The following is a 54,725-nucleotide window of genomic DNA, read 5'->3' on the forward strand; positions in this document are numbered from 1 at the left end:
GAACGTGTGGCTATGGACCCAGACGTGGATCGGTTTGGCTCCCGGCGGTCGACGGTGTACGGACAGCGCGGCGTGGTCGCCACGAGTCAGCCGCTCGCGAGCGAGGCGGGGATCGAGGTGTTACGCGACGGCGGGAACGCGTTCGACGCCGCGGTAGCGACCGCCGCCGCTCTTAACGTCGTCGAGCCCACGTCGACAGGGCTGGGCGGGGACGTGTTCGCGCTGTACCGCACCGCCGACGGCGAGGTCGGCGCCATGCGCGCCTGCGGCGGCGCGCCCGCCGACGCGACGGTCGAGAACGCCCGGGAGGCACTCGCGGCCGACGATAACGTCGACGGCGACGACCCGATCGAGGTCGAGATGCCGGAAACGGGAGCGCAGACGGTCACCGTCCCGGGAACTGCGCGCGGATGGGAGGCGACCGCCGAGCGGTTCGGCGAATTCGGCCTCGACCGACTCCTGCAGCCGGCGATCCGCTACGCGACGGAGGGATACCCGGTCAGCGAGGTGATCGCGGACGCGTGGACCCACGGCGAGGACCTGTTCGAGAGCGACCACGCCCGTGAGGCGTACCTCTTCGGTGGCGAGTCGCCCACGGTCGGCCAGCGGGTGACCCTCCCGCGGCTTGGTGAGTCGCTGGCGCTGATCGCCGAGGAGGGCGCCGACGCCGTCTACGAGGGCGAGATCGCCGAGTCCATCGCGGAGGAGGTACAGGCGGCGGGCGGCTTCATGACGGTCGAGGATCTGGCGGACTTCGAGGTGGAGTGGCCGGAGCCGGTCTCGACGACGTACAACGGCGCGGAGGTGTACGAGCTCCCGCCGAACAACCAGGGGCTCATCGCGTTGGAGGCGCTCAACGTCGCGGCCGAGGTGGGCGCCGGCGAGTACGACTACGACGCTCCCGAGCGCGTCCACTACTTCGCGGAGGCGCTGAAGGTCGCCTTCCACGACGGCCACCGTTACATCACCGATCCGGCGTACGAAGAGATCCCACCGCTTGCGTCCGCGTCGTGGGCGAAGCGGCGGGCCACTGAGGTCGGCGAGATGGCCAACCACGACGTGGGCTTCGGTATCCCAGACGCGAACGCGGAGGATGCCGACACCGTCCTGCTGACGGTTGCCGACGACGAGGGGAACGTCGTCTCGTACATCAACTCGCGGTTCGCCGGGTTCGGCTCCGGGCTCGTCGCGGGCGAGACGGGGATCGCTCTCCAGAATCGCGGCTCGTCGTTCTCGCTCGACCCGGACCACCCGAACCGCCTCGAACCGGGTAAGCGGCCGTTCCACACGCTGATTCCCGGACTCATTCGGTTCGACGAGGACGACTGGGCCGCTTTCGGCGTGATGGGTGGGTACATGCAGCCGCAGGGCCACGTGCAGGTGGTCTCGAATCTCGTCGACTACGGGATGCCGCTCCAGCAAGCGCTCGACGAGCCGCGGTGGCGCTACCGCGAGAGCGGGGAGCTAGCGCTCGAACCCCAAGCAGACGGGGCGATCGCTGCGAAGCTGGCCCGGAAGGGTCACGACGTGTTGACCCTCCCGCCGGCCATGTTCGGCGGCGCCCAGATCGCGCGGTCTCGAGACGGTGTTCTCTCGGCGGCGACCGAGCCGCGGAAGGACGGGAACGCACAAGGGTACTGAGTCTCGGCCAGACGGAATGCTGGCCTTTCATCCGTGCGAGACGGACTCCTGTCACGCCCGGCAGTAGAAAATGATAGATATTTATAATAAACGGCTGTTTTGCGCCGTTCGACGATCGGCGCAGACGCCGGTAGTCGGCAGTTAAAACGGGTTATACTCCCTGAAGTCGGAATCGATCGGTCCGCTGTGGTATTTGTGGGCGTGGATACACTTATAAACACACGTATGGTATGACGTAACAGAATGACGCGAAGAATACAGCGACGCGACGTACTCAGAGGCGCCGGCGCGGCCGGCATTGCGGCAATCGCCGGCTGCTCGACCGAGAGCGGTGACGGCGGCGACGGAAGCGACGGTTCCGACGGTTCCGACGGCTCCGACGGAAACGACAGCGGCGACGGAAGCGACGGAAGCGACGGAAGCGATGGCAGCAGCGCGCCCGACGCCGTGATGGTCGTCGGCTTCCCGGAATCCGGCATCCAGCTGTTCCGCGACTTCTACTCCGGCTTCGCCAGCGACGTGCCCGAACTCGACATCATCGTGCCCGACGGTCTCATCGACTCCGACCTCCCCGGTGAAGTCGACAACGACATGAACAACGTCATCGGGACTGCCCCGTCCGCGGGCGGTCCGGGAGCGGAGTTCTTCACCAGTGCGTACGAGGAGGAGTACGACACCGCGCCTGGCGTGTTCACCGCGCAGGCGTACGACGCGATGGCGGTCGAGATCCTCGCGGCGACCGCCGCGGGCGAGAACAACGGGGAAGCCATCCGCGACCGGGTCCGGACCGTCGCGAACCCCGGCGGCGAGGAGTTCGGTCCGGAAAACCTCCCCGAAGCGGTCGAGACTGTCGCCGCCGGCGACCCCGTCCACTACGTCGGAGCGTCGTCGAGCGTCAACTTCGACGCCAACGGCGACATCGCCACCGCGGCGTACGACGTGCAGGACTTCCAGGACGGAGAGATCGTCACGCTCGACACGCTGGAGTTCGGCAACGAACTCTCGGAGGAGGACCTGAACGCGACGGCGGCGGACCCCGTCGGAATCGACGGCGAGTTCGAGGCGCAGATCGGCGTGCTGATGCCCGAAACGGGTGACCTCGGCTCGCTCGGCGGTCCGATCCGCGACGGCGCGCTGCTCGCCGCGATACAGGTCAACGACGCCGACCTGAACGTCACGGTGAACACCCGCGTGGAGGACACTCAGACCGATCCGCAGGCGGGTATCTCGGGCGCGAATGCGCTCGTCGACGCCGGCTACGGCGCCGTCGTCGGACCGGCCGCCTCGAACGTGAACCTCCAGGTCGCGGACCAAGTGTCAGTACTTCACAAAGCCGCTTAGTTAGAACGTCTGCTTGCTGAAGGTGTGTCTAAAACCAAACAAGCAGACGGTGAGATCCACGAGGACCAGCTTCTTAACTTTCTCGTCAACCGCCTTGACGAGGAAGTTTCGCTCTCGTTAGCCAATAACGCTGAAATCACTGCTGAAGACATCTATGAGGTCCTCGTCGGCGCTTGCGCCGACGGGACCTCTGTCTCTACGCTCTGTGCGTCGAGCCAGAACTCACCCGCTGGGAACACGGTCCTCTACCATCTTCGGACGAAGTTCGAGCCGGAACGGCTCGAACGAGTCGCTAACACGCTCCTGCGAAAGGATCTCGATGAATTGCTCCCCGAACAGGTGGAGGTCTGCGCAGACCTCCACCTGCGGCCCTACTACGGTGACGAAGACGACACAGACGGCCTCTATCACTCGGTAGCGAAGCGTGGAACCACTGCGTTCCACGCCTATGCCACACTCTACGCGCGTGTGAAGAACAAACGCTACACGCTGGCGGTACGCCGTCTCAAAGACGGCGATACCGCAAGTAGTGTCCTCGCTGAGTTCTTCGGTGTCCTCGACGGCCTTGACGCCGGGGTCAAGGCCGTCTACCTTGATCGCGGATTCTACGACAGTAAGTGTCTCACGCTGCTTCAGGCGCACAATTACGCGTACGTGATCCCGATCATCCGGTGGGGTGAGGCGATTCAGCAAGAGCTCTCGGAAGGATGGAGTCGCGTCATTCAGCATGATCTGACGGGGAAACTCGACGGTCACAGCTGGACCGTCGATTTTCCCGTCTACATCGACTGTACGTACCTAAATGGGAAGTATGACGAGAACGGTGTGGCGCGTCACGGCTACGCCGCTGACGCGCCGTTCATCGACTCACCACGGGACGCTCGATACCACTACTCGAAACGCTTCGGTATCGAGTCAAGCTATCGCTTGTTTGAGCAAGCGATAGCGACAACGACAACACGAGATCCAACGGTACGGCTGCTGTACGTGGTGGTGAGTCTCCTCTTACAGAACGTCTGGCGGTACCTTCACTACGAGTATGTGGCGACGCCCCGCCGAGGCGGGCGTCGCCTCTGGTGGTGGCCGTACAAGGAGTTCGTCAATATGATTCGACGAGCTGCGTGGACGGCCCTCGCGGTGCGTCGGGCCGTCCCCGCGAATCGGCCACCTGACGACCGATTCCACCGCTAACCACCGACCGAGCAAGCCAGCGGAGTGAGTGGCGACGCTGTCGCGTCGGCGGCTGACCGCCGCCGACAGCGACAGCTCTCCGTCGATCCGTCCGTAATTCTCTCGTCGAGACCGTCAGTACAACCGCTTCGACACAGAACTCAGGCCGCAGAAACAGCTAGCCGAGGATGCTTTGTGAGGTACTGAGTGTTCATCCCCAACGGCGTCGTCGGCATCTCGCCGTCCTCAACGAGTCCGGACGTAACCGACTTAGACGACAACGGCTACATCTTCCGGACCGCGCCCTCCGACCTCCTGCAGGGCCCGGCGATGGCCGAGCTTGCGAGGGGCGATTTGGTTGGTGCCGAGTCCTCGGGAACGCTGTACCTCAACGACGCCTACGGCCAGTCGCTCGAAGAACAGTACGTGGCCTCCTTCGAGGAGAACGGCGGAACGATCGGGGAGCGCGTCTCCTTCGAGCCGGCGCAGGCGACGTATACCAGCCAGTGGTCGAGCGTGCTGAACCAGTAGTCGTCGCGTAGCCACGGTCGGTCGTCGAGAGTTCCGTTTCCGTTTTTTGAGCCTGTTGAAATCCGATTCTTCGGAGAGTGTCTCGTCCGAAATAGCGGGTCGCTGAGGATTGCGAACTGACCGCAGAGAGTTCTATCAGCAAAAGGTGAGGTGCGGTAGCTGTACAGTCGCTGGCCGAACCCAGCCAGCAAGAGTCATTCGGCAACAATGACATCCTCCTCGCCGTGAACGACGTAGGTATTGAGGAAGAATGTCAATAGTGAAGGCTGTTATCCCCCTAGAGGTCCAATAGAATCGTATGGTGGCCTCCCTGAGGGACCGTCACGGTTCGGTCGCATGGATCCTCGTCGGGGTCCTGATCACAGCGGTGGTGGCGTTCGTTCTCTACTCGTTCGTCGGTGCCATCGTGGTCGGCATCTTTCTCTACTATGCGACACGGCCGATCTACCGATGGATAGACCAATGGACCGAACATCCGGACCTCAGTGCGACGGTTACGCTCCTGACCGTCGGCCTGCCGATTCTCCTCATCCTCGCGTATGCCACATTCGTTGGGATCCGCGAGATTGACCAGTTTTTTGCAATCGCAAATCTCGAACAGCTCAGGACGGTGTTAGAACCCTATGTTGACCTCGTGTCGGGGTCTGAAGAACAAGGGCTATTCGGCATCCTTCGTGACAACGTCTCTAGGGCGCGGGGGTTCGCCAGTTCAGCCACGGTCTGGTTGTTACGTCTCTTCGTCAGCTTCACGCTTGCATTCTACCTCTTGCGGGACGATTACAAAATCGCACAGTGGTTCCGACGGAGCTTCGAGCATCAGCCCGCCGCCGTGACCTTCGTCGAACAGGTAGACGCCGACCTCACGACGATCTACACGGGGAACCTCATTACGATCGGAGCGAGTGGCCTCCTCGCCGTCAGTACCTACTACGTCTTGGACATCATCGCTCCGGCCGGGACGGGCGTCCAATTCCCGTTCCTCCTGGGACTCCTGACTGGAGTGGCCACACTCATTCCGGCCATCGGTATGAAACTCATCTACTACCCCTACACCGGCTACCTCGTCTGGCAAGTCGTGTCTAAAGGCGAGGGTTCACTCTGGTTCCCGGTCGTCTTTTTCCTCGTAACGGTTGTTGTCGTCGACGTCATTCCCGACTTCTTCATCCGGTCGTACGTCTCGAAGGGCGAACTCAACATGGGCCTGCTACTCCTGACGTACGTTCTCGGTGTGGTGGCATTCGGCTGGTACGGGGTATTCTTCGCACCGATTGTACTGGTCGTCTTCATCCACTTCGTGCGGGACATCCTCCCAGTGCTTCTCGGATCGGACGCGACGACACGGTGATGGAAAGCGGTCCATCGGACGACTCTGGTTTCGAACCGCCGTTTTGCGGAAGCTCTTCGAGAGTACCCGCTCCGCTCCCCGTAGTCGATCTGTTGATCGGTACGCCAACCCCCTGCATTGACCGCAGCCGGGTCAGAATGGGCTGAGAATTTCGACAACGTTGTTTTTTAACTTCACAGAGCGAGCGACTCTCCGAACGAACGTCCCGCGAGCCGAACTATCGGTGAGCCGATCACCCGCCGAGGAAGTCCTTCCGCACGTCCTCGTCGCCGAGCAGCACTTCTCCGCGGTCGGTGTAGCGGTTCTCGCCGTTGACGAGGACGTAGCCGCGGTCACAGCGCCGGAGCGCTTCCTTGGCGTTCTGCTCGACCATGAGTACCGCCGTTCCCGAGTCGTTGATCCGGTCGATCCGATCGAACATGTCGGCGACGAGGTCGGGCGCGAGCCCCGCGGAGGGCTCGTCGAGCAGCAGTAGATCCGGATCGAGCATGAGCGCCCGCCCCATCGCGACCATCTGCCGCTGGCCGCCCGAAAGCGTCCCTGCCTTCTGTCCCGACCGCTCTCGGAGGATCGGGAAGCGGTCGTAAATCTCTTCGATCTGGTCTTCGGGGACGCTGTCGAGAATGTACGCGCCCATTTCGAGATTCTCGCGCACGCTCAGACCCGGGAACACGTTGTCGGTCTGCGGGACGAACCCGATCCCCTCGCGGATGATCTGCTCGGGCGCGAGCCCGTGAATCGGCTCGCCCTCGAACTCGACGGTGCCGTCCATGTACGTCGTGAGCCCGAAGACGGTCTTCATCACGGTCGATTTGCCGGCGCCGTTGGGGCCGACGATGGTGACGTACTCCCCGTCGGCGACGTCGAGATCGACGTCAGAGAGGATCTGGAGGTCGCCGTAGCCAGCGTCGAGGTCGCGGAGCCGGAGGATCGCGTCGCCGTCGAGCGTGTGGGTCGTTCCCGCATCAGTGTCGTCCATGTCGGCGGCGACGGGTGTGTCGTCGGAGTCGACAGAGTCGTCGACGGGGTTTTCGTCGACGGAGTCGGCCTCCTCGACGCTCATATGTCCTCCCCCAGGTACGCCTCGATGACCTGTTCGTTGTTCCGTATCTCGTCGCCGGTCCCTTCGGCGAGAACGCTGCCCTGGTGCATGACGATGACGTGTTCGCAGTTGTTCATGATAACGTCCATATCGTGTTCGACGAGGAGGAACGTGTAGCCGTCCTCGCGCAGCTGGTGGATCCGATCGAGGAGCTTCTCCTCTAACGTGGGATTGACGCCCGCGAGCGGCTCGTCGAGGAGAACCACCTCCGGGTCGGTCATGAGCGCGCGCGCCATCTCCAGGAGCTTCCGCTGGCCTCCGGAGAGGTTGCCGGCGTGTTCGGTCGCGAGGTGGTCGATCTCGAAGAAGTCGAGGGTCTCCCAGGCGCGCTCGCGGATCTCCTCCTCCTGTGCGACGACCTCGCCCCGGAGCCCGGGCGTGACCGACCGGATCGCCGACTCGCCGATCTGCCCTTTCGGCGCGAGCATCAGGTTCTCCAGTACGGTCATCTCCGATAACTCGCGGGCGATCTGGAAGGTCCGCACGAGCCCCTTCCGCGCCATCCGGTACGGTTCGAGCCCGGTGACGTCCTCGCCCTTGAAGTAGACGGACCCCGCCGTCGGCTCGTGAACGCCGGTGATGCAGTTGAACGTGGTCGACTTGCCAGCGCCGTTGGGACCGATCAGCCCCGTCAGCGACCCCTGTTCGACCTCGAAGGAGGCGCCGTCGACGGCGGTGACGCCGCCGAAGCGCTTGACGAGTCCCTCGACTCGGAGCGGCGGCGCTCCGGACGGGACGTGCTTTGCCGCCTCCTCGACCGCGCTGTCGTTTGCCTCGGGTTCGTCGGTCGACGCCGCGGTCGCATCTGCTCCGTCAGCGACGTCGGACGCGTCCGGAATGTCGCTACTCATCGGTCTCACCCCCGCTGGGGCGCTCCGAGAGATCGACGGCCGCGGCCGTCTCGATCCGGTCGCCGAGTATCCCGTCAGGCCGTCGGTGCATGATGAACACTAAGATTAGTCCGAGGAAGACGAACTGGAGCGGCGCGATGTTGTCGGTCGCGTACGCGAGGAACGCGGTCGGGTCGAGCGTGACGATCGCGTCCGCGAACGACGAGGGTGTCTCGGCATCGATGACATCCCTGAGCGACGATCCGACACGGCGCGGTCCTTCAAAGAGCACCGTCGCGAAGACGATGCCCCCGAGGACGGCGCCGGCGTTCGAGCCGGACCCGCCGATGATGACGGCGATGAAGACGTAGAAGGTGAGCACGGGCATGAACTGCGGCGTCGGCGAGACGTTACCCTGACTGCCGAACCAGAGGATCCCGGCGAGCCCCATCAGCGCGCAGCCGATAACGAACACCTTGATCTTGATCAGGTCCACGTTCTTCCCGAGCGAGTCGGCGACGAGCTCGTCTTCGCGGATCGCCTTGAGCATCCGACCGAACGGCGACCGGCCGAGCCGTTCGAGCAGGACGTAAAAGGCGATCACGAAGGCGGCGAGAACGGCGATGTACGCCCAGTCGATGATGATCGTGTTGGCGATCCCGAGCCCGTCCTCGCCGAAGGTACCGAAGGCGAGGTCGCCGAGGGCCGTCGGCGTCCCGGCCTGCCCGTCGACGAGGAACAGCTCGCGGATCGGGTTCTGCGGTAGCCCCATGCCGCGGCCGCCGCCGGTGCCGACGCCGAGCGTGTCCCTGAGGAACGTGTCGAACGTGCTCGACTGGAGGAACAGACGGATGATCTCCGACATGCCGAGCGTGACGATCGCGAGGTAGTCGGCCTTAAGCCGGAGGGCCGGGAGCGCCGCGAGCAGCCCGACGACCGCGGCCACCAGCATCCCGGCGACGATACCGACCGGGAGCGGGAGCCCGAAGCCGGGCGGACCGAACGCCGGGTCGGGGGACCGGACGACGATCCCCATCGTGTAGACGCCGAGCGCCATGAACCCGGCCACACCGATGTTGAACAGTCCGGCGTAGCCCCACTGGAGGTTCAACGCAAGTGCGGCGAGCGCGTACACGAGCCCGAGGAACGTCAGCGTCCGCATCAGCCCGACGACGCTGTTGAGGCCGTCGGTGAAGGTGAGCAGGGTCGCGGCGAGGTAGACGAGAAGCAGCGTCCCGATCACGAGCCCGAGGTCGCTCTGCCGGGCGGCGTCGATCAGGGCGGCAGTCGCGCTCTCCGGCGGCTCGTCGGTCGACGGCGACGACGCGTCGCTCATGCGGTCGAAACACCTCCGAAGAGCCCCTCGGGGCGCAACAGGAGCATGGTGATCATCACGGCGAACGCGGCGGCCTGGTTGAAGTCGGACGGGATCCAGACCGTCGAGGTGGTGAAGACGATCCCGATGACGAGCCCGCCGGCGATCGCGCCGTACACCGAGCCGATCCCGCCGAGGATCACGGCCGCGAAGATTAAGAGGAGCAGCAGCCAGCCGAAGTCGAACTGGATCGTCCCGCGGAGCAGCACGTAGAGGTACCCCGAGGCGCCCGCCAGCCCGCCGCCGATGATCCACGTGGCAGTGACGACGCGCTCGGCCGGAATGCCGGTGACGAGGGCGAGGTCCTTGTTGTCGGCCATCGCCCGCATCGCGGTGCCGAGCTTCGTGCGCTGGAGCATGAAGTGCATCGCGAGCATGAGCCCGATCGCGGCGACGACGATGGTCAGCTCGTGAGCGTTGACGGAGAGCCCGAGCGGGTCGAACGCCAGGTTCGAGGCGTCGATGGCCGCCGTGACGCCGCGCCGGTCGGAGCCGTAGACGAACTGGATCACGTACCGGACGATCAGCGCAGCGCCGATCGACGCGATGAGGATCGAGATCCCGTCGCGGTCCCGCATCGGCTTGTAGAACGCGCGGTCGAGCGCCAGCGCGACGGCGGCGGTGGCCGCAAAGGCCACGAGCAGCCCGACGAGTATCGCGACCGGCGTCGAGAGGATGTGCGCCCCGATGTCGCCGGGGGTCGCGCTCCCGGCGTCCCCAACGGTCAGCAGCGCCCGAACCGGGATATCGCCGAATCCGGCGATCAGGAACGCGACGCCCCAGCCGGTGAACGCCCCGGTGCTAAGCAGGTCGCCGTGCGAGAAGTTCGCGAACGAGAGGATGCTGTACGTCATCGAGAGGCCGATTCCGGCGAGCCCGATTACGAGCCCGATCACGACCCCGTTCCAGAGGTTCGAGCCGAGCCGATCGATCGAGATCGCCTCGCCGATCGGGAGAATCGAGAAACCGGCGAGCTTCGCGGCGAGGTCGACGAGCAACAGGCCGCCGAGCAGAACGACGAGGAGAAGCCCCGGCCGGGCCCGCGCCGAGTCGACGATCGACGATTCAGTTGTTCCCATGTGTGCGTCTCACTGACGCAGCGTCAGATACCGAGAGGTAAATAACTCGCTGTTCCGACAAAAGTGGAGACCTCAAATGTCGTTGACAGCAAGGGGCGCGTTCGTGTGTTCGTCTGTTCGTGTCAGTCTCCGCCCGCGGCCCGCGCGTGACGCCGTGCGTCCTCGGGTGAGCGCCCCTCCCGGAGCAGCGCCTCGACGAACAGTTCACCGGCCTTGTACGAGGAGCGGACCATCGGTCCCGAAGCGCAGTAGAGGAAGTCGAACTCTCTCTCGGCGACCGCGCGCCACGTCTCGAAGACATCGGGGTGGACGTACTCGAACACGTCGAGGTGCGAGCGCGAGGGCTGGAGGTACTGCCCGAACGTGACCACGTCGACGCCCACCTCGCTGAGGTCGCCGAGGGTCCGGTACACCTCGTGGTCGTACTCGCCCACGCCGAGCATGAGGCTCGTCTTGGTGTGGATATCGGACTCGCGGCCGACCCGATCGAGGACCGCGAGCGACTGCTCGTAGTCGGCCCGCCGGTCCCGCACCGGCCACTGGAGGCGCTCGACCGTCTCGACGTTGTGGGCGATCACGTCCGGCCCCGCGTCGATGATCCGGTCGATCGCCTCGGGGTCGCCCTGAAAATCGGGGATCAGCGTCTCGACGAGGATCTCCGGGTCGCGCCGCTGGATCTCGCGGATCGTCTCGGCGAAGTGCTCGGAACCGCCGTCCGCGAGGTCGTCGCGGTCGACCGACGTGAGCACGACGTAGTCGAGCCCGATCTCGGCGACCGCGTCCGCGACGTTCTCGGGCTCGTCCGAGTCGAGCGACTTCATCCCGCCCGTCTCCACGTCACAGAAGTTACACCCGCGCGAGCAGCGGTCACCCATGAGCATGAACGTCGCGGTGCCGGGGCCGTCCCGGCCGGACCAGCACTCGCCCATGTTGGGGCAGTTTGCCTCCTCACACACCGTGTGGAGGTCGCGCTCGCGGAGGCGTTCCTTGATCTCCGTGAACCGGGACCCGGACGGGGGGCGCGACTTCAGCCAGTCCGGCTTCCGACGGCCGCGTTGCATACCGGAGCCACGGCGGCCGAGTGCAAAAACGTGAGGGTCCGATCGGCCGTCGGCGCTACAAGTAGTATGCTATCTAACATCAATACCCTTTTATTATCTCCATTAGATACGGAACTATTCGATGCTCGACGTCGACCGCGAGGCGATCACGGACGGGCCGGTGGGGCGAGTGCTCCTGCTACTCGCGGCCCCGCTCGTCGCGCAGAACCTCGTGTACGTCGCGAACGCCCTCGTCGACACGTTCTGGCTCGGCCGGGTGAGCGAGGACGCGGTCGCCGCGGTCGGGCTCAGCCTCCCGATCCAGTCGCTTTTGGGCGCGGCGGTGGTCATCGCCGCCGTCGGGACGCAGATCCTCGTCGCGCAGCGCGCCGGCGGCGAGGATGGTTCGGGCGCGCGACGGGTCGCGGTCAACGGCGCGCTCGTCGCGCTCGCGGTCACCGGAGCGATCGCGGTCCCCGTCGTCGCGTATCCGGAGGAGCTGGTTCGACTCCTCGGCGCGGACCCGGCGCTCGCCGGCACCACCGCGACGTACCTCGCGATTATCGTCGCCGTGCTCCCGGTCGGCGCGGTCGGCGACACGGTGGAGAACTGCTTCACCGCCTACGGCGACACGCGGGCCGTCCTCCACGTGAGCGTCGTCAGCGTCCTCGTCAACCTCGTTGCGGCGCCCGCGCTCATCTTCGGCGTCGGACCGGTCCCGGAACTCGGCGTCGCGGGCGCGGCCCTCGGTACCGTACTCTCCGGCATTGTCGGATTCGTTCACATACTCGCGTACGCCGCGGGGATCGGGCGGGACACGTTCCGGCTCACCCGCGACGCGTTCGCCGTCGATCTCTCTGTCGTGCGCGAGGTCGTGGCAGTCGGGCTCCCCCTCGGTGGCCAGCGCGGAGTGAGCGAACTGGTCCGCGTGCTCGTGGTGAGCCTCGTAGCGATCGCCGGCGGCGCGGCCGGGGTCGCGGCGTACACGGTCGGCGCGCGCGTCGCCACGCTCGCGGTCGTCCCCGCACTCGGGATGCAGCAGGCGGCCCAGTCGATGATCGGCCAGAACCTCGGCGCGGACGCCCCGCACCGCGCCCGGCGGACGACGATGGTCGGCACCAAACTGGTCGTCGTCGGCTTCCTCGCGCTCGGCGCCGTCCAGTTCCTGTTCGCCGGCGCGATCGCCGACCTCCTCGCGCCCGACCTCACCGCGACCGGCCGGTCGCTATCGGTGTTGTATCTACGGATTCTGGCGGTCACCTACTGGGCGCTCGGCGGGACCTACACCCTGCTCGCCGGCTTCAACGGCGCTTCGCGCACCCGAACCTCGTTCGTCGCGGATCTGATCAAGTACTGGGCGATTCGGTTCCCCATCGCCGTCGCCGCGGTGCCCGCCACCGCGACGTTCGGGGCGTTCGGGGCGTTCGGCGTCGCGGTCGCGCCCGGACTCGGCTGGGGAGTTGAGGCCGTCTTCTGGGCGGTCGCCGCCTCGAACGTCGTCGGCTTCCTCGGACTGGGCGCGTACTTCTGGTACACGACGCGGCGGGGGATGTTCGCGAACGCCGCCGAGCGCGCGAGCGGCGGGGACGGTGCGGGCGCGGACCCGGCGGACGACTGAGGGGCGACTCCGGAGCCGATCGATACGGGCCGCTACCGACGCTAGCGCAGATCGCCGCTCTCGACGACCGTCGCGAACTCGCCGTCGAGGTGCGCGAGCGCGACGCGGTGAGACGTGTCGGCGTCGATCGCCTCGCCGTCGTACCCCTCGCGAGCGTGGGTCGCAGTGGCGTCGGCGACGACGGCAACCTCGTATCCCCGATTCTCGGCCATCCGAACCGTCGTCGAGACGCAGTGGTCGGTGGTGAGTCCACAGACGACGAGGGTGTCGTGTCCCCGCTCATGGAGCCACTCGTCAAGTCCCGAGTCGAGGAGGGCGCCGTTGACCGACTTCTCGAAGGTCGGCTCTCCCGCTTCGGGGGCTGTCTCCGGCTTCCACGCGAACCCCGAGGCGTCGGGACGCAGCGGGGAGTCGGGCTCGGTCGAGGCGTGTCGCACGTGCGCGATCGGGCGGCCGGCCTCGCGCCACCGCGCGAGGAGCGCGGCCGCGACCGACTCCGCGTCGGGGTTGTTGCGCTCGCCCCAGCCCGGCTCGTCGAAGCCGGTCTGGAAGTCGATCAGGAGGAGGACGGCGTCGTCGGCAACGCCCGCAGTGCGCTCAGTCATCGCCGGTCCCCGCGATCACGGACCCGGCGTCGTCGTCGGGCGCGGGCGACTCGGCGAGTCGACGCCACGCGCCCGGCTCCAACAGCGCCGCGGGCGCCTTCGGGTGGTTGCGGGTCGGACTCAGGGGACAGATATCCGGGCTCGCGTCGTCGTCCTCGCGGAACAGGTACTGCGTCCACTCGCGGTCGCCCTCGACGCCCCAGTCGCCGAGATCGGCGTGGGGACAGACCCCGTCGTACTCGCCCATGCGCTCGCGGATCGTCTCGCGGGCGTGTTGACCCGCCTCGGTGTCGGCGGTGAGCCCGTCGAAGACGGCTCGCGGCTGGAAAGTGACCTCCAGGCCGACCGGCGAGTATCGGCTCTTTCGCTCGTCGTAGAACGGTGCGCGAGAGGTCGGGAACAGCGGCTCGCCGCCGAAACAGAACTCGAAGCGCGGGGTGTCCGGATCGGTCGGAATGTCGTCGGGCCACGGCTCGGGGTCGTGGACGTGGAGGAACTCGAGGACGTGCCACAGCCGCTCGTGGTAGTGCGACTCACCGGGATCGCCTTCGGGCGGCCGAAAGAAGACCGCCAACGGGGCGCGGTCGGCGTGGTCCGCGTAGGCGTCGAGATACTCGACGAGTACGTCCCGGAGTCGGAGCAGGGCCGCCGGATCGGTGGTCGATTCGCAGGCGGCGTACAGCAGGTCGCCCTCGCGCTCGACCTCGATACCGAAGTAGCAGGGGAACGGCGAGTCGTCGCGCTCGCCGAGCATCGACTCGCGGAAGGTGCGGTAGTGGTCCTGGAGCCACCCGGGCGCGTCGTCGAGCCGATCGTGGAGCGTCTTCTGGTCCAACAGCACGCCCTCGGTGCCGGGCTCGTTCATACGGTTCGTGGGGAACAGACGGGCTTTTGGCTTTCGCTGGTCGCCACCGGTCGGGAAGCGATCGCCGTCACCCCCCGCGCCAGCGGTTTTTTCACCGGGCAGAACCGTAAAACACACATGACCGATCCCGAAACCGACGCGCCCGCCGCGGACGACGGTCCCGTGGTCGTCCTGTTGGACGTGTTGCCCAACGGACGGCCGGACGACGACCGCCCGCAGTACCGGAAGTCGCCGGTCGCGTACGGGCTCGGCACGGACGCATTCCGGCTGTACGAGCTCACGCTCGACGAGGAGGCGGACGTCTCCGTGAGCCACCGGCTTGCGCTCGACGGACCGGCCGTCGGTCGGTACCGCGAGGTGTCGTTCGACGACCTCACCCGGAACGCGGCCGCCGAGATCGAGTACGCGGTCGAGGACATCGTCGAGGGCGATGAGAAGCGGTTCGTCGACTTCTACAACGAGGCCGGGCCGATCACGCTCCGGCTCCACCAGCTCAACCTCCTGCCGGGGATCGGCAAACAGCTCCGGAACAAGGTACTCGACGAGCGAAAGCGCGGCCCCTTCGAGAGCTTCGAAGAGGTCTCAGAGCGCGTCACCGGGCTCCACCACCCGCGGGAGGTGCTCGTCGAGCGGATCGTCGAGGAGATTCACGAGGAGGATCTCAAGTACCGGCGGTTCGTCGGTTACGAGGAGTGAGGCGCGCGGCCGATACCGGCCCGGGAGCCGCCGACGCCCCCGAAACGAGACTTTTACCCGGAACGGCGGAGTAACGCGGCCATGACTGACTTATCGACGGGCGCTGGCGCGGCGTACGGGGACCGCGACCCCGACGCGCTCGCCCGGCGGGCCGGGGAGCGCGCGAACCCCGACCGCGACCAGCACTTTCTCGTCGACGACCGCGTGCTCGATCGGATTCCCGGGTACCTCCCGGACGACGCCGACACGAGCCACCTCTTAGAGATCGGCGGGGGCGCGGGTGCGCTCACCGACCGGCTGCTGGCGGCGATCACGTCTTCCGCTGACACCGACACCGCTCCCGCGCCCGGCCACCTCTCCGTGATCGAGCGCGACGGCACCTTCGCAGACTTCCTCCGCGAGGAGTTCGCGACCGCGATCGACGACGGCCTCCTCGACGTGATCGAGGGCGACGCGCTCGACGTCGACCTTCCCGATTTTACCGCCTGCGTCGCGAACCTCCCGTACGGCGTCTCCTCGGAGATCGCCTTCCGCCTGCTCCCCGAGGGAAAGCCGCTCGTGTTGATGTTTCAGGCCGAGTTCGCCGAGCGCATGGTGGCGTCGGCCGGCGAGTCGGAGTACGGCCGGCTCTCCGTGTCCGCCCAGCACTACGCCGCCGTGGAAATCGTCGAACGCGTTCCGAAGGAGGCGTTCGACCCCCAGCCCGCGGTCGAGAGCGCCGTCGTCCGGTGTCTCCCCCGCGATCCCGACTACGAGGTGGGCGACGAGGCGTTCTTCCTCCGGTTCGTGAAGGCACTGTTCACCCAGCGGCGCAAGACGGTCCGGAACGCGATCCGGAACACCGGCCACATCTCCGGGCTCGACGACCCGGAAGCCGTCGTCGACGCCGCCGACGAGGACCTGCTCCGCCAGCGACCGGGCGATCTGGAGCCGTCGTCGTTCGCGGCGCTGGCCGAACTGGCCCGCGAGCACGGGTCGCCGACGGAGGTCTGATCCGATGACCTGGGCGGAGGATCCGGTCGCCGACGGAGAGGAACCGTGATCGCGGTCGTCCTCACGCAGTTCGCGACAGCTCTCCTCGGCCCCCTCGCGCAGTTCGCGACGGCTCTCCTCGGCCCCCTCGGTGACATCTACGGGGTGGTGACGGGGAACGCCCAGCGCGTCGCAGTCTCCGCACTGATCGTCGCCGCCGTGCTCGTCGTTCGACTGCTCACCGGGTGGCTAAAACGGCGGAACGGGGAGCTCTCCTCGGTGCGGCGGCTCCTGCTGTCGATAACGGTCGCCGGAGCCACCGCAGTCGGCGCGCTCTCCCTGCTCGTGGTGTGGGACCGCAGCGGGGCGCTCCTCGACGCGTACGAGTCGGCGGCGATCGCGGACCAGCTGTCGAACGTCGTGCTCGCGGTAGTGCTCTTGGCGAGCGCCTATGCGGTCACGGACTTCCTCGGGGGCGTCATCCGCGAGATCTCTGCCGAGAGCACGGTGCTCACCGATCACCAAGAAGAGGTGATCCGGCGGCTCGCCCAGATATCGGTGTACACCTTCGCGCTTTTGGTCGTCGTCGGACTGTTCACCGACAACGTCGGTGGCCTCCTCGTCGGTGCCGGGTTCCTCGGGATCGTGGTCGGCATGGCGGCCCGCCAGACGCTCGGCGCGATCCTCGCCGGCTTCGTGTTGATGTTCTCCCGCCCGTTCGAGGTGGGCGACTGGGTCGAGATCGGCGACCACGAAGGGACCGTTACGGAGATCTCGATCATGAGCACCCGCCTCCGGTCGTTCGACGGCGAGGTGATTACGCTCCCGAACGACGACGTGCGATCGGGATCAATAATCGACCGGTCACGCCGGAACCGCTACCGGATCGAGATCGAGGTCGGCCTCGACTACGACACCGACATCGAACGCGCGGCGACGGTGATCGAGGAGACCACCACCGAGGTCGAGGACGTGGCCGCGATGCCCGAACCGAACGCCGTGACGAAGCGGTTCGGCGACTCGGCGGTCGTGCTCGGACTCCGCTACTGGATCCGGAACCCCAGCATGCGCAAGCGCTGGCGCACGCAGACCGCCGCGATGAACGCGATCAAGCCGGCGCTCGACGAGGAGGGGATCGTGATCCCCTTCCCGCAGCAGACGCTCTCCGCGCGGGATGTGGACGCCTCCGGCCCACAACTGGACGCGTCAGTCGAGGGGCGCGCGGCGACGCGCGGCGGGTCCCACTCGGGCGAGGACGATGGCTCCGACGCCGAGAGCGACACCGAAGGATCGGGGGAGTCGGGCCGATGACCGGGGACGATCGCGACGCCGGCTCCGGTCTCGCAGAGCGACGCGGCCTCGACGAGGCCGTGGTGTACCAGCCGGCCGAGGACTCCGGGCTCCTCGCAGAGGCGGCCCTTGAGGAGGCGCACGGACGAGTGCTGGAGGTCGGCACGGGCTCGGGATGGGTCGCCCAGCAGATCGCCGAGGAGCGCGGGCTCGACACGGTCGGCAGCGACCTCAATCCGCACGCGGCGCGACAGGCTCGCGAGCGGGGCGTCGAAGGGGTTGTCGCCGACCTCCTCTCCCCGTACCGGGCGGACGCGTTCGACACGGTGTGTTTCAACCCCCCCTATCTCCCGACCGACCCGGACAACGAGTGGGGCGACTGGATGGAACACGCGCTCTCGGGCGGCGAGTCGGGCCGCGAACTCATCGAGCCGTTCCTCGACGACGTGGGGCGCGTCCTCGCGCCGGGCGGCGTCGTCCTGCTTCTAGTCTCGTCGCTGACGGGGTACGACGAGGTGCTCGCTCTCGTGGAGGACGCCGGGTTCGCGGCCGAGCCGGTCGTCGAGGAGTCGTTCCCGTTCGAGACGCTCACGGTGTTAGCGCTGCGTCGGGCGTGAAGTGGGCGCTCTCCCTCGGCGGCGCTGGCCGTTAGTTAATAACTAGAGAACATAAATTGTATTAGCAAATATTATACGACGGCATATCGAACCAACGGTAATGACTGAACGAGTCGCAGCCACACCGGGGCTGTACCCGCTTCCGGACTGGGCGAAGGAGACGCTCTCCGACCTGAAGGGTCACCAGAAGGGTGACCTGCTGAGCGGCGACGAGAGCGAGGCGATCGTCAAGGAGTACGACGAGGTGCGCACCGAGTACGTCAACGACCAGCTCGACGCCGGCCTCGACCGCGTGGTCGAGGGACAGGGGCGTTGGGACGACATGATCGCGCATCCGCTGACGGTGCACGACAGCGTCGAGACCGGCGGGATCGTCCGGTACTACGACAACAACAACTTCTACCGCGACCCACGGGTCGTCGACGACCTCGACTTCTCGGGCGACGTGGCGCGCGAGCTGGAGCGGGCCACCGACCTGATCGACGGTGAGGCACCTCTCGCGGCGACGCTTCCCGGCCCGTATTCGCTCGCCGACCTCGCGACCGACGAGCACTACGGCGACGAGGCCGCGTTCCAGGCCGCCATCGCCGAGTTCCTCGCCGGCGAGGTCGAGGCGTTTCCCGCCCACGAGACGCTGTTCCTCCTCGAACCGTCGCTGGTGACGAACCCGCCCGCCGAGGGCGAGGAGTCGACCGCGACCGACGCGATCGCAACGGTCGCCGACGCGACCGACGCCGACGTGGTCGTCCAGACCTCCTACGGCGCGCTCGACGAGAAGCTGTACGCCCACCTCGTCGACGAGGCGAGCGCGGACGCGCTCGGGCTCGATCTGGTCGCCGGCGACCGCGACGACACGGTGTACAACGTTCAGGAGTTCGGCGCCACCGACTCACTCGCGCTCGGGCTCGTCGACGGGCAGAACACGCTCGTTGAGGAGCCGGAGACGATCGCGGAGCGCGTCGAGTGGTTCGAGTCGCAGATCCCCGCTGAAGGGTTCGACCGGACCTACCTGACGCCGAACACCGAGCTGTTCTACCTGCCGGCCAACAAGTACCGCGCGAAGCTGAACACGCTGGCCGCCGCCGCGGAGGTGCTCGAATAATGGTCCGAAACCCGTCTGCCAACCGCGAACAGTTCCGCCCGCACGACCACCCGAACGACGCGTTCCTCCTGACGACCGTCGTCGGCTCGTACCCGAAGCCGAAGTGGCTCAACCGGGCCGACGAGCTCGTCGACGACCCCGACTCGAAGTTCGATGTGTCGGACCTCGAAGAGGCCCACGACGACGCCTGTCGACTGATCACCCACGAACACGAGCGCGCCGGGCTCGACACGGTGGTCGACGGCGAGATGCGCCGCAACGAGATGGTCGAGTTCTTCGCCGACCGCATCGACGGCTACGAGTTCAACGGCCCCGTGAAGGTGTGGGGTCACAACTACTTCGACAAGCCCTCGGTCGTCGAGGAGGTCGAGTACGACGAGCCGTGGCTCGTCGACGAGTTCGAGTTCACCTCGTCGGTCGCCGAGCATCCCGTCAAGGTCCCGATCACGGGGCCCTACACGCTCGGGTTCTGGGCGTTCAACGAGGCGTACCCCTCCACCGAGGAACTCGTGTACGATCTGGCCGACCTCGTCAACGAGGAGGTCGAGAAGCTCGTCGAGGCTGGCGCGCGCTACATCCAGATCGACGAGCCCGCGTTGGCGACGACGCCGGAGGACCACGCCATCGTCGGCGAGGCCCTCGAACGCATCGTCTCGGGCATCGACGAGGAGGTCCGGATCGGCCTCCACGTCTGTTACGGCGACTACTCGCGGATCTACCCCGAGATCAACGACTACCCGATCGACGAGTTCGACGTGGAGCTGTGTAACGGCGACTTCGAGCAGATTCCCACGTTCACCGACCCCGAGTTCGAGCCCGACCTCGCGCTCGGCGTCGTCGACGCCCACACGGCGGAGATCGAGTCAGTCGAGGAGATCAAAGCGAACATCCGGCAGGGCCTGCGCGTCGTCCCGCCGGAGAAGCTCACGATCTCGCCCGACTGCGGGCTGAAGCTGCTCCCGCGAGAGATCGCGTACGGGAAGACCGAGAACATGGTCACCGCGGCCCGCGAGGTCGAAGCCGAGATCGATTCCGGCGAGATCGACGTCGAGAACCCGCTCGACGACTGAATCGGCGCTGTTGACGTTTTATTTCGCTCCCGATAATTCTGAACCAGCCGTTAGGCTCCGACTGCGTATTGACCGCTCAAAATCCTACCAAGTCCAGTAGATGTTCTAAGCGGCGTGCAAGATACAACGCACGTATCTTGCATAGAATCATCTCCCGACTTGATCGGAGTGGATCGATCACCGTCCTCCTCACATAGCGCTTTATGACCAGTCTCGGAAAACGGTGTTTTACACGATATTATGTCTGAAAAGTAGAATCTCAAGAGATCCATCTGGACGCAACTGTTATTACCTTGTTGATAGATAATGACACACAATGGCTCAGATATTCAAATCACCGGCAGCGTACGTACAGGGCCGGGATGTTGCCGAGGAGATAGGATCGCACGCTGAGGAATTGGGCGAGGAGGCGGTGCTTATCGCCGACGAAATCGTCCTCGATATTCTTGAAGACCGTGTACTGACGAGTCTCGAAGACGCAGGACTGGGTACGATGTCGGTGGAGTTCAACGGCGAGGCGTCCGAGACGGAAATTGACCGAATCACCAGTCTGGCGGAAGAGCAAGGGATTGACCTCGTCATCGGTGCGGGCGGAGGCAAGGCACTTGACACTGCAAAAGCCGTCCGAACGAACATAGACGAATCGATGGTTTCGATGCCGACAGTCGCCTCGACTGACGCCCCAACAAGTGCGCTCTCGGTCATCTATAGCGAACACGGTGAGTTCCAAGAGTACCGGTTCTATGAGGACCATCCAGATCTCGTACTAGTGGATACAGCAATTATTGCGGACGCACCAACCCGCTTCTTCCGGTCAGGGATCGCTGACGGCCTCGCAACGTGGTTCGAAGCCGACGCAGCTAACCAGTCAGACGGCGACAACGTCGTCGGCGGGAAACCCACACGGGCTGGCCACCATCTGGCACGCCTTTGTTACGACACATTGTGCGACCACGGACTCGCCGCTGTCGATGCGGTCGAACGGGGCGCTGTCACCGAGAGCGTTGAAGCCGTCACCGAGGCGAATACGCTTCTCAGCGGACTGGGGTTCGAGAGTGGTGGCCTCGCAGCGGCCCACTCGATACACAACGGATTGACGCAGCTGGAGGCGACACACGATGCGACCCACGGAGAAAAGGTCAATATCGGGACGATATCACAGCTCGCGTTGGAAGGCCGTGACGATGCGTTCATTGAGGAGTACGTTGAGTTCTCGCTGGATCTTGGGCTTCCGGTCACGCTCTCGGATATCGGTCTCGACGACCCGTCGCACAACGACCTCACCGTCGTCGCTGAGGCAGCCTGTGACGAAGAAGAGACAATCCACAACCAGCCGTTTGCAGTCTCCTCATCGATGGTCCGCGACGCGCTGTTAACTGCTGACGAACTCTCCCGACGGGTCCGCGAGAACCGCTAATTCTCCGCAGCGTTCCGTGCGTTCGAACGAAGCTGTGGAGGTCTCGGATGCCATCGCGGTGCGGGGCTTTGTGAGTGGTCTCCGCGACAGCAACATTCTTGTACCGATCAACCTGAATTAATTCGTATCTCACTGGATCAGGAATCGGAGACGTTCCTGCGGCTGATTCAAGGAGTAACCGGAGCAAATAATGCAGTTCCTGTGCTGACTACACACTCTATATCTTGCACGCTGCTTCTGACAAAAGTCAGGTGTGTTCTGATTTTCCGTTGCTACGTCACTCGTGTGTACTGAGCGATCGAGGCGTCGAGAACGATCAACCGAATCGACGCAGAGCCACCAAGTCGACGGCACCATTTATAAGCATACGCCGCACCCACCTCCGGCATGGATATCGGGCTCACCGTCGGCGACGACCTCGACCGGCTCGCGGCGTCGCCGAAGCGGTTCGACTTCTGCGAGCTCGGGGTCGGCGAGCCGACGCTCGTGCCGGGCGATATCGACCCGGAACGTCTCGACGACGCGCTCGCCGGCCGCGATCTGCTCGTCCACCTCCCGTACAGCCAGCGGCTGGCCAGCTACGTCCCCGAGGTCAACGACGCCATCGTCGACTACCAGCGCCGACTCTTGGAGGCCGCCGGCGAGTTGGGCGCGGAAAAGGCCGTCCTCCACGCGACCTCCGCCGACCGCGACGACACCGAGTTCCGCGAGGTCGCCGCCGAGCAGCTCCGGCGGGTCGCCGACGCCGGCCGCGACGCGGGCGTCGAGGTCGTCGTCGAGAACGTCGGCCACCAGCACGCGGGGCTCCAGCTGTCCGTCCTCGGCGATATCGCTCGGGAGACCGACACCCGGATCTGCTTCGACCTCGGCCACGCGTATATGGAAGGCGACAACAAGGCGATCAAACGGTTCCTCCGGAGCCACGGGGGCCGGATCTCACACCTCCACTGTCACGACGCCCGCCGCCGGGGTGACACCCACCTTCCCGTGGGAGCCGGCGAGGTCGACTACGGCCACGTGGAGTCCGAACTCGGCGATTTCGACGGGACGGTCGCCCTTGAGGTGTTCACCGACGACGAGACGCTCCTCCTCGACTCGGCCCGACGGATCGCGGAGCGGCTCGGCGTCGACTTTTAAATAGCGAAACCGATTCCTTCTCGTCTTTAAAAATAGAGCGACGGTCGTCAGACCGAGTCGCGGTCGTCGTCGTCTCCGTCGGCCGGTTCGTCATCTCTCTCGTTCCCAGCAGAACTGCCGTTATCGGCCGAGTCGTGGTCAGCGTCAGTCGTTTCGCCTCCGGCGTCAGCCGCCGCGCCTTCGGTGTCTACCGTCTCGTCTCCCGCGTCGGCCGCTGTATCCGCCTCGCGGTCGTCGATCTGGCGCTTGATCGACTCCAGTTCCGACTCAACGTCGACCTCCGGTGCGGGGTCGTCGTCCGAGTCGTCCGCCTCCCCGTTCCCGTCGTTTTCGCCCTCACGGTCCGCGTCCGGGTCGGTCACGTCGATCCGGACGCCGCGGTCGTCGCGGTCGCCGTTTACCTCGTTGGTTGTCCGGGTCTCATCCCGCCCGTCGGTCCGATCACGTCGTCCGCGCCGGGCCGCGTCGGCCTCGCGGCGCCCCTCGTCTATCCGCGCTTCGATCTCCGCCGTGAGGTCGCGCGCATCTCCGATAATTGACCGAGAGGCGGCTTCCTCCGGGAGGTCGGCCTCAGAGAGCGCCGTCCGGAGCTCCGAGAGCGACCGCGACAGCCCGGCGCTCGCGCCGTCCCGCACGTCGCCGAGGCGGTCGGTCGCTGCTCCCGTCTCGTCGAGGCTCCGCCCGGGGTCGGCAAGCCGGAGCGTCCCCTGCACCAGTTCGAGCGACTTGATCGTCGTTTCGAGGAGCGCGATCACCGTCGGAATGGTGTACTGCTCGGTGAACCGAACGAGTTCGGAGAGCCGGGGTGGTCGAGGCGGACCACGGCGGTCCCGCTCGGTTTCGCGGAGATCGCGGCGGAGTTCGCTCAACACGTCCTCAAGCTCGTCGAGCCGCTCCTCGAGGTCGTCGTCGCGTCGGTCGTCGCGGGAACTCATGCCGCGTCGTAGGCGGTCCGCGGATAAAAAGCCCGGCCGGTGCTTTTGGCTGCGGGATCAGAACCCCTCGCGAAGGTGCGTCGTCCGCGGCGGGAACACCGCGCGAAGATCGTCGGCGAGCGCGGAACCGACTGCGAGCCCGTCGCTCCGGACCGCCTCGTCGACCGACGTGTAGCCGACGTACAGCTGCGAGAGAGTACCGATGTCGATCGCGGCGTCCGCGGCCTCGGCCCCATCGACTTCTGACTTGTCGACCTCGCCGTCCACCGTCGGCTCGACCGCCACCGTCCCGTCAGCGACGGCGACCCGGAACGTCTCGTCGTTCCAGTCGACGAGCGGGTCGGAAACCGAAAGCGAGAACGCGGTCTCGATCTCCGGATCGGGGTCGAGCGCTTCGAGCGCGGTGGCGGCATCGACGAGCCGGACCATCGGCCCGGTTCGGATCTCGCAGTCGACGGCGCGGGGGTCCTCAACGAGGTCGAGTAAGGGTGCGTCCGGCGGCGCTTGGATCCGGACCTCGGCGACCTGCGAGTCGTGGTTGCGGACAAAGCGCAGCAGCTGGAACCACGCCTCGTCGTCAGCGGCGGCGACGTCGGTGACGCGCATCACCGTTTCGTCCGCGTCGTCCGCGTCGTCGTCGAAGCTGTACGCGCAGATCCCGCGGAGGTCCCCGTCGCGCTCCCAGCCGTAGACGAACGGGTCGGTCTTCCATCCTTGGAGAGCGCGCTCGCGCCACCACTCCTCGGTCCAGTCCATCGTCAGGTCGTAGCGGTCGGCCATCGCCGCTATCACCGGCTTCACGGCCGCGTAGTCGTCCTCGTCGAGCGGCCGGAAGCTCCCGGCGTCGTCGCCCGCGGTCGCGATCAGGTCGTCGACGAACCCGAGCTGATCGGGGGGCGCGGTGAGGTAGCGATAGCGGCTCGCGGTCGCCCAGCCGTAGCTGGCGTAGAAGGGGTATTCGAAGGGCCACAGCGTCGAGACGAAGACGCCCCGGTCGCGGTACTCCGTCAGCGACTCCCGGAGCATGCGGCCGACGTTCCCCTGCCGGCGATGTTCCGGCGGGGACGCGACCGCGGAGAGCCCGGCGACCTCGCGGTCGGCGCCGCGGATCCGCAGCGAGAAAGAGTGGTGCGCGCAGACCGCGACCGGGTCGTCGTCAGTGTCGAACAGGCCCCGCGTGTCGGCGATGGTGTCGTGGTCGTCGGCCTCCTCGGGGTCGTACGGGCCCTCGGCAGGAGAGAACGCGTAGCGCATGAACGCGTCGAACTCATCGCTGCGTTCGTCGGGGAAGGGTCGGTACTCCATACGCGGTCGGCTCCCGGGAGCGAAATAAATCTTCCCGGAGCGTGCGAGGCGGTCGCAGTCGAACCGGCCTGATCCGAGCGCGTCGCCTTCGCCGGCACCGTGTCAGTCGAACTGACCGCGCCGGTACTGCACCGGCCACGCAACGTCGGCGCCGAGTTCGTGGGCGGCCTCAAGCGGCCAGTACGGGTGTCGGAGCATCTCGCGGCCAAGCGCGACGAGGTCGGCCCGCTCGTTTCGGACGAGGGCGTCGGCGTGGGTTGGCTCCGTGATCCCGCCAACTGCGGCGACGGGCACGTCGGTCCCCTCCCGAATCGCCTCGGCGTACGGCACCTGATAGCCCGGCCCTGCCCCCGGAAGCTGCTGATCCGGGTGGATCCCGCCCCCGGAGACGTCGATCAGGTCGGCGCCGGCCTCGGCGAGCAGGGGGGCCAGCCGCACGGAGTCGTCCACGTCCCACGAGTCGCGGTCGGGGAGCCAGTCGGTCGCGGAGATGCGGACGAAGACGGGCTGATCGTCGGGCCAGACCTCGCGAACGGCCTCAACGACCTCCCGGAGGAGGCGGGTGCGGTTCTCGAAGCTCCCGCCGTACGCGTCGTCGCGGTCGTTGGTGACCGGCGAGAGGAACTGGTGGAGCAGGTAGCCGTGGGCCGCGTGGACCTCCGCGACCTCGAAGCCAACGTCACGCGAGCGCTCCGCGGCGGCCGTGAACGCGTCGATCACGTCGTCGATACCCTCACCGTCCAATCGGCGGGTCGACGCCAGTTCGCCGTCGTCCGCGTCCGAGTTCGGGTCGGGGTCCGGGTACGGCGCGTCGGTCGCGGAAACCGTCTCCCAGCCCCGCTCGCGGTCCGCAGGAATCGGGTCGCCGCCCTCGGCCGGGGGTTGGTGCGAGGCCTTCCGACCGGCGTGGGCGAGCTGAATCCCGGGCGTCGCACCCTGCGACTTGACGAACTCGACGATCGGTTCGATCGCTTCGGCGTGCTCGTCGGACCAGATCCCCAGGCAGTCCGGCGTAATGCGGCCGCGCGGCTCGACGGCGGTCGCCTCGGTCATCACGACCCCGGCCCCGCCGGCGGCGCGGGAGCCGAGATGGACACGGTGCCAGTCGTTCGCGAACCCGTCGTCCGCGGAGTACTGGCACATCGGCGACAACATTACGCGGTTGCGGAACTCGGTGTCGCGGAGCGTGAACGGCGTGAAAAGCGAATCCGGCATCGTCTCGGCTGACGGCCGCCACGGGCTAATGGGATCCGATTCCCCGCACGCATCGCCGCCGCCGGAAGGCAGGGAACCGGATCCCGCGAGAGTTTAGGTCGACCGAAATCTATAACCCCACACACCCCTGACGAACCGGTAATGACCGCTGGGGACCGGATCGAACGCGAGATTGAGGAATCGTCGGACGCACGGCCAACGGTCGCGGCGAGCCGTTGCTCGCCCGACCGCACCGTCTTCACCGAGGAGGGGAACACGGACGCGTGGATCGCGACCGATCTAACCGTCGAGTTGGAGCGATAGCGAGCCGTCGTTCTCGTTCGTCTATCGCCGTTCTCGACCGTTCTCTCGCTGTATCGCCGCCATCGATCAGTCGAGCCGCGCTCTCAGCGCCCGCCACAGGCGACTGATCACCCCCGATTCGCTCGACCGTTCGGGCTCCGAGAGCGCCCATCCCGCCTTCTCGGCCGCCTCGTCGATCGGCAGGTACTCGAAGCCGACGTGGGTCGCGACGCGACGGTTCGCAGTCGACGCGCCGACGAACACCGCCCGGGGAGCGCCGCTCTCCTCGTGGATGTCGCCGAGCGTCCCCCACTTGTCCCAGTTCCGGAGCGTGTAGTCGTTCTCGACACCCGTCTCGCGGACGAATCGCTCGACTGCGTCTGCGTCGTTGGCGACGATCCCGACGTGGCGGCTCCACTTCCGCGCGTTCGCGATCGCTGCCTCTGGGTCCGAGAGCCGTCGGGCGGCGCCCAACGAGAACACGAGCGTCACATCGCCGGTGCGATCGCCGGGGTCGGGGTCGTCGATATCGATACCCATCTCGGACGTCCGTTCGCGCCCGATCGGCTAAACCGTGTGGTGAGACTTATCCGCCGAGGGGGCCTTCGGTCGATGTCATGGAGTTCGAGGCCACCTTCGGCACGGACGCGCCGGTGATCGGCATGGTACATCTCCCGCCCCTCCCGGGGGCGCCGAAGGCGCCGGCCGACGGCGTGGCCGCGATGCGGGACGCGCTCGACCGCGCCGCCGCCGACGCCCGCGCACTCGACCGGGGCGGCGTCGACGGGATCATGGTCGAGAACTTCGGCGACGCACCCTTCTACCCGGACGACGCACCGAAACACGTCGTCGCGAGCGTTACCCGGGCAGCGACGGCGATCACGACCGAGACCGACCTCCCGCTCGGGATCAACGTCCTCCGCAACGACGCGGAAGCGGCCCTGTCGGTCGCCGCTGCGGTCGACGCCGACTACGTCCGGGTAAACGTCCACACCGGTGCCCGGGTCACTGACCAGGGTGTCGTGCAGGGGAAGGCCCACGAGACGCTCCGACTCCGCGACCGACTCGGGGTCGATGTCGGCGTCTTCGCCGACACCGACGTGAAACACTCCGCGCCGCTCTCTGCCGAAGGGTACACCGCGGAGTCGTTCGCCGACACCGCCGAACGCGGGCTCGCAGACGCCGTGATCGCCTCCGGACGCGGGACCGGTGAGGCGATGGATCCGGAGGCCCTCGAATCGGTCGTCGCCGACCGCGACGCGCACGGACTCGACACCCCGGTCCTGGTCGGAAGCGGCGTCCGAGAAGACACGGTCGGCGACGTGCTCGCGGTCGCCGACGGCGCGATCGTCGGCACCGCGCTCAAGGAGGGCGGCGAGACGACCGCCCCCGTCGACGCCGACCGGGTGGCGGCGCTCGTCGCGCGGGCGGACGAGGTCCGGTAAGGCGTCGGTGAGGGTAAGGTAAGGCGTCGGTGAGTGAGGTAAGGCGTCGGTGAATGAAGTAAGGCGTCGGTGAAGGTGATCCGGTGAGACGGCGTGACGACCGCCCGCGACCCGCTCAGAATCCTCGCTCCGCGAGGAACGCCTCCACGTCGTCGCGAGTCGGAAGCCCCGTCTGGGCGAACCGGGACGTGCAGTTTATCGCGGCGACCGCGGCCGCGAACCGGACGCCGTCGGCGACGCCGGCGCGCTCGCGGCGTGGGTCGTCACCACTGTCGCTCCCGGCGATCCACCGGTCGATCAGCCCCGCGACGAACGAGTCCCCGGCCCCGGTCGCGTCGACCACGTCGACGTCGAACGCGTCGAACTCGGTGACCGCGCCGTCAGCGACGACCGTCATCCCGTCGGCGCCGTGGGTCAGGACGGCGCGGGGCCAGCCGTCGCCGGTCACCGGGGACCGACCGTTCGCCTCGCGCGCCTGCTGTGCGGCCGCGACGCGGTCCACCGCCGCGTCCGGGCCGCCGAAGTACGCCGCGGCCGCCACGTCGTCGGCGACGAACAGGTCCGCGGCGTGGAGGTACCGGTGGATCGTCTCCGACTCCGTCCCGCGACCGACGAGTTCCTCGACCGAACCCGAGAGGTCGAAGACGAGTGCGGGCGGATCGGCGGCCGACTCGATGGTATCGAGCACCGCCCGCGAGACCGCGTCGGGCGTGTACCCGGTGAGGAAGACGATATCGGCCGCCGCGAGCGCCTCACGGTCCGTCTCGTTCAGCCGGAGGCGTCGGAAGCTCTCGCCCGTAGTGACGATGGTGCGCTCGCCCGCGGGATCGCTGAGGATCACCGACCGCGTCGAGGGGTCGTTCCCGACAGAGACGCGCGAGGCGTCGACCCCGGTGTCCGCGAGGTACTCGAAGGCCCGCCGACCGTACTCGTCGTCGCCGACGCGGCTCACGAGTCCGACTTCGCGTCCGAGTCGATCGAGCGCGACGCAGACGTTGGCGCCGACGCCGCCGAACGCGGTCGTCACCTCGCTCGCGAACGCGCCGCCGTCCGGCTCGGGGAGGTTGCTGACGGCGTACCACTCGTCGATCGCTGCGGCGCCGACTGCGAGGACCGGAGGAGAGTCGGTCATGGACGCGGCGAGCTTCCCCGACTGCTCACGCTACGACTCACCGTACACCGATTCATGGAGTTCCATGGCGGCCGCCTCGGCGATCGGTCCCTCGACGGTCGTGTCGCCGCCGGCCCGGCGGATCACCTCCGCGCAGGGGATCGACACCGCGTCGCCGGTGAGCCCGTCGAGCGTCTCGCCCGCGACGCCGAAGACGACCCGACCGATCCCGGCGTAGTGGATCCCGGTCGCACACATCGGGCATGGCTCCGTGCTGGCGTACATCGTACAGCGGGCGCGCTCGTCGACGTCGAGCTCGCGGCCGGCCCACCGCGCGAGCGCCAGTTCCGGGTGGGCCGCCAGATCGTCCTCGGTCAGCGTCTCGTTGTGGGCCTCGGCGACGATCTCGCCGTCGAGGACGAGCAGCGCACCGAACGGCGTGTTCCCCATCTCGACGGCTTCCTCGGCGAGTTCGATCGCCCGGTCGACGTACTTGCGATCGCTCGGAGTGGAGTCGCCCGTCGCGTCGCTGTCGTTCCGGTCGTCCCCCGGACCGTCGGCGGTCGAATCGGTCATGTCTCCGTGTTTGTCCGCGGGTACCTAACCTTTCGTCTGGCACGGAGAGTCACTTGTCGGGGTCGATGTTCTCGGCATCTGCGCTCGCGTTGTCGGCGTCCACACCGCCATTCTCGGCGTCCTCTGCTTCCGGCGCCGACCCGTTCTGTCGAACGTCCCGGAGCGCGCCGACGGCGTCGGCGAGAAAGAGCGCGTCGTCAACGTGGCCTGTTCTTTGAGCGTCCGTTTCTCGGATGAATCTAGCAATATCGTCGCCACTCGAAACCTCGTTGGAGCGTAAACGGCAGTACGCCAAACGTCTGAGAATCTACCGATTGCTGTGTTCAAACATTGTTATTCCATACCGGTAGTCGTGCCGGCTGACTAGTGTTATTAAATATGATAAAACAAACGGAGGGCTCTTGTTGTTGCCAGAATTTTCAGATGTAAGACGATGGAAAAATTATCTGCAGAAAAAAGTGATAAAAAGGTAACATCAATATCGCGCCGATCGTGGCTCAAAACACTCGGAGTCGGCGCCTCTCTAATCAGCTTAGAGTCAGGGAGTGTTGCAGCGACGTCAGGCGGATACGGTATCGGTGGATATGGTGCGAGTGAATACGGTGACTCGGATACTGGAGTAACGGTCACGACCGACGGAGCGAGCGACGTCGGCGAAACGAATGTGACGCTCAACGGGTCACTGACTGATCTGGGCGGCACCTCCTTCGTGGACGTTTACTTTGAGTATCGGCACACCAACGTTACCACTTGGAGTGCCACCGCTACGCAAACCGCCTCGTCAGCTGGTGGTTTCAGTGCCGCTATTACGGGTCTCGGAGATGGCGTTGCTTACGAATTCAGGGCCGTTGCGTTGACGAGCGATGGGAATTCGGTTACCGGGTCACCGAGTAACTTCACTACCACCGAACACTCCGTGGTCGTTTCAACGGATGGTGCGACCGCTATCGGTGAAACGACTGCGACTCTCAACGGCTCTGTGACGGACCGCGGTAACGCAAATTCAGCTGATATCTACTTTGAGTACCGCGAAGCCGGGAGTAGCAGTTGGAACGCGACAAGCACACAGACACTTACCTCAGCGGAAAGTTTCACACAGAATCTGAACAACCTAAAGAGTGGTACGGACCACGAGTTCAGAGCAGTCGCACTGGCTAGCGACGGTGACACTGATACTGGAGGCTCGGTCACATTTGTGACGGTGACCGCCGAGAGCGATCCAGCTGTCGGTACGTTCAGTATTTCAGAGGCTGGCTCGCCGAATCCACACGCAGAAATCAACGTTGACTGGGCTGTTTTCGACGTGGACGGCGACCTCAGTCTGGTCACCGTCTCAGTTGCTGATTCAACTGGGGCAACTGTGAAATCCAGCACGACGTCCGTTAGTGGTAGCAGCGTCTCAGGATCTGATTCGCTCAAAATCAAACACGGGGGCGGCGAGGTTTACGAGGTCACGCTCCGTGTAGAGGACAACGCCGGCAACGTTGTCACTGAAACGGGGTCTGTGTCATCCTGAGAAACGGGGTCAGTGTCATCCTGAGAAGACGTCCGATCACAGGGTGAAGAGCCGCGTCGGATTCATCCCGTGCCGCCGCGTGCGACGTAGCCCAGCGATTCCCTTCGAAGGTACGGATCGAGTCCACGTTATCGAACGATGGACACGAGATACTTGTAACAGTCGCGTATCGCGTGTGAGGTCCGGCGGCGACGACGCGATCTGATATCGATCGATATACCCTGGCTCTCGATCCAGCGCCGCATCTCGTCGCTCCCGGCTTCCCGCTCGATATCGACTTGCCGGAGGTGTTTGATCGGGTGTCGCAGCCAGTTGTACTCCTCGTGAGCGAACACGTCGACGTAGTCCGGCGAGTGAGCGATGAGAATGGCGTGGATCTGTCTGTCGGCCAGTAGACTCCGTTGATACGTCCAGCTGCCGTCGGGCTCCGACCCAACCGGCGGCTGGTGATACCACGCCAGCGGATCCCACTCGAAACCGTGTTCTTGGAGCGTCTCCGTGAACTCGTCCAGCGGCCGTTGGACGGTACCGACGTATTCGGTGTCGCGAAGCCGGTACTCGGGCTGCCCGAACCGCCGCGCGAATCGGGTGACCAAGGGACCGAGTCGCTGTCTCACGCGGTAGGACACGTCCGGTTGGAGAGTCTCGGTGATGGTCCGCATTCGTGATCGTTGGGTTCCCACCGGGTCAAATGTGTCGTCGCTTAGCCGAAGGAAACGGAACCGAATACCCCTTGATCGTCCATCGCGCATTTATATACCTCCCACCGTCTAATCCGGGTGTGTCCTGCGTCACTGTCAGCATCGACCCTCACGTCCACTCGGACGACAGCTACGACGGCCACGAGCCGGTGGAACTCATCTTGGAACACGCTTCGGAGATCGGACTCGATGCAGTGGTGATAACCGACCACGACGTGATCGGCGAGTCGAAGCGCGCGGCGGAGATTGCCGACGAGTACGGGCTGATCGGCATCCCCGGCGTCGAGGTGTCGACCGCGCACGGCCACCTGCTCGCGGTCGGCGTCGAACGCATGCCGCCGCGACGACGCCCCTACGACGAGACGATCGCATGGATCCACGAGCACGGCGGCGTCGCGATCGTTCCCCATCCCTTCCAGCGATCGCGCCACGGCGTCCGCGAGCGGAACATTCCCGTTCCGGAGGCGAACGAGGGGAGAAGCGAGAGGAACGCCGAGAGCGACGGTGGCAGTGCGACTGTCGAGGTTGCTGACGCGAACAGCGCAGTCCCTGAAGTCCCCGCAGTCCCCGAGGTCGACGCGATCGAGGTGTTCAACGCGTGGCTGTTCACCGGGTACCGCAACCGCCGCGCGCGACGGTTTGCGGCCAAATACGACTATCCGGGAGTCGCGGCGAGCGACGCACACCACCTGAAGTACGTCGGGCGCGCGTTCACCGAAGTCGAGATCGCGGGGCGCGAGTCGGTCGACGCGGTCACCGCCGACGACGTGCTCGACGCGATCCGAAACGGCACGACGCGGGTGGACGGCCGTCGTGCGCCGATCCGAATGGCGGCGAAACACTACGTCGGCGCGGCCGGGCGTAGGACGGGATACTACGCACGGACGGGTGCGGTGCGGAGTGTAACCGCCACGCGCCGAGGCGTCGCCGAGATCGTCTCGACTCTCCGAGTCGCCGTCTCGCAGGGCGCGCATCGCGCGGCACGCGTCCTCTCGTGGGTGACCTGACCGCCCTGACGGGCGGCGATCCGATCAGCCTGCCGAAACCGATCGACCCACCGGAGACGGATTTTTGCCCGCGGGCGTGAAACGACCGTTCATGAGCCACGACAGACGCGAGGCCGGATTCAAGCGACGGACCCGCGTCGCGGACGCGCTGGCGACGCTACTCGACGCCGCCGAGCCCCACGGCCGGACCGAGTCGGCGCCGCTCGCCGACGCGGACGGACGGGTCGTCGCCGAGCCGATCGACGCGCCGGCGCCGGTCCCGAGCTATGACCGGGCAGCGATGGACGGGTACGCGGTCCGCGCCGAGGATACGTTCGGTGCGTCCGACCGGTCACCGGCGGTGCTGCGGGCGGTCGGCACCGAAGCCGACTCGATCGCGCCGGGCGAGGCCGCGCGGGTGCACACGGGCAGCGCGGTCCCGGAAGGGGCCGACGCAGTCGTGATGATCGAGCAGGTGGAAACGGTCGCGGACGAGGTCGAGGCGTTCGACGCGGTCGCCGAGGGAGAGAACGTCGGTGAGGCGGGCGAAGACGTGGCGGACGGACAGCGCCTCTTCGAGGCCGGCCACGTCCTCCGGCCCTCCGACCTCGGCCTCCTGAAGTCGGTCGGACTCGACGCGGCCCCCGTCTACGAGCGCTCGACCATCGCCGTGATCCCGACCGGCGAGGAGCTGGTGCAGTCCGATCCCGGCCCGGGCGAGGTGATCGAGACGAACGGGCTGACGGTCTCGCGGCTGGTCGAGCGGTGGGGCGGAGAGGCCCGCTACCGCGACGTGGTCACCGACGACGAGGACGCGCTCTCGGCCGCGATCGAGGCCGACCTCGACGCCGACGTTGTCGTCACCACCGGGGGGTCCTCGGTTGGCGAGCGCGACTTGCTCCCGGAGGTCATCGATTCTATCGGGGAGGTACTTGTCCACGGCGTCGCCCTGAAGCCGGGGCATCCGGTCTGTCTCGGCGTCGTCGACGACACCCCGATCGTCTCGCTTCCCGGCTACCCGGTCGCCTGTATCGTCAACGCCGCGCAGTTCCTCCGGCCGCTCCAGAAGCACGTCGGCGGAACGACCGCGAACCCGTTCCCGACGCGGCGCGCGACGCTTACCCGAAAGGTACCGAGCGAGCCCGGCACGCGAACGTTCGCGCGGGTGTCGGTGGAGGGAACCGGCGAAGGCGGCGACGGGGACGGAGACGACTCGGCCCTCCCCGCCGCCACGCCGACCCGCGCCAGCGGTTCTGGCATTCTGTCGAGCGTCGCGCTCGCTGACGGCTGGGTCGTCGTCCCCGAACCGCGAGAGGGGCTCGACGCGGGCGAGATCGTCGACGTGGAGCTGTGGGAGGCGAGCCAATGAGCGACCGCAAGGAGTTCCGCGACCTCGCGACGCCCGAGGCCGCCCGCGAGGCGATCGACGACCTCGATCTCTCGCCGGCGCCGGAGACAGTCCCCCTAGAGGACGCCCGCGGCCGCGTCCTCGCGGAGCGGATCGACGCCGCCATCGACGTGCCGGGGTTCGACCGCGCCTCGATGGACGGGTACGCGGTCCGCGCCCGCGACACCTTCGGCGCCGACGAGGCCGATCCGGCCGACCTCGACCTCGTCGGGGCGGTCCACGCTGGCGCGGCGCCCGAGGTCACCGTCGAGCCCGGCACCTGCGCCGAGATATCCACCGGGGCCGTGATGCCGGACGGCGCTGACGCCGTGGTGATGGTCGAGCGGACGGACGAGGTCGGCGGGGATCCGGACGCCGAGGGAGGCGGCCCCGACCGAATCGCGGTCCGGACCGCGGTCGCGCCGGGCGACCACGTGATGAGCGCGGGCGCCGACATCGCCGCCGGTGCCCGCGCGCTCGGTCCCGGAACTCGCCTAACGCCCCGCGAGATCGGCCTGCTCTCGGCGCTCGGCGTCGACGAGGTGCCGGTCGCGGGGAAACCGCGGGTCGGGATCGTCTCGACCGGCGACGAGCTGGTTCGCCCCGGAGAGGCGCTCGATCCCTCGCGCGGCGAGATCTACGACGTGAACTCGACGACGATCGCGGCCGGCGTCGAGGAGGCGGGGGGCGAGCCCGTTCTCTACCCGCACGCCGGCGACGACTACACGGAGATGGAGCGGTTGCTCCGGCGGGCGGCCGACGAGTGCGACCTCGTACTCTCGTCCGGATCGACCTCGGCGAGCGCGGTCGACGTGATCTACCGCGTGATCGAGGAGCGTGGCGACCTCCTGCTTCACGGCGTCGCGGTCAAGCCCGGCAAGCCGATGCTGATCGGGCGACTCGACCGCGGCGGGAGCGAGGCAGTGGGCGAGAGCGATGCCGACGGCGACACCGACCCTCGTACCGGCGAGTCCGCCTACGTCGGCCTCCCCGGCTACCCAGTCTCTGCGCTCACGATCTTCCGGACGTTCGTCGCGCCCGCGATCCGCGAGGCGGCTGGTCAGCCCGAACCCGCGACGGCAACTATCGAAGGCCGGATGGCCGTCGGCGAGCGCTACGGCGAGGGACGCATGCGGCTGATGCCGGTCGGACTGCTCGATCTGAACGACGGCGATCTGCCCCTCGTCTACCCGGTCGACAAGGGGTCTGGCGCGACGACGAGCCTCGTCGAGGCCGACGGCGTCGTCGCGGTCGACCCGGACACCGAGTACCTCGACCGGGACGAGCGCGTCACGGTGCAGCTGTTCTCGCCCGACGTGCGTCCGCCGACCCTGCTCGGCGTCGGCGAGGACGACCCGGCGCTCAACCGCCTGCTCGACCGGCTCGACGCTCCCCGGTACCTCCCGGTCGGCTCCCGTGAGGGGCTCCGCCGACTCCGCGACGGCGTGCCCGACGTGGCGGTCGTCGCGGGCCCGACAGACCGCGACGTCGACGCCGTCGATCTCGGCGGCTGGGCTCGCGAGTGGGGGTTAGTCGTCCCCGAGGGTAACCCGGCCGGCGTGACGGGGCTTGCAGACCTCGTCGACGGCGAGATGCGCTTCGTCAACCGGCCGACCGACTCGGGGCTCCGCCGGAGCCTCGACGACGCGCTCGCCGACCTCGCGACCGATCGCGACGCGTCGCGCGGTGACCTCGCCGACCGGATCGACGGCTACGAGCTGACAGTTCGCGCGTTCGAGAGCCCGGTCAGGAAGGTGCTCGCGGGCGACGCCGACGCCGGACTCGGGCTCCGAGAGACGGCCGACCGGCTCGACTGTGGGTTCGTCTCGCTCGGCGAGCAGTCCGTCACCGTCCGCGCCGCACCCGACCGGGTCGAGCGGGACGCAGTCGAGGAACTCGCGGACGCGCTGAATGATCCGACCGACCTCCTCGCCGATCTGGCGGGCTACTCGCGGAACAGTCGGAACGACCCCTGACCGACGACGACCTCGGCGGCGTCACCGTTCGTCGAGCTGGTGACCGTCATGTCGCTGACGCCGATCGAGCCGCCGGACCTGACGATCGTCGCCTCCGCCCGGAGGTCGCCGGTCGCCGGCCGGAGGTAGTTCGCGTTGAGGTTCACCGTCGCGACCCCGCCCGAGAGTGGCTCCTCGAAGGCGGTGCGCTGGACGATTCCGCCCGCGGTGTCGACGAGCGTCGCGGCCACGCCCCCGTGAATGGTACCGCCGTCGCTGTTCGTCAGCTTGTCGTCGAACGGGATCGAGAGGACGACCCGACCGCGCTCGACGACGTCGACCGACGTGTTCAGCCACGAGAGGTAGCCGTGCTCCTCCTCGATCCGCCGCTCGACGAGTTCGACCGCCGCCGCCGACAGCGGCTCCATCGCCTCGACCTCGCTCCGGTCCATACCCCACCCTCGGCGTCGTCCCGCTTGTAGTCCTCGAAACTCGCAACAACGGCTGGGAGGTTGGGGCGGTACGGTCGGAGAGAGGCCCTCCGCCTCCCGTCCGACGGCTTATCACCGATCCCGCGCCATCCGCCCCGTGACCTGACGCGTTGCCCCGCGGCGGCCGAGGCGGGAGCCCGGCGCACCGCCGCGGCGGATCGTTCGCGCCGGCTGTCCGCCACCCGTCTCGCCAGCCGCTGGTGATCCCAAACTCACCCTACACCGAGTCGGATCGGGTCGTCGCTCGGCGCGAGCGCGAGCGAGACGGTCTCGCCGAGGTCGAACCGTCTGTCCGGACAGACGATCTTCGCCCCGAATCCGTCGTCTCTGGCCGCGAACAGCGACAGCCCCACCACCCGCTCGCCGTTCGCGAGCACGTCGATCGGGTCCCACGCGACGCCTCGCCCTCGGGCGACGCCGACGCGGGTGCCCCACAGCGACACCGCCGCCCCGTCCACGAGTTCGTCGAACGCGCCGCCGCCCGCGTAGTGCGCCAGCCCGCCGTCGAGAGGTATCCCGTCGTCGCTCGCGAGCGCCGCGAACCGCTGACCGGGGGCCGGGTGGGTCGGCGCGTCGAGGACGACGTGCGTCGGGCCGCGCTCGACGACTGCGCCGGTCCCGTCCCACTGTATCGGCTCGACCGACACGTCGACATCGACCGGGAGCGACCCGCTCGCCCGGAGCGCGTTCGCACCCGGCGCTCTGAATCCGAGGTGGACGTGGTTGTCGACCCACTGACCGAAGAAACCGGACCGCGTCAGCGGGCCGAGAGCGTCGCCGACCGCGACGCGGTCACCCGCCGAGACCTCCGGAACAACGTGGAGAATCCGCGCGATCGTTCCGGGTGCCGCGCCGGCTCGTCGGCACCAGTCCTCATCGAGCTCGACGACGATCAGGTGGTCCTCGTCGGCGGCGTACGGCCGGTCCGGACAGCCGACGGTCCGCGTTTCGCGGACGACCCCGGCGACCGGCGAGATCCCCGCCTCGCTGTCCGGGTAGAGGTCGATCGCGCAGCCGTCATCGTGCGCCGGATACGGTGAGTTAAACCGCGAGAACCGTCGGTAGCGGTCGAGCACCGACGACGAGAGCGTGACAGCCATCGAGTCGTCACGAGGAGCCCGACGTGCAAGTGGCCGTCGAAGCCGGCCATCGCGGTCGGTCTATGAGACGACCGTCAACCACCGGATCAGTCGTCAGCGGGCTCGATCCCCGAGATCACGAAGCGCGCGCCGCCGGACGCTGACTCCTCGACAGAGAGCTCCCACCCGTGCGCCTCGGCGATGTCGCCGACGATGGCGAGCCCGAGTCCGGTCCCGCCGCCGAGGGAGACGCCGCGCTCGATTACCTGCGACCGCTGATCCGGCGGGACGCCGGGACCGTCGTCGGCGACCGTGAGCGCAATATCGTCCTCTCGTCGCTCGATTTCGACCCGCACCGTCACGTCGTCGCCGGCGTGTTCGATCGCGTTGCGGAACAGGTTCGAGAGGAGCTGTTCGAGCCGGTCGCCGTCGGCCAAGGCAGACACGTCCGGCCCGTTGACCGACAGCGTCGCGTCTGCGGTTTCAAGGCGTGACCAGACCCGTCTCGCGGTCCCGTCGAGCGAGACGCGGTCGACCTCGTCGACGGACTTCCCGGCGGTCGCCAGCGACAGCAGCCCCTCGATCAGGTCGTCCATCCGCTCGTGGGCGTTCGCGGCGCGGTCGAGTGCGTCCTCGTTGTTCCGGTCGCCGTGGCGAGCGAGCTCCACTGCCGCAGTCGCCGCCGCGAGCGGATTCCGGAGGTCGTGGGAGACGACGCCGGCGAAATCCTCCAACCGCTCGTTTTGCCGCTCTAACTCGACCTCGCGGCGCTCCAGTTCGGTCTGTCGACGCTCGCGTTCGGTCACGTCACGGAGCAGGAACACGTGCCCGCGATCGGTCCCGCGGGGGTCGGTGATCGGGTCCTCTTGGATGTCGAACTGCCGCCCGCCGATCGATATCGGGTGTTCCACCCCGACCTCCAAGAGCGGGAACACGTTCGACAGCGAAGAGCCGACCGCGTCGGACGGAAGGAGTTCCTCTGCCGCTGGGTTGAGGTCACGTATCCGACCGTCAGAGCCGGCGACGATCACGGGGTCCTGCATCACCTCGACGGCCGTGTCGCGCGCGACGACGGCGGCGTCGAGCGTCCCGAGCCAGAAGACGGTCCCGTACAGGAAGACGCCGTGGACCACGAGCCCCGCCGGGAACCACGCGAGGTGCGCGTAGCTCCCTACGTCGACGACCGTGACGATGCCGCCCAGAAACGGAAACAAGGTTCCGAGCAGGATCACGAACGTCTGAAGACGGTAGCGGTTTCCCGTCCGCCGGTACAGATCGACCACGACGAGGACACCGGCGATACACAGCCCGTAGGCGTACAGTACGAACGCCACATCCGCGATCCCGAGCCCGAACGAGAGCAGCGTGAACGGCCCCTCGACGACGGCTGCCAGCGAGCGTCGCGAGAGCCCGTGGGTCCCGCTCGACCAGGCGGTCAACACCCAGACGAACGGCGGGGCCGCGAGCGCGACAGTCCGGTTCTCCGTGCGCCACCGGTCGTGGCCGGAGAACGCCAGCACGAACGCCATCCAGATGCCGGGGACCGCGGCGACGAGCGGCGTTGAGAGGTTGAGTGCGACGATCATCGCTAGTTCGCTCGCGCTCGCGACTCTAACGGCGTACAGAAGCGAGACGGCACCGCCACAGAACAGGTAAAGCGAGACCTCGGTGCCGCCCGGTTCGTCACGGTCGACCCACGCGACGCGGCCGAGCCAGACTCCGATGACCCCGGCGAGGAGGCAGGCTGCGAGGTACGCCTGCACCGGCAGTGCGCCGAGATCGCTCATCGTTACCTGACACAGTCAGAGGGCCGGCAAAACCTTTGTGTCACGCGCTCGTCGCCCTCCCGAGCGGCGAACGACGCGCGTCGGACGCGCGCCGCAAGTCGCTTGTCTGATCGCCTCCTGAAGGCGGTATGCGCGTGCTCAGAGGTCGCGACCCTCGCCCCGCAGTGGACCGCGAGCACACGGCGGCGCTGCTCGCCGACGCGAGCGACGGGACGCCGGGAGTTCGGGTGTGGACGCCGCCCCGTCAGGTCGCCTTCGGACGCCGCGATGCACGAGAGCCGGGATTCGGGCGAGCGAAGCGGCTTGCCGCCGAGCGAGGGTTCGAGCCGATCGAACGCGACGTGGGGGGGCGAGCCGTCGCGTACCCGGGCGACACGCTCGCGTTCGCACACGCGCTCCCGCTCGTCGACGGCCGGGGTTTCGAGTCGATTCCGGACCGATACGAGCGCGCGATCGAGACGGTTATCAGAGCGTTGCGGAGCCTCGGCGCGGAGGTGTCGACCGGCGAGCCGCCGGAGTCGTTCTGTCCGGGCGATCACTCAATCCGCGTCGCGGGTGGCGGCAAAGTTGCGGGGATCGCCCAGCGCGTTCGGGGGGACGCCGCGCTCGTGGCGGGCTGTCTGGTCGTCACGCGGGCGGACGCGAGTGCCGTCGCCGATGCCACCGCGGCGGTGTACGACGCGCTCGGCGTTCCATTCGACCCCGAGACGGTCGGGAGCGTCGCGGAGGCGAACGGTCCCGAGGATCCGAAACCAGTCGCTCGGGCGCTGGAAGACGCGTTTGTCGACGGGCCGTGGGGCGACGGCGAACCGAAGATCGACCGGATCGACCGCAGCGGCTGAGCAGCGATCGGTGCTCGCGACGCGATTCGCGGGCGGGTTGCGGACGGATGGTGGGTGGATCCCAGGTGGATCGCGGTTTCGACGTGCTTTTTATTCGCGGGAGTCTCAGTTCGCCCATGGCCGAATTCAAAGTCGTCATCGCCGACCCCAACACCGGTGAGACGTTCCAGCGAGAGGTTGACGGACAGGACGCAAACCGGTTCCTCGGTCGCGATATCGGTGACGAGATCGGCGGCGACGCCGTCGGGCTCTCCGAGCACACGATCGCGATTACCGGCGGCTCGGACGAGACCGGGCGCCCGATGCGCGAGGACGTCTCCGGCACCCGCCTGAAGGAGCTCCTGCTCGAAGGCGGCGTCGGATTCGAGCCGTCTCGCGAGGGCGAGCGCAAGCGAATCACCGTCCGCGGCCGCGAGATCGACAACGACGTGGCCCAGATCAACGTCTCGGTGGTCGAGGGCGACGACGTCGCCGCCGCGCTCGGAGAGGGCGACGCCGACGCTGACGACGCCGACGAGGAGTAAGCGCCCGTTTTCGATGCCCCGCGTTCCCTCCGACGACGAGGGCGTCGCCTCGATCCGCGTCTCGCTCGCCCGGAGCGGCGGGACTCGCCGGCCCTGCGTCCGGATTCCGAACGACGACGAGCTCGACGGTCGCGTCGAATCCGGGACCTGTGAGTCGCTGTCGCTCGCCGCGGGCGACGTAATTCGTGTCGCCATCGACCGCGAGGAGTACCACGCGCCGGTACGGAGCGACAGCGAGGGACGGATCATCCGCGGCGCGTTCGACAACCGACGGCTCGCGCGCGAGCCCGGCGAAGGAGCGAACCGCCTCGCCGAGTGGCTCGACGAAAACGACCGCGAGCCGGGCGACGTAATTGTCCTCGATGTCGTCGTTCCCGGCGAGCTGTACGGACTCCGAATCCCCGGCGAGCGGACGGTGTACGAGGCGAACCGCGGCCCGCGGTCGTCGCTGTCGGACATCGCTCGCGACCTCGACGGGTGAACCTGAGCGGGTCGCTCCGACCCGATCGGCATCAGCGTCGACGAACGGGTCGGATCGCTTATTCTCGCGCGGACCCGATCCAGACGTATGCAAGAGGTCGACGCAGATCTGACGGCGCTCGACCGCGGGATCATCAACGCCTTTCAAGGCGGATTCCCGGTGACCGAGCGCCCCTTCGAACCGGCCGCGGCCGCGCTCCGCGAGCGCGGGATCGACGTGACCGGCCCGGAGCTGTGCGAGCGCGTGCGCGAACTCGACGAGGCGGGGACCCTCTCCCGGTTCGGGGCGCTCGTCAACGCCGAGGAGATCGGCGGAGCGGCCTCGCTCGTCGCGATGCACGCCCCCGAAGACCGGTACGAGGAGATCGCGGAGACGGTCAACGAGTTCACCGCGGTGGCGCACAACTACGAGCGCGAGCATCCCCACCTCAACATGTGGTTCGTCGTGAGCGTCGCCGACCACCCGGATCCCGACAAGGACGGGAGCGACCGGGTCGACGAGGTACTCGCGGAGATCGAGGCCGCGACCGGGCAGGAGACGTACAACCTCCCGAAGGTTCGCGAGTTCCACGTCGGCGCGAAGTTCCTCGTCGACGGCCCGGTTCCCGACGGCGAGATCGACCTCTCGGATCTGGGGCCCGCGGTTTCGGCCAGCGGCCGGTCGACGCTCACCCTCGACGAGCGCGACCTCGTCGTCGAGATTCAGGGCGGACTCCCGATCACGGAGATGCCGTACGCCGACGTGGCGGCCGCGATCGGCGCCGAGGTCGACTGGGTGATCGAGACGATCAAGCGGTTCAACGCGGAGGGGAAGGTGCGCCGCGTCGGCGTCATCCCGAACCACTACGCGCTCGGGTACACCGAGAACGGGATGACCGTCTGGGACGTGCCCGAGGACGCGCTCGACGAGGTCGGGCCGGTCGTCGCGAGGCTCGACTTCGTCACCCACTGTTACGAGCGACCCCGGCACGCGGGCGTCTGGGAGTACAACTTCTTCGCGATGACCCACGGGCGGACGGAGGCCGAAAGCGAGCGCCGGATCGCGGAGGTCAAAGAGCTGATGGACGAGTACTGGGAAGTCGGCGAGAGCGACTGGGACACGCTGTTCTCGACCCGAATCTTGAAGAAGACGGGGATCCGCATCGCTGACCGCGCCGACAGCAACACCGCGTGATCCCGCTGTACCACGACTTCACCGGCGAGACGGTGCTGGTGTTCGGCGGCGGCACCGTCGGGTCGCGGAAGGCGTCCCGGTTCGCCGACGAGGCGCGAGTCGTCGTCGTGAGCCCCGGCTTCGACGATCGGCTGGTCGACCTCGCCGAGGAAGATCGCGAGTCAGTAGAACTGGTCCGCGCCACACCTGACGCCGAGGCCATCCACGGGTGGATCGACCGCGTCGACCCCGCTCTCGTCGTCGCCGCCACGGACGACGCGGCCGTCAACGCGGCAGCCGAGGCGGCCGCGCTCGACACCGGCGCGCTCGTCAACCGGACCGACGTGTCGGCCGGGGACCGTTCGGGCGGCCGAGACGTGCGGAGCGTCGTCGTCCCGGCGACGATCGAGGACGACCCGGTCAGGGTGGCGCTCTCGACCGGGGGCGCGAGTCCGGCGCTCGCGAAGGCGCTCCGCGAGCGGATCGAAGCGGAGATCGACGGCGCCGGCGCGATGGCGGAGCTGTCAGGGACGCTCCGTGCGGAGCTCAAAGACCGAGATGTCCCCCCCGAGAAACGTCGGGAAGCGATCCGCCGCGTCGTGCGATCCGAGGGGGTTTGGAAGGCTTTACAAAAGGGGGATTCCTACGGCCGGCAAGAGGCAGATTCCGTGATCGAGGAGGTACTCAATAGATGAAGGAGACGGGCGCTATCACGGGCATAAGCGTCGCCTACTCCCGCGCGACGGTCGACGAGATCGAGGCTGCGGGCGGCGACGGCGTCCGAGCCACCGTCTCGGACCTGCTCGCGCGCGACGGGGTCGAGGAGGCGTTCGCGATCCAGACCTGCAACCGCTCGGAGGCGTATGTCGTCACCGACCGGACCATTGACGGCTCGGTCGCGCTGGAGTCGTTCGCCCCCGAGGTCCGCGGCGGCGCGGTCCGTCGACTCGACCACGAGGAGAGCTTAGAACACCTGATGCGGGTTGCCTCCGGGCTCGAATCGCTCGTGCTCGGCGAAGACCAGATCATCGGGCAGCTCCGCGAGGCGTACGAGGAGTCGAAGTCCGCGGGCGGCATCGGTCCCGTGTTGAAAGACGGGGTGACGAAGGCGCTCCACGTCGGGGAGCGGGCGCGCAACGAGACGTCGATCAACGAGGGGGTCGTCTCGCTCGGATCGGCCGCGGTACGGCTGGCCGCCGACGAGATCGACCTCACCGACGGCTCTGCTGTCGTGGTCGGCGCCGGAGAGATGGGGACGCTCGCGGCACGGACGCTCGACGACACCCCGGTCTCGGAGATCGTCGTGGCAAACCGAACGGTGCCGAACGCGGCGTTCGTCGCCGAGGAGGTTGAGACTCCTGCTGAGGCGGTGCCGCTCGCCGACCTCGCAACCGTGATCCCGGACGCCGATCTCGTGATCGCGGCGACTGGCAGCCCAGACCCGGTGATCCGGTCGGAACACGTGACGGGCGCCGACCGGCTCGTCTGTATCGACATCGCGCAGCCGCGAGACATCGAGCCCGCGCTCGCCGACCGCGACAAAGTCACGCTGTACGACATCGACGCCTTGGAGGACGTGACCCGCAAGACCCGCGAGAGCCGCGAGGAAGAGGCGCGAGAGGTCGAGGCGATTATCGACGAGGAACTCGACCGCATCCTGGAGGCGTACAAGCGCAAGCGCGCCGATAACGCCATCTCGGCGATGTATGCCGGCGCCGACCGCGTGAAGGCCCGCGAGGTCGACCGCGCCGTCTCGAAACTCGAAGCGCAGGGTGGACTCACCGACGAGCAGCGCGAGACCGTCGAGGATCTGGCGGACGCGTTGGTCGGTCAGTTGCTCGCCGCTCCGACTCGGTCGCTTCGCGACGCGGCCGGCGAGGACGACTGGGAGACGATCCGCACCGCGCTCCGGCTGTTCGACCCCGAATTCGACACGCTGCCGGAGGGTCCGGGAGCGAGCGGATCTGGGCACGACGCGGCACCCGGCGACATTGAGGTCCCGCCCGGCTCGGTCGCCGAGGAACTCGACGACTGAGCGCGGCTCACCGACCGCGCCGTGGCTTTCTAGATAACTCACCAAACCCGTGAGCGACCGCGACGCCGGCCTGCTCAGTCGCCGGCGACCGCGAACCGCGAGGCGTCGGCCTCGGCGGTCGGTACGGTGACGAGCGAGACGCCGACCGTGAGAACCGCCGAGAGGACCATCAGCCCGAGCGCCACGTCCCAGCCGCCGGCGACGGCGCGGGGCAGCGTCGGCACGGCGGCGACGACCGCCGACAGCACCACCGCGAGGTACACGATCTGCGGTACGAGCACGCCGACGATCATGCCGGAACGCGTCGTCCGATCCCAGTAGAGCGCACAGATCACCGGGAGCGCGAGCAGCGCGAACCCGGAGAAGGCGGTGTCACCGACCTCGATCAGCGTCCCGGGCCGGAAGAGGCTCGCGACGAACGCGAGGAGGGCGAAGACGGCGACGCCGATCCGGGCGATCCACGCCTCACGGCGCTCGGAGGCGTCAGCGTTGATCACGGGGCGGTACACGTCGCGAGTGAAGTACGAGGACCCCGACAGCAGCATCGAGTCCGAGGACGACATCATCGCGGCCATCGCGCCCGCGATCACGAGCGCCGCGAACCACGCTGGCGTGTACTCGTCCAAGACGACGGGGAGCACGTTGGCGTTCGCGGGCACCTCGACCGGCATTCCGGCCGCCCACGCGCCGAGCATGAACGCGGGGAGAAAGAGGAGGAGGACGAGCACCGGCCACAGCACGAACGACCGCTTCAGCGTCTCGCCCGACTTCGCGACGAAGAAGCGCTGGTTGATCTGCGGGAACATCGTCACGCCGAACGCGATGGTGATCGCGGTGGAGATGATGAACCCGGGCGAGTAGAGGCCGCCGCCGAAGCTCCCGAACTCGGGCCGGGCGTCGAGCATGGCGCCGGTGGCCGCGCCGACACCGCCGACCGCCGAGACCACCCACACGGCGGCGATCCAGACCACCGAGAGCATGAACAGCCCTTGTACCGTGTCGGTCCACGCGACGCCGCGCATCCCCGCGAGGACGACGTAGAGGATCATGAAAGCGGTGACCAGCGCTGCGCCGCCCCAGTAGGGGACGACGCCATCGGTAAGTCCCACGAGCGCCTCGCCTGCGCCCATCTGCTGAAGCATGACGTACGGGAACAGCCACAGGAGGCTCACCCCGGCGACGAGCGCGCGTAGCCCCACGGAGCCGAACCGGTCGCCGAGCATCTCGCCGAGCGTGACGTAGCCGTGCCGGTCGCCGATCAGCCACTGCCGATACCCGATTGCGTACCACAGCACCGCGAACAACACCCCGTCGAGCGTCCCCATCACGATCAGCCACTCCGGGCCGGCGGCGAACGCGAGGTTCGGCCCGCCGAAGAAGGTGAACGCTGAGAGCAGGGTCGCGAACGTGGTGAAAAGCAGCACGACCGTCCCGATCGAGCGGTTCGCGAGGTAGTAGTCCTCGGCGGTGGCCTCGGAGACGCGGTAGGCGACGAGCCCGACCGCGAGCGCGAACAGGAGATAGCCGACGACGATACCGAGCGAGAGCGAGAGCGTCACCGTCGGTCACCCCCGACTGTCGATCCGGGTTCCGACTCGGGGCGGAGACCCATGCCACGCTCCCACGCACCGCTCCGGACGAACCGCCAGAACAGGACGGTACACAGTCCGAGCCACGCCACGTGCCACCAGATCCACACCGGGAGCCCGGCGACGACCCGATCGACTCCCCACAGCGGCCACGGCACCGCGAAGGCGACGAGAACCGCGAACGTCGGTATCCAGACGAGATCTCTCCGCGATCGACTCATATGGAGCAGTATTAGAATGCGCCGAATAAATAGTGTTTGCCTAATTCGGTAGTAGCTATCGAAGATAAATTCTCTTCAAACGGGGTCGACGCAGGCGCGTGCGATAACTATTTTCGCTGACGGACACAACGACGCACGGGCGGCCAGCGCCGCCGATCATCACCATTCACCCATCATGAAAGACACCGAAAAATACCTCATCCACGCCAACATCGCGGCCGACGGCGTCGTCGAGCGGAGCGACGTCGTCGGCGCGGTGTTCGGCCAGACCGAGGGGCTCCTCGGGGATGAGCTGGACTTACGAGACCTCCAGGAGTCCTCGCGGGTCGGCCGGATAGACGTCGCCGTCGAGTCCGAGAACGGTCAGTCGTTCGGCGAGGTCACGGTCGCGTCGAGCCTCGACAAAGTCGAGACCGCGATCCTCGCCGCCGCGTTAGAGACGATCGACCGCATCGGCCCCTGCCACGCCTCGGTGGAGGTGACGAGCATCGAGGACGTGCGGGCGGCGAAGCGCCGCGAGGTCGTCGAGCGCGCCAAGGAGTTGGTCGCCGGCGGCTTCGAGGAGACGAGCCTCGCGAGCGACGATATCTTAGACGAGGTCCGCGAGGCCGCCCGTGTCGAAGGAATCGTCGACTATGAAGGGCTTCCCGCCGGCCCTCGCGTCGGCGACTCCGACGCCGTCATCGTCGTCGAAGGGCGCGCGGACGTGTTGACCTTGCTCGAATGTGGCATCAAGAACGCAGTCGCCGTCGAGGGGACCAACGTCCCCGACGCGGTCGCCGACCTCACCGCCGACCGCACCGTCACCGCGTTCCTCGACGGCGACCGCGGCGGCGAACTCATCCTCCGCGAGCTCGCGCAGGTAGGCGACGTGGACTACGTCGCGTTCGCGCCGCCGGGCGAGTCGGTCGAGGACCTCGACCGCAACACCGTCTTCGAGGCGCTTCGCGGCAAGGTACCGTACAGCAGCCTCGCCGACGAGCCGAACCTCCGCGAGGCGGCCACTGACGACTCCGGAAGTGCCCCCATCGACAACGAAGGAAGGGGCCGCTCGGGCGAGATGTCCGAGCCTTCCGAGAGCGAAACCGAGAGCGAGCGAGCGAGCGACGGCGGTGACGACGGTGACGCCGGTGTCGTTGCCGGCGGAGCCCGGAGCGCGACGGATCGCGGGCTCGTGGACGCGGTCGAGGATACGCCGGCGCCCGCGGCGACCGACGCGGGCGAGGTCGACGAGGTCGGCGAGGATCGCGAGGGGGACATGGAAAGCGACTCCGACACCGCAGATATCAACGACGCAGAATTTGACGATCGAGCGGCCGACGATCCGAATCTCGACGAAGCGGCGGATGCCGAGAGCGTTGAAGAGACCGACGCCCCCCTCGACAACGAGCCGCGCTCGATCGAAGAGCACGTACAGGAGATCGTCGACGCCGGCAGCGACCGCGCCCGACTGCTCGGCGACGATCGCGGCGTCCTCGCGGAGATCGACGCCGTCGACGCCTTCGACGCGATCGAGGACGCCGAGACGGCCCCGCACACGGTCGTCGTCGACGGGCTGATCGACCAGCGCCTCCTCGACGTCGCCGCCCAGCGCGGGGTCAGCGAGCTGCTCGGCCGCGAGGTCGGCGAGTTCGTCAAGCGACCTGTGGGAACGCGAGTGCTCACGGTCGGCGACCTCCGCACCGGGAGCTGACGGCGGGCGCGGAGCACCTTCAGCGCGCACGATACCTGTTCTCAAACCACCCCGACTGCTCAGACGAGGCCGACCGCGCCGAGTACCGCGAACAGCGCGTCGCCGAACGTCAGCGAGACGACCAGCCCGATCGCCATCGGGACGACGAACGGCATCCCCGGCGACACCAGCACACGGTCCTTCCGGGCGACGACCGCCAGTCCGCCGCGAAGCGTCTCGGCGTCGGTGCCGTACGCGCCGTGATCGATCTCCTCCAAGAATCGCTCGGCGGCCCAGGGGTCGTCGCCGGGACGATCGGCGCCCCCCTCGCCGTCGACTCCGGTCACGGTCCCCCCGTCCGTCCGCGGTCCGACGTGCGTGCCGCCGTCGGTCGGGTCGTGCGTCTCGCCGACGCTGTCGGGGTCGCGGAAGCGGTCTGGATTCTCGCGCAGGTCCGCGAGCGTCGCCCCACGCCAGCGCAGGTACATCCGGAGCGCGTCCAGATCGAGCCCGTTCCGGGTCGTCCCCGCGTCGTCCTCGAACAGGCGCCCGTGGCGGTCCGGCAGCGAGTCGGTCGCCACCGGCCGCGCGAAGAACATCGTCGCCGAGCGCTCCCCGCGGAGGAGGTTGCTTACGGCGAGCCCCAGCGGGTACGCCAGCGCGAGCAGGACCGTGTTCGTGAGCACCGTCAGCGAGAACACGCCGAGCTGGGTGTCGACGAGCGGGAGGATCAGCCCGGCGACGGCGTACTCCGGAAAGGTGGGAAAGAGGATCGCGATCGCGATCAGCGCCTTCGCGTCGGCCCCGCCGAACGCCCCGAGGTACCAGAACGCGTAGCCCAGCGGGGCGACAAACAGTAGGCTGATAGCGGCCCGCACCGCGAATCGCACCTCCTCGAATCCCGCGAGGGGCCATATCGCCGCAAGCTCCCAGATCAGCAGTAGCGCCCCGAACGCGTACAGCGGCGGCCACAGCCGGTTCGGGAGGCGTCGGGTCCGGACGTCTTGCAGGGCCGCCCACGCGAAGACGGGGACGACGAACAGGCGGAGAGCGTCCGGCAGCGTCGCGAACATGTCACCACGGCCGGCGCGGGCGTAATTAGGCGTTCGGGTTCGCGTATCGCGATCGATAGCGCGGACCGAACCGCCGGTGCTTTGTGGGCTCACCCACGACCGGCGAGCGATGCGCCGCCGCCTCGGAACCAGTCTGTACGCCGGGCTCCTCTTCACCGTCCTCGGTGCGATCGCGTGGGCCACCGGCCAGCCGTTCGTCTTCCCGAGCCTCGGGCCGTCGGCGTTCCTGCTCGCGTTCGACCGACGGAGCGAGCGCGGGCGCGCCGCCCGGATCGTCGGAAGCCACCTCATCGGCGGCGTCGCCGGGCTCACAGCGTGGTGGCTGATCGCGCCCGGCGCGAGCCTCACCGCGACCGCGCCTGCGTTCTCGCCGGCGGGGTTCCGGCTGGCCGCGAGCGCGACCGTCTCGCTCGTGGCGACGAGCTGGGCGATGATCGCGACCGACGCGGTCCACGCGCCCGCCTGCGCGACGACGCTGATCGTGTCGCTCGGGCTCCTCTCGACCCCGACCGAAGTGGCGATCATCGTCGCGAGCGTGAGCGTTCTCGTCGGCTTTCACGCCGGCGTCATTCGGGTGTTCAAGCGGATCGTCGGCGACGCACACCCTCTCTATCGGGTAGAAAAAGGCTGATCGTCGCGATCAGCGGTCCGGTCGCTCCGACCGCGCCGGCCCCGCGTCGCGGTGGAGGTACAGGTACGCGAGCACCGGAACGATCGTGAACAGGAGCGTCGCGAGCGCCCAAACAATCGCGTAGCGGCTGCCGCGCGCCTTCGCGTCGCGGTAGATCCACACCGCGGCGGCGACGACGACGCCGTATATCACCAGCGTGAGCGGGAGCGACCACGGGAGCGCGACGCCGAAGAGGCTCATGGTTCGCCCGTGAGGTCCGCACTCATTACGAAATCGGGCTCGGCGGCCACCGGGATCCGGTTTGCGCCCGTGTCGCTGACGTGCTCGACCGTTTCGGGGATCAGCACTCGGGCCGCGTCGGCGTCGACCGCGGCGGCGTCGCCGGCAATCGCGTCGTACAGCGCCCCCGCCGCGTCGACATCGCGCCACGCGGCGGTGCCGTAGGTCGCGGTCCGGATCGTCTCGTTGTCCGTCTCCCGCTCCGTCACGCGAGTCCGGACCGCGAAGCCGGCGAGCGCGTCGGCGTCGGCGACCGCGAGCAGTCGATCCTCGTCGGCCGCGGTCGCCAGTCGCCCGCGGGTGAGCGCCGAGCAGGCCCACGACTCGTCGGAGTCGAGCGCGAGCCCGCGCAGGTGGTCGCGGGCGTCGCTGTCGCTCCAGAACGCCCACGCGGCGTTCGGGTCGGGATCGGTGACGGTCTCGAGGGGTGTGGCCTCAGAGCCCCCCATCGAGGCGGACGCGTCCGGCTCCGGCTCCGCGAACCGGAACTCCGTCGCGGGCTCGAAGCCGACCGCCCGCGACTGCCCGAGCCCCATGATGTTCCACGAGAACACCATGTTTCGACACACCCGCGCGCCGCGGTCGCGGGCCCAGTCGAGCGCGGCGGTCGAGAGCGCGGTCCCGACGCCGAACCCGCGGGCCGCGGGGTCGACGCGGATCCCCTGCCCCCACGCCTCCCACTCGGAGAGCAGAACGCCTTGGATACAGCCGACCACGGCCTCCGGCTCGCCCGCCGCGACCGCGCCCGCGCCGTCGCCCTCGACGAGGGTGTCGCCCTCGGCGCGGTCGTCGCGCTCCGCGACCGCGTCGCTCTCGGCCACTGCTTCCGGCGGCAGCGTCGCGACGAAGGTGCCGCTGTCGGGGTCGTCGGACGCGGCCCACTCGGGAAACACGCGCGGGATGTAATCCTCGTGGCGCTCGCCCCACGTGTCGTGCGTGAACGCGGCGATCGCGTCGGCGTCGGCGGGGCGGGCCTCGCGGACGACGACGGCGGAAGACGATTCCGCGTCGGGGGTCGTCATCGCCAGGGCTGTGACTCCTCGGTCAGCTCGCCGGCGAGGTCGCGCCCCATCGCCTCGGCGGGGTCGGACAGGTTCGCGAGCGCCCACATCAGCTTCACCTTCGCGGTGCCGGGGAGGGTGTCGCCCGCCTCGACGACGCCGGCGTCGAGCAGATCGCGGCCGGTGTCGTACACCCGGTCGCAGACGCGGCCGGCGAGACACTGGCTCGTCATCGCGACGACGGTCCCGTTCTCGATCAGCGCCTCGATCCGCGGGATGAGGTCGGTGTGAACGTGGCCGAGTCCGGTTCCCTCGATCACGACGCCGTCCTTGCTGTCGAGATAGTCCCACGCGGCCGGGTCCATGCCGGGCGTGAACTTCACCAGTTCCACGTCGCCGTCGAGGTCGGGTTCGAGGTCGACGCTGGCGCCGTCTTCGCCCGCGTCCTCCCCCCGCGGGAGCGGATCGCGGGTCCACTCGATGGCGGCGTCGGCCGCGTCGCCGTCGGCGCCCGCCTCGGCCGCGGCCTCGTAGTCGATGCGGCCGAGTGGTGCGCCGCCGACCGTCTCGAAGGCGTCGCGCCGGGAGGTGTGGTTCTTCCGGACGCGGGTGCCGCGGTGGAGCGCGCAGGCGTCGTCAGACTGGCTCGCGTGCATGCAGACGAGCGTCTCGGCGTGGTCGGCCTTCGCGGCCTCGACGGCACAGACCGCGTTCATCACGTTGTCGGAGGAGGGCCGATCCGCCGAGCGTTGGCTCCCGGTGAACACGATCGGAACCGGCGAGTCGAGCATGAACGAGAGCGCGGACGCGGAGTACTGCATCGTGTCGGTGCCGTGCATCACGACGACGCCGTCGGCGCCGGCGGCGATCTCCTCGCGGACGGCCTCGGCGAGCTCCTGCCAGATCGGCGGCTCCATGTTCTCGGAGAGGATGTTGGCGACGACGCGCCCGCGGTAGTTCGCGCGCCCGGCCAGATCGGGGACGGCTCGCAGCACGTCCTCGGCGTCGAACTGGGCGGTGACCGCGCCGGTCCGGTAGTCGACGGTGGAGGCGATGGTGCCGCCGGTAGAGATGAGCGAGATCGTCGGCAGGTCGCCGTCGAAGGTGATCTCGGAGGCCTCGCCACCGCCCGCGTCAGCGCCCTCGTCGACGTCGCGGGCGCCGGATTCGAGCACTTCCACGTCGGCTTCGTCGCGGTCGATACCGACGTTGTACCCCCCGTCGAGCTTGACGACGAGGTGGTCGTGAGTCGTCGAGGGGAGTAGTACGCCCTCGTTCGTGACGTCCCCGCGGTCGACGCGGACGCGATCTCCCGGTTGCATACCACCGGGTTCCCCTCCGGCGGACTTGAATCCAACCGTTCGGCGATCCGGGGCGGACCGGCGTTCGACCGGACTCACGCCGGGACCGGACCCAGTACGTCTTTTACCCGCGCCCCCGACCGAGAGCGCATGGACCGCGACGAGTTCGCCGCCAGCATCGACCACACCGTACTCGGCCCGGAGACGACGTGGGGAGACGTCGAGACCATCCTCAACGAGGCCGCCGACCACGGGATGAACGCCTGTATTCCGCCCTGTTACCTCCCCGAGGCGGCCGACTACGAGAACGCCCCGAAGACGATCGCGACCGTGGTCGGGTTCCCGCACGGCCAGCACGCCCCCGGGGTGAAACGCGACGAGGCGGTCACCGCGTGGGACGACGGCGCCGACGAGATCGATCTGGTGATCAACGTCGGTCGGCTGAAGGCTGGCGAGGACGACGCGGTCGCGGCCGAGATTTCGGACGTGGTCGCCGCGGTGCCGGTTCCGGTGAAGGTGATCATTGAGACCGCGCTCCTGAGCGACGACGAGAAGCGCCGCGCCTGCGAGGCCGCCGTCGAGGCCGACGCCGACATGGTGAAGACCTCCACGGGGTTCGCCGACGGCGGCGCGACTATCCGAGATGTGGAGCTGATGAGCGAATACCTCCCGGTGAAGGCCTCCGGCGGCGTCGGCTCCTACGAGGAAGCGACCGCCATGCTCGACGCCGGCGCAGTCCGAATCGGCGCCTCTTCCGGCGTCGCCATCGTTGAGGGACACCCCGGGGACGGGGACTAACGCCCGTCAGGCGACGAATCTCGGCCGTGGCCGTCGGCGACGAGACCGTCTCCGTGCGTCGAATCGTCGCTGTCGGCGTCTATCTCCCCGTTCTCGGCGTTCTCTCCGTTCTCCGCGCGCTCTCCGCCCCCGTCGCCGTCAATCTCGTCGCTGTCGACGTCGACCTCGAAGGCCGCGGACACCTGTTCGGAGCCAGTTGCGACTTCCCCGCTCACCGCTGCGACATCCTCGACGCCCTCGACCGCGCGCTGGGTCGACCGCGCTTGGTCCTCGGCGGCCTCGCTTATCTCTTGGACGCCGTGGTTCGTTTCCTCGACCGCGTCGACGACGGCCTCGAGCGACGACGACGGCCTCGAGCGACGACGACGCCTCGCGAACGATGCCGGCCCCCTCGTCGATCCGCGCGTTCGTCTCGCGGACGGTCGCGATCTGCGACTCGATCTCGGCGGCGGCCGCCTGCGTTTCCTCCGCGAGATCCTTGACTTCGTTCGCGACGACCGCGAACCCCTCGCCGGCCTCGCCCGCGCGGGCGGCCTCGATGGAGGATCTGCGCTCGACGGATCGGGGATAAAACCGCTATGCAGAGATTCTCAATAATAATAACAAGGATACTACTCGCCTCTGAATGCGACACCGTGTGTCGTGGAGCACGATGTAAATGGCTCTGGACACCCCTCATCGCGTTCTCTCGTCGTGAGAATGCCGTCGTATCCATTTATATACAGAACCCCTACAGCAAGGCATGAGTCACCCGACCGGACCAGAATCGCGGGGACAGAACCTCGACGCGGCGTTCAAAGCGTTCGGCGCGGTGGGCATCCTCATTTCCGTCGCGCTCATCGTCGGCGTGCTTGTACTCACCGACCCGTTCGGCGAGCTCGTCAGGACCTCGCCGGCGGTGTTCGGGAGTCTGCTGTCGGCGGGCCTACTCGTCGCCGTCGGCTACGCGACCTACGCGCTGCGGCGTCGCTGACGAGACGAGCCCGGCGATCGGCGAAGAACAGCGACACGGAACTGACCACAAACGCGGAATCGGCGCAACGAGCGGCGAGCGACCGTCCGATCAGCTGGACACGGTCGCGGACTCGGTCTCCGACCGGTCGTACTTCTCTTCGAACTCTTGAATGAGCTGTCCCATCTTCGCGTACCAGTCGTTGAGCATGCGCTGCATCTCGTCGGTGATCTTCTCGGGGTCGGTCGGCGAGTAGACGTGGTAGTAGCCGCCCTGATCGTAGTTGATCTGCTCTTTGGTAATGAAACCGGTCTGGAGCAGCCGTTGAACCGACCGGTAGGCGGTCGAGCGCTCACGATCGACCGCCTCGGCGACCGCGTCGATGGTCATGGGTTCGTCGCTCTCGACGAGCACCCTGAAACACTCGCGATCGAGCGGCTTGAGTCCGTGGAAACACTCGAGTAGCCCCTCACACTGCATGTCGCTCTGGAGCTGTTCGGACAAGGAATCCGGCATAGTATTATCCCAGCGTACGACACGTACCCGTAAAAGGCTTGTGT

55 protein-coding genes and 2 pseudogenes are annotated in these 54,725 nt (G+C 67.6%); 30 read left to right on the forward strand and 27 right to left on the reverse strand.

The annotated features are described in order from the left end of the window. The first annotated feature begins 12 nt into the window (after positions 1 to 12). The 5 genes and pseudogenes from ggt to HLAC_RS10415 all read left to right on the forward strand — a co-directional run bounded on the left by ggt (position 13) and on the right by HLAC_RS10415 (position 6,028). On the forward strand, positions 13 to 1,641 hold the full coding sequence (gene ggt / locus HLAC_RS10395) for a gamma-glutamyltransferase (protein ID WP_015910792.1): 1,629 nt from the start codon (positions 13 to 15) through the stop codon (positions 1,639 to 1,641). A 243-nt stretch (positions 1,642 to 1,884) separates the two neighbouring features. Next, positions 1,885 to 2,964, forward strand: a pseudogene (locus HLAC_RS10400) (ABC transporter substrate-binding protein); the annotation flags it as partial. A gap of 42 nt (positions 2,965 to 3,006) precedes the next feature. After that, a complete protein-coding gene (locus tag HLAC_RS10405; RefSeq protein WP_009486633.1) occupies positions 3,007 to 4,173 on the forward strand; it encodes an ISH3-like element ISHla1 family transposase in 1,167 nt (388 codons plus the stop codon). 186 nt (positions 4,174 to 4,359) lie between these two features. Beyond that, positions 4,360 to 4,683 (forward strand): annotated as a pseudogene (locus HLAC_RS10410) (ABC transporter substrate-binding protein); the annotation flags it as partial. A 298-nt stretch (positions 4,684 to 4,981) separates the two neighbouring features. Then, the gene (locus tag HLAC_RS10415) at positions 4,982 to 6,028 is read left to right on the forward strand and encodes an AI-2E family transporter (RefSeq protein WP_015910794.1); all 1,047 of its coding nucleotides are present in this window, start codon (positions 4,982 to 4,984) and stop codon (positions 6,026 to 6,028) included. 232 nt (positions 6,029 to 6,260) lie between these two features. Here HLAC_RS10415 and HLAC_RS10420 read toward each other — a convergent pair whose 3' ends face one another. From HLAC_RS10420 to lipA, 5 genes are all read right to left on the reverse strand, one after another. Next, complete coding sequence (locus HLAC_RS10420) at positions 6,261 to 7,091, reverse strand: ABC transporter ATP-binding protein (RefSeq protein ID WP_015910795.1); 831 nt, start codon at positions 7,089 to 7,091, stop codon at positions 6,261 to 6,263. Further along, positions 7,088 to 7,981, reverse strand: a complete 894-nt coding sequence (locus HLAC_RS10425; RefSeq protein WP_015910796.1) for an ABC transporter ATP-binding protein — start codon at positions 7,979 to 7,981, stop codon at positions 7,088 to 7,090. The genes HLAC_RS10420 and HLAC_RS10425 overlap by 4 nt, the downstream gene beginning before the upstream one ends. Beyond that, positions 7,974 to 9,296, reverse strand: a complete 1,323-nt coding sequence (locus HLAC_RS10430; protein WP_015910797.1) for a branched-chain amino acid ABC transporter permease — start codon at positions 9,294 to 9,296, stop codon at positions 7,974 to 7,976. The genes HLAC_RS10425 and HLAC_RS10430 overlap by 8 nt, the downstream gene beginning before the upstream one ends. After that, the gene (locus HLAC_RS10435) at positions 9,293 to 10,414 is read right to left on the reverse strand and encodes a branched-chain amino acid ABC transporter permease (protein WP_015910798.1); all 1,122 of its coding nucleotides are present in this window, start codon (positions 10,412 to 10,414) and stop codon (positions 9,293 to 9,295) included. Before HLAC_RS10435 ends, HLAC_RS10430 begins: the two co-directional genes overlap by 4 nt. Positions 10,415 to 10,536: 122 nt before the next feature. Beyond that, on the reverse strand, positions 10,537 to 11,475 hold the full coding sequence (lipA, locus tag HLAC_RS10440; RefSeq protein ID WP_015910799.1) for a lipoyl synthase: 939 nt from the start codon (positions 11,473 to 11,475) through the stop codon (positions 10,537 to 10,539). A gap of 121 nt (positions 11,476 to 11,596) precedes the next feature. Between lipA and HLAC_RS10445 the strand changes: the two genes are divergently transcribed. Further along, positions 11,597 to 13,072 (forward strand): MATE family efflux transporter, encoded by a 1,476-nt coding sequence (locus HLAC_RS10445; RefSeq protein ID WP_015910800.1) that lies wholly within the window; start codon positions 11,597 to 11,599, stop codon positions 13,070 to 13,072. Positions 13,073 to 13,113: 41 nt separating this feature from the next. Here HLAC_RS10445 and HLAC_RS10450 read toward each other — a convergent pair whose 3' ends face one another. Both HLAC_RS10450 and HLAC_RS10455 read right to left on the reverse strand, forming a co-directional pair. Further along, positions 13,114 to 13,677 carry a cysteine hydrolase family protein gene (locus HLAC_RS10450; protein ID WP_015910801.1) on the reverse strand — a complete coding sequence of 188 codons (564 nt, stop codon included), beginning with the start codon at positions 13,675 to 13,677 and terminating at the stop codon, positions 13,114 to 13,116. After that, positions 13,670 to 14,542 (reverse strand): YqcI/YcgG family protein, encoded by an 873-nt coding sequence (locus HLAC_RS10455; RefSeq protein ID WP_015910802.1) that lies wholly within the window; start codon positions 14,540 to 14,542, stop codon positions 13,670 to 13,672. Before HLAC_RS10455 ends, HLAC_RS10450 begins: the two co-directional genes overlap by 8 nt. A 117-nt stretch (positions 14,543 to 14,659) precedes the next feature. Between HLAC_RS10455 and HLAC_RS10460 the strand changes: the two genes are divergently transcribed. From HLAC_RS10460 to HLAC_RS10495, 8 genes are all read left to right on the forward strand, one after another. Next, complete coding sequence (locus HLAC_RS10460) at positions 14,660 to 15,238, forward strand: DUF655 domain-containing protein (protein ID WP_015910803.1); 579 nt, start codon at positions 14,660 to 14,662, stop codon at positions 15,236 to 15,238. Positions 15,239 to 15,319: 81 nt separating this feature from the next. Continuing rightward, positions 15,320 to 16,231 carry a 16S ribosomal RNA methyltransferase A gene (locus HLAC_RS10465; RefSeq protein WP_015910804.1) on the forward strand — a complete coding sequence of 304 codons (912 nt, stop codon included), beginning with the start codon at positions 15,320 to 15,322 and terminating at the stop codon, positions 16,229 to 16,231. A gap of 45 nt (positions 16,232 to 16,276) precedes the next feature. Next, positions 16,277 to 17,521 (forward strand): mechanosensitive ion channel family protein, encoded by a 1,245-nt coding sequence (locus tag HLAC_RS10470; RefSeq protein ID WP_015910805.1) that lies wholly within the window; start codon positions 16,277 to 16,279, stop codon positions 17,519 to 17,521. After that, positions 17,518 to 18,117 carry a HemK2/MTQ2 family protein methyltransferase gene (locus HLAC_RS10475; RefSeq protein ID WP_015910806.1) on the forward strand — a complete coding sequence of 200 codons (600 nt, stop codon included), beginning with the start codon at positions 17,518 to 17,520 and terminating at the stop codon, positions 18,115 to 18,117. Before HLAC_RS10470 ends, HLAC_RS10475 begins: the two co-directional genes overlap by 4 nt. A gap of 100 nt (positions 18,118 to 18,217) precedes the next feature. Beyond that, on the forward strand, positions 18,218 to 19,219 hold the full coding sequence (locus HLAC_RS10480) for a hypothetical protein (RefSeq protein WP_015910807.1): 1,002 nt from the start codon (positions 18,218 to 18,220) through the stop codon (positions 19,217 to 19,219). Further along, positions 19,219 to 20,289, forward strand: coding sequence for a methionine synthase (locus tag HLAC_RS10485; RefSeq protein ID WP_015910808.1), 1,071 nt, complete (start codon positions 19,219 to 19,221; stop codon positions 20,287 to 20,289). The genes HLAC_RS10480 and HLAC_RS10485 overlap by 1 nt, the downstream gene beginning before the upstream one ends. 316 nt (positions 20,290 to 20,605) lie before the next feature. Continuing rightward, positions 20,606 to 21,706 carry a glycerol dehydrogenase gene (locus HLAC_RS10490; protein WP_015910809.1) on the forward strand — a complete coding sequence of 367 codons (1,101 nt, stop codon included), beginning with the start codon at positions 20,606 to 20,608 and terminating at the stop codon, positions 21,704 to 21,706. Positions 21,707 to 22,093: 387 nt separating this feature from the next. Continuing rightward, positions 22,094 to 22,843 carry a sugar phosphate isomerase/epimerase family protein gene (locus tag HLAC_RS10495; RefSeq protein WP_015910810.1) on the forward strand — a complete coding sequence of 250 codons (750 nt, stop codon included), beginning with the start codon at positions 22,094 to 22,096 and terminating at the stop codon, positions 22,841 to 22,843. 47 nt (positions 22,844 to 22,890) lie between these two features. On the opposite strand, the gene HLAC_RS10500 is transcribed toward HLAC_RS10495, so the two are convergent. From HLAC_RS10500 to HLAC_RS10510, 3 genes are all read right to left on the reverse strand, one after another. Next, a complete protein-coding gene (locus HLAC_RS10500; RefSeq protein ID WP_015910811.1) occupies positions 22,891 to 23,778 on the reverse strand; it encodes a DUF7547 family protein in 888 nt (295 codons plus the stop codon). Between the two features lie 57 nt (positions 23,779 to 23,835). Next, positions 23,836 to 25,083, reverse strand: coding sequence for a GNAT family N-acetyltransferase (locus tag HLAC_RS10505; RefSeq protein WP_015910812.1), 1,248 nt, complete (start codon positions 25,081 to 25,083; stop codon positions 23,836 to 23,838). A gap of 102 nt (positions 25,084 to 25,185) precedes the next feature. Further along, a complete protein-coding gene (locus HLAC_RS10510; RefSeq protein WP_015910813.1) occupies positions 25,186 to 26,298 on the reverse strand; it encodes an NADH:flavin oxidoreductase/NADH oxidase in 1,113 nt (370 codons plus the stop codon). A gap of 141 nt (positions 26,299 to 26,439) precedes the next feature. Between HLAC_RS10510 and HLAC_RS19295 the strand changes: the two genes are divergently transcribed. After that, complete coding sequence (locus HLAC_RS19295; protein WP_015910814.1) at positions 26,440 to 26,601, forward strand: hypothetical protein; 162 nt, start codon at positions 26,440 to 26,442, stop codon at positions 26,599 to 26,601. 66 nt (positions 26,602 to 26,667) lie between these two features. Here HLAC_RS19295 and HLAC_RS10515 read toward each other — a convergent pair whose 3' ends face one another. After that, positions 26,668 to 27,120 carry a DUF7124 domain-containing protein gene (locus HLAC_RS10515; protein ID WP_015910815.1) on the reverse strand — a complete coding sequence of 151 codons (453 nt, stop codon included), beginning with the start codon at positions 27,118 to 27,120 and terminating at the stop codon, positions 26,668 to 26,670. A 77-nt stretch (positions 27,121 to 27,197) separates the two neighbouring features. Between HLAC_RS10515 and HLAC_RS10520 the strand changes: the two genes are divergently transcribed. Next, complete coding sequence (locus HLAC_RS10520; protein ID WP_015910816.1) at positions 27,198 to 28,025, forward strand: BtpA family protein; 828 nt, start codon at positions 27,198 to 27,200, stop codon at positions 28,023 to 28,025. Between the two features lie 115 nt (positions 28,026 to 28,140). On the opposite strand, the gene HLAC_RS10525 is transcribed toward HLAC_RS10520, so the two are convergent. From HLAC_RS10525 to HLAC_RS10535, 3 genes are read right to left on the reverse strand one after another with little or no spacing between them, the layout of a single operon-like run. Continuing rightward, complete coding sequence (locus HLAC_RS10525; protein WP_015910817.1) at positions 28,141 to 29,157, reverse strand: carbohydrate kinase family protein; 1,017 nt, start codon at positions 29,155 to 29,157, stop codon at positions 28,141 to 28,143. Between the two features lie 30 nt (positions 29,158 to 29,187). Next, entirely contained in the window at positions 29,188 to 29,712 is a 525-nt protein-coding gene (locus HLAC_RS10530) for a nucleoside deaminase (protein ID WP_015910818.1), read from the reverse strand. 49 nt (positions 29,713 to 29,761) lie between these two features. Beyond that, the gene (locus HLAC_RS10535; RefSeq protein ID WP_049933542.1) at positions 29,762 to 30,007 is read right to left on the reverse strand and encodes a hypothetical protein; all 246 of its coding nucleotides are present in this window, start codon (positions 30,005 to 30,007) and stop codon (positions 29,762 to 29,764) included. Between the two features lie 138 nt (positions 30,008 to 30,145). Here HLAC_RS10535 and HLAC_RS10540 point away from each other — a divergent pair, with 138 nt between their 5' ends. Continuing rightward, on the forward strand, positions 30,146 to 31,228 hold the full coding sequence (locus HLAC_RS10540) for a hypothetical protein (protein ID WP_015910819.1): 1,083 nt from the start codon (positions 30,146 to 30,148) through the stop codon (positions 31,226 to 31,228). Positions 31,229 to 31,356: 128 nt separating this feature from the next. Here HLAC_RS10540 and HLAC_RS10545 read toward each other — a convergent pair whose 3' ends face one another. After that, positions 31,357 to 31,890: a hypothetical protein gene (locus HLAC_RS10545; protein WP_015910820.1), complete on the reverse strand. Its 534-nt coding sequence runs from the start codon at positions 31,888 to 31,890 to the stop codon at positions 31,357 to 31,359. A gap of 119 nt (positions 31,891 to 32,009) precedes the next feature. Between HLAC_RS10545 and HLAC_RS10550 the strand changes: the two genes are divergently transcribed. The 3 genes from HLAC_RS10550 (at position 32,010) to HLAC_RS10560 (ending at position 36,278) form a co-directional block, all read left to right on the forward strand. After that, a complete protein-coding gene (locus tag HLAC_RS10550; protein WP_015910821.1) occupies positions 32,010 to 32,936 on the forward strand; it encodes a CehA/McbA family metallohydrolase in 927 nt (308 codons plus the stop codon). A 91-nt stretch (positions 32,937 to 33,027) separates the two neighbouring features. Beyond that, positions 33,028 to 34,284: a molybdopterin molybdotransferase MoeA gene (locus tag HLAC_RS10555; RefSeq protein WP_015910822.1), complete on the forward strand. Its 1,257-nt coding sequence runs from the start codon at positions 33,028 to 33,030 to the stop codon at positions 34,282 to 34,284. After that, a complete protein-coding gene (locus HLAC_RS10560) occupies positions 34,281 to 36,278 on the forward strand; it encodes a molybdopterin biosynthesis protein (RefSeq protein ID WP_015910823.1) in 1,998 nt (665 codons plus the stop codon). The genes HLAC_RS10555 and HLAC_RS10560 overlap by 4 nt, the downstream gene beginning before the upstream one ends. Here HLAC_RS10560 and HLAC_RS10565 read toward each other — a convergent pair. The 3 genes from HLAC_RS10565 to HLAC_RS10575 all read right to left on the reverse strand — a co-directional run bounded on the left by HLAC_RS10565 (position 36,248) and on the right by HLAC_RS10575 (position 39,614). After that, complete coding sequence (locus tag HLAC_RS10565; protein WP_015910824.1) at positions 36,248 to 36,709, reverse strand: PaaI family thioesterase; 462 nt, start codon at positions 36,707 to 36,709, stop codon at positions 36,248 to 36,250. The genes HLAC_RS10560 and HLAC_RS10565 overlap by 31 nt on opposite strands. Before the next feature lie 251 nt (positions 36,710 to 36,960). After that, positions 36,961 to 37,848, reverse strand: a complete 888-nt coding sequence (locus HLAC_RS10570) for a DUF8155 domain-containing protein (protein WP_015910825.1) — start codon at positions 37,846 to 37,848, stop codon at positions 36,961 to 36,963. Between the two features lie 86 nt (positions 37,849 to 37,934). Continuing rightward, a complete protein-coding gene (locus HLAC_RS10575; protein ID WP_015910826.1) occupies positions 37,935 to 39,614 on the reverse strand; it encodes a sensor histidine kinase in 1,680 nt (559 codons plus the stop codon). 128 nt (positions 39,615 to 39,742) lie between these two features. Between HLAC_RS10575 and HLAC_RS10580 the strand changes: the two genes are divergently transcribed. The 6 genes from HLAC_RS10580 to hemA all read left to right on the forward strand — a co-directional run bounded on the left by HLAC_RS10580 (position 39,743) and on the right by hemA (position 44,648). Continuing rightward, positions 39,743 to 40,456 carry a lipoate--protein ligase family protein gene (locus tag HLAC_RS10580; protein WP_015910827.1) on the forward strand — a complete coding sequence of 238 codons (714 nt, stop codon included), beginning with the start codon at positions 39,743 to 39,745 and terminating at the stop codon, positions 40,454 to 40,456. 116 nt (positions 40,457 to 40,572) lie between these two features. Then, on the forward strand, positions 40,573 to 40,980 hold the full coding sequence (locus HLAC_RS10585) for a 30S ribosomal protein S6e (RefSeq protein WP_015910828.1): 408 nt from the start codon (positions 40,573 to 40,575) through the stop codon (positions 40,978 to 40,980). Between the two features lie 13 nt (positions 40,981 to 40,993). Continuing rightward, positions 40,994 to 41,461 carry a DUF7112 family protein gene (locus HLAC_RS10590; RefSeq protein ID WP_015910829.1) on the forward strand — a complete coding sequence of 156 codons (468 nt, stop codon included), beginning with the start codon at positions 40,994 to 40,996 and terminating at the stop codon, positions 41,459 to 41,461. 87 nt (positions 41,462 to 41,548) lie between these two features. After that, a complete protein-coding gene (ahbB, locus tag HLAC_RS10595) occupies positions 41,549 to 42,634 on the forward strand; it encodes a siroheme decarboxylase subunit beta (protein WP_015910830.1) in 1,086 nt (361 codons plus the stop codon). Next, positions 42,631 to 43,308, forward strand: coding sequence for a precorrin-2 dehydrogenase/sirohydrochlorin ferrochelatase family protein (locus tag HLAC_RS10600; RefSeq protein WP_015910831.1), 678 nt, complete (start codon positions 42,631 to 42,633; stop codon positions 43,306 to 43,308). The genes ahbB and HLAC_RS10600 overlap by 4 nt, the downstream gene beginning before the upstream one ends. Then, positions 43,305 to 44,648 (forward strand): glutamyl-tRNA reductase, encoded by a 1,344-nt coding sequence (gene hemA, locus HLAC_RS10605; protein ID WP_015910832.1) that lies wholly within the window; start codon positions 43,305 to 43,307, stop codon positions 44,646 to 44,648. Before HLAC_RS10600 ends, hemA begins: the two co-directional genes overlap by 4 nt. A gap of 74 nt (positions 44,649 to 44,722) precedes the next feature. On the opposite strand, the gene HLAC_RS10610 is transcribed toward hemA, so the two are convergent. Together HLAC_RS10610 and HLAC_RS10615 are read right to left on the reverse strand one after the other, a co-directional pair. Beyond that, on the reverse strand, positions 44,723 to 46,207 hold the full coding sequence (locus tag HLAC_RS10610) for a sodium:solute symporter family protein (protein ID WP_015910833.1): 1,485 nt from the start codon (positions 46,205 to 46,207) through the stop codon (positions 44,723 to 44,725). Further along, positions 46,204 to 46,458 carry a DUF3311 domain-containing protein gene (locus HLAC_RS10615; RefSeq protein ID WP_015910834.1) on the reverse strand — a complete coding sequence of 85 codons (255 nt, stop codon included), beginning with the start codon at positions 46,456 to 46,458 and terminating at the stop codon, positions 46,204 to 46,206. Before HLAC_RS10615 ends, HLAC_RS10610 begins: the two co-directional genes overlap by 4 nt. Before the next feature lie 175 nt (positions 46,459 to 46,633). On the opposite strand from HLAC_RS10615, the gene dnaG reads away from it, so the two are divergent. Continuing rightward, a complete protein-coding gene (gene dnaG / locus HLAC_RS10620) occupies positions 46,634 to 48,151 on the forward strand; it encodes a DNA primase DnaG (RefSeq protein WP_015910835.1) in 1,518 nt (505 codons plus the stop codon). Positions 48,152 to 48,210: 59 nt separating this feature from the next. Here the strand turns inward: dnaG and HLAC_RS10625 are convergent, their stop codons facing one another. Further along, positions 48,211 to 49,203, reverse strand: coding sequence for an A24 family peptidase (locus HLAC_RS10625; protein WP_015910836.1), 993 nt, complete (start codon positions 49,201 to 49,203; stop codon positions 48,211 to 48,213). A gap of 109 nt (positions 49,204 to 49,312) precedes the next feature. On the opposite strand from HLAC_RS10625, the gene HLAC_RS10630 reads away from it, so the two are divergent. Continuing rightward, positions 49,313 to 49,834 (forward strand): HPP family protein, encoded by a 522-nt coding sequence (locus tag HLAC_RS10630; protein WP_015910837.1) that lies wholly within the window; start codon positions 49,313 to 49,315, stop codon positions 49,832 to 49,834. Between the two features lie 9 nt (positions 49,835 to 49,843). Here HLAC_RS10630 and HLAC_RS10635 read toward each other — a convergent pair whose 3' ends face one another. From HLAC_RS10635 to gatD, 3 genes are read right to left on the reverse strand one after another with little or no spacing between them, the layout of a single operon-like run. After that, positions 49,844 to 50,074, reverse strand: a complete 231-nt coding sequence (locus HLAC_RS10635) for a hypothetical protein (protein WP_015910838.1) — start codon at positions 50,072 to 50,074, stop codon at positions 49,844 to 49,846. After that, the gene (locus tag HLAC_RS10640; RefSeq protein WP_015910839.1) at positions 50,071 to 51,135 is read right to left on the reverse strand and encodes a GNAT family N-acetyltransferase; all 1,065 of its coding nucleotides are present in this window, start codon (positions 51,133 to 51,135) and stop codon (positions 50,071 to 50,073) included. Before HLAC_RS10640 ends, HLAC_RS10635 begins: the two co-directional genes overlap by 4 nt. Then, the gene (gene gatD / locus HLAC_RS10645) at positions 51,132 to 52,436 is read right to left on the reverse strand and encodes a Glu-tRNA(Gln) amidotransferase subunit GatD (protein ID WP_015910840.1); all 1,305 of its coding nucleotides are present in this window, start codon (positions 52,434 to 52,436) and stop codon (positions 51,132 to 51,134) included. Before gatD ends, HLAC_RS10640 begins: the two co-directional genes overlap by 4 nt. 129 nt (positions 52,437 to 52,565) lie before the next feature. On the opposite strand from gatD, the gene deoC reads away from it, so the two are divergent. Next, positions 52,566 to 53,213, forward strand: a complete 648-nt coding sequence (gene deoC, locus HLAC_RS10650; RefSeq protein WP_015910841.1) for a deoxyribose-phosphate aldolase — start codon at positions 52,566 to 52,568, stop codon at positions 53,211 to 53,213. Here deoC and HLAC_RS19975 read toward each other — a convergent pair. Further along, positions 53,210 to 53,428: a hypothetical protein gene (locus tag HLAC_RS19975; protein ID WP_015910842.1), complete on the reverse strand. Its 219-nt coding sequence runs from the start codon at positions 53,426 to 53,428 to the stop codon at positions 53,210 to 53,212. The genes deoC and HLAC_RS19975 overlap by 4 nt on opposite strands. Beyond that, a complete protein-coding gene (locus tag HLAC_RS19820; protein WP_394296233.1) occupies positions 53,352 to 53,753 on the reverse strand; it encodes a methyl-accepting chemotaxis protein in 402 nt (133 codons plus the stop codon). The genes HLAC_RS19975 and HLAC_RS19820 overlap by 77 nt, the downstream gene beginning before the upstream one ends. Before the next feature lie 202 nt (positions 53,754 to 53,955). On the opposite strand from HLAC_RS19820, the gene HLAC_RS10665 reads away from it, so the two are divergent. Further along, on the forward strand, positions 53,956 to 54,186 hold the full coding sequence (locus HLAC_RS10665) for a hypothetical protein (protein ID WP_015910843.1): 231 nt from the start codon (positions 53,956 to 53,958) through the stop codon (positions 54,184 to 54,186). Between the two features lie 90 nt (positions 54,187 to 54,276). Here HLAC_RS10665 and HLAC_RS10670 read toward each other — a convergent pair whose 3' ends face one another. Continuing rightward, positions 54,277 to 54,681 (reverse strand): helix-turn-helix domain-containing protein, encoded by a 405-nt coding sequence (locus HLAC_RS10670; protein ID WP_015910844.1) that lies wholly within the window; start codon positions 54,679 to 54,681, stop codon positions 54,277 to 54,279. Between the last annotated feature and the right edge of the window lie 44 nt (positions 54,682 to 54,725).

This window comes from Halorubrum lacusprofundi ATCC 49239, assembly GCF_000022205.1.
Classification (GTDB): Archaea; Halobacteriota; Halobacteria; order Halobacteriales; family Haloferacaceae; genus Halorubrum; species Halorubrum lacusprofundi.

Excerpts from the sequence above, each read along its gene's own strand:
- ggt (WP_015910792.1), top strand. The coding sequence starts at position 13 with ATGGACCCAGACGTGGATCGGTTTGGCTCCCGGCGGTCGACGGTGTAC.
- HLAC_RS10415 (WP_015910794.1), top strand. The coding sequence starts at position 4,982 with ATGGTGGCCTCCCTGAGGGACCGTCACGGTTCGGTCGCATGGATCCTC.
- HLAC_RS10420 (WP_015910795.1), bottom strand. The coding sequence starts at position 7,091 with ATGAGCGTCGAGGAGGCCGACTCCGTCGACGAAAACCCCGTCGACGAC.
- HLAC_RS10425 (WP_015910796.1), bottom strand. The coding sequence starts at position 7,981 with ATGAGTAGCGACATTCCGGACGCGTCCGACGTCGCTGACGGAGCAGAT.
- HLAC_RS10430 (WP_015910797.1), bottom strand. The coding sequence starts at position 9,296 with ATGAGCGACGCGTCGTCGCCGTCGACCGACGAGCCGCCGGAGAGCGCG.
- HLAC_RS10435 (WP_015910798.1), bottom strand. The coding sequence starts at position 10,414 with ATGGGAACAACTGAATCGTCGATCGTCGACTCGGCGCGGGCCCGGCCG.
- lipA (WP_015910799.1), bottom strand. The coding sequence starts at position 11,475 with ATGCAACGCGGCCGTCGGAAGCCGGACTGGCTGAAGTCGCGCCCCCCG.
- HLAC_RS10445 (WP_015910800.1), top strand. The coding sequence starts at position 11,597 with ATGCTCGACGTCGACCGCGAGGCGATCACGGACGGGCCGGTGGGGCGA.
- HLAC_RS10450 (WP_015910801.1), bottom strand. The coding sequence starts at position 13,677 with ATGACTGAGCGCACTGCGGGCGTTGCCGACGACGCCGTCCTCCTCCTG.
- HLAC_RS10455 (WP_015910802.1), bottom strand. The coding sequence starts at position 14,542 with ATGAACGAGCCCGGCACCGAGGGCGTGCTGTTGGACCAGAAGACGCTC.
- HLAC_RS10460 (WP_015910803.1), top strand. The coding sequence starts at position 14,660 with ATGACCGATCCCGAAACCGACGCGCCCGCCGCGGACGACGGTCCCGTG.
- HLAC_RS10465 (WP_015910804.1), top strand. The coding sequence starts at position 15,320 with ATGACTGACTTATCGACGGGCGCTGGCGCGGCGTACGGGGACCGCGAC.
- HLAC_RS10475 (WP_015910806.1), top strand. The coding sequence starts at position 17,518 with ATGACCGGGGACGATCGCGACGCCGGCTCCGGTCTCGCAGAGCGACGC.
- HLAC_RS10480 (WP_015910807.1), top strand. The coding sequence starts at position 18,218 with ATGACTGAACGAGTCGCAGCCACACCGGGGCTGTACCCGCTTCCGGAC.
- HLAC_RS10485 (WP_015910808.1), top strand. The coding sequence starts at position 19,219 with ATGGTCCGAAACCCGTCTGCCAACCGCGAACAGTTCCGCCCGCACGAC.
- HLAC_RS10490 (WP_015910809.1), top strand. The coding sequence starts at position 20,606 with ATGGCTCAGATATTCAAATCACCGGCAGCGTACGTACAGGGCCGGGAT.
- HLAC_RS10495 (WP_015910810.1), top strand. The coding sequence starts at position 22,094 with ATGGATATCGGGCTCACCGTCGGCGACGACCTCGACCGGCTCGCGGCG.
- HLAC_RS10500 (WP_015910811.1), bottom strand. The coding sequence starts at position 23,778 with ATGAGTTCCCGCGACGACCGACGCGACGACGACCTCGAGGAGCGGCTC.
- HLAC_RS10505 (WP_015910812.1), bottom strand. The coding sequence starts at position 25,083 with ATGGAGTACCGACCCTTCCCCGACGAACGCAGCGATGAGTTCGACGCG.
- HLAC_RS10510 (WP_015910813.1), bottom strand. The coding sequence starts at position 26,298 with ATGCCGGATTCGCTTTTCACGCCGTTCACGCTCCGCGACACCGAGTTC.
- HLAC_RS19295 (WP_015910814.1), top strand. The coding sequence starts at position 26,440 with ATGACCGCTGGGGACCGGATCGAACGCGAGATTGAGGAATCGTCGGAC.
- HLAC_RS10515 (WP_015910815.1), bottom strand. The coding sequence starts at position 27,120 with ATGGGTATCGATATCGACGACCCCGACCCCGGCGATCGCACCGGCGAT.
- HLAC_RS10520 (WP_015910816.1), top strand. The coding sequence starts at position 27,198 with ATGGAGTTCGAGGCCACCTTCGGCACGGACGCGCCGGTGATCGGCATG.
- HLAC_RS10525 (WP_015910817.1), bottom strand. The coding sequence starts at position 29,157 with ATGACCGACTCTCCTCCGGTCCTCGCAGTCGGCGCCGCAGCGATCGAC.
- HLAC_RS10530 (WP_015910818.1), bottom strand. The coding sequence starts at position 29,712 with ATGACCGATTCGACCGCCGACGGTCCGGGGGACGACCGGAACGACAGC.
- HLAC_RS10540 (WP_015910819.1), top strand. The coding sequence starts at position 30,146 with ATGGAAAAATTATCTGCAGAAAAAAGTGATAAAAAGGTAACATCAATA.
- HLAC_RS10545 (WP_015910820.1), bottom strand. The coding sequence starts at position 31,890 with ATGCGGACCATCACCGAGACTCTCCAACCGGACGTGTCCTACCGCGTG.
- HLAC_RS10555 (WP_015910822.1), top strand. The coding sequence starts at position 33,028 with ATGAGCCACGACAGACGCGAGGCCGGATTCAAGCGACGGACCCGCGTC.
- HLAC_RS10560 (WP_015910823.1), top strand. The coding sequence starts at position 34,281 with ATGAGCGACCGCAAGGAGTTCCGCGACCTCGCGACGCCCGAGGCCGCC.
- HLAC_RS10565 (WP_015910824.1), bottom strand. The coding sequence starts at position 36,709 with ATGGACCGGAGCGAGGTCGAGGCGATGGAGCCGCTGTCGGCGGCGGCG.
- HLAC_RS10570 (WP_015910825.1), bottom strand. The coding sequence starts at position 37,848 with ATGGCTGTCACGCTCTCGTCGTCGGTGCTCGACCGCTACCGACGGTTC.
- HLAC_RS10575 (WP_015910826.1), bottom strand. The coding sequence starts at position 39,614 with ATGAGCGATCTCGGCGCACTGCCGGTGCAGGCGTACCTCGCAGCCTGC.
- HLAC_RS10580 (WP_015910827.1), top strand. The coding sequence starts at position 39,743 with ATGCGCGTGCTCAGAGGTCGCGACCCTCGCCCCGCAGTGGACCGCGAG.
- HLAC_RS10585 (WP_015910828.1), top strand. The coding sequence starts at position 40,573 with ATGGCCGAATTCAAAGTCGTCATCGCCGACCCCAACACCGGTGAGACG.
- HLAC_RS10590 (WP_015910829.1), top strand. The coding sequence starts at position 40,994 with ATGCCCCGCGTTCCCTCCGACGACGAGGGCGTCGCCTCGATCCGCGTC.
- ahbB (WP_015910830.1), top strand. The coding sequence starts at position 41,549 with ATGCAAGAGGTCGACGCAGATCTGACGGCGCTCGACCGCGGGATCATC.
- hemA (WP_015910832.1), top strand. The coding sequence starts at position 43,305 with ATGAAGGAGACGGGCGCTATCACGGGCATAAGCGTCGCCTACTCCCGC.
- HLAC_RS10615 (WP_015910834.1), bottom strand. The coding sequence starts at position 46,458 with ATGAGTCGATCGCGGAGAGATCTCGTCTGGATACCGACGTTCGCGGTT.
- dnaG (WP_015910835.1), top strand. The coding sequence starts at position 46,634 with ATGAAAGACACCGAAAAATACCTCATCCACGCCAACATCGCGGCCGAC.
- HLAC_RS10625 (WP_015910836.1), bottom strand. The coding sequence starts at position 49,203 with ATGTTCGCGACGCTGCCGGACGCTCTCCGCCTGTTCGTCGTCCCCGTC.
- HLAC_RS10630 (WP_015910837.1), top strand. The coding sequence starts at position 49,313 with ATGCGCCGCCGCCTCGGAACCAGTCTGTACGCCGGGCTCCTCTTCACC.
- HLAC_RS10635 (WP_015910838.1), bottom strand. The coding sequence starts at position 50,074 with ATGAGCCTCTTCGGCGTCGCGCTCCCGTGGTCGCTCCCGCTCACGCTG.
- HLAC_RS10640 (WP_015910839.1), bottom strand. The coding sequence starts at position 51,135 with ATGACGACCCCCGACGCGGAATCGTCTTCCGCCGTCGTCGTCCGCGAG.
- gatD (WP_015910840.1), bottom strand. The coding sequence starts at position 52,436 with ATGCAACCGGGAGATCGCGTCCGCGTCGACCGCGGGGACGTCACGAAC.
- deoC (WP_015910841.1), top strand. The coding sequence starts at position 52,566 with ATGGACCGCGACGAGTTCGCCGCCAGCATCGACCACACCGTACTCGGC.
- HLAC_RS10665 (WP_015910843.1), top strand. The coding sequence starts at position 53,956 with ATGAGTCACCCGACCGGACCAGAATCGCGGGGACAGAACCTCGACGCG.
- HLAC_RS10670 (WP_015910844.1), bottom strand. The coding sequence starts at position 54,681 with ATGCCGGATTCCTTGTCCGAACAGCTCCAGAGCGACATGCAGTGTGAG.